At 42.8% G+C, this 56,925-nt stretch carries 60 protein-coding genes; 45 read left to right on the top strand and 15 right to left on the bottom strand.

Annotation, left to right across the window (positions count from 1 at the left end; translation table 11 throughout):
- Positions 1–90 precede the first annotated feature (90 nt).
- Genes coxB through CKO50_RS10670 form a run of 4 tightly spaced genes read left to right on the top strand, consistent with a single transcriptional unit; the run spans position 91 to position 4,250 of the window.
- Entirely contained in the window at positions 91–1,233 is a 1,143-nt protein-coding gene (gene coxB, locus CKO50_RS10685) for a cytochrome c oxidase subunit II (protein ID WP_095728139.1), read from the top strand.
- A complete protein-coding gene (ctaD, locus tag CKO50_RS10680) occupies positions 1,233–2,807 on the top strand; it encodes a cytochrome c oxidase subunit I (protein WP_095728138.1) in 1,575 nt (524 codons plus the stop codon). Before coxB ends, ctaD begins: the two co-directional genes overlap by 1 nt.
- Positions 2,807–3,385: a cytochrome c oxidase assembly protein gene (locus tag CKO50_RS10675; protein WP_095728137.1), complete on the top strand. Its 579-nt coding sequence runs from the start codon at positions 2,807–2,809 to the stop codon at positions 3,383–3,385. Before ctaD ends, CKO50_RS10675 begins: the two co-directional genes overlap by 1 nt.
- Complete coding sequence (locus CKO50_RS10670; RefSeq protein ID WP_095728136.1) at positions 3,375–4,250, top strand: cytochrome c oxidase subunit 3; 876 nt, start codon at positions 3,375–3,377, stop codon at positions 4,248–4,250. Before CKO50_RS10675 ends, CKO50_RS10670 begins: the two co-directional genes overlap by 11 nt.
- Here CKO50_RS10670 and CKO50_RS25115 read toward each other — a convergent pair.
- The gene (locus CKO50_RS25115) at positions 4,156–4,452 is read right to left on the bottom strand and encodes a DUF2909 family protein (protein ID WP_081489941.1); all 297 of its coding nucleotides are present in this window, start codon (positions 4,450–4,452) and stop codon (positions 4,156–4,158) included. The two genes, CKO50_RS10670 and CKO50_RS25115, sit on opposite strands and share 95 nt — an antisense overlap.
- A gap of 12 nt (positions 4,453–4,464) precedes the next feature.
- On the opposite strand from CKO50_RS25115, the gene CKO50_RS10660 reads away from it, so the two are divergent.
- From CKO50_RS10660 to CKO50_RS10600, 13 genes are all read left to right on the top strand, one after another.
- Complete coding sequence (locus CKO50_RS10660; RefSeq protein WP_095728135.1) at positions 4,465–5,193, top strand: SURF1 family protein; 729 nt, start codon at positions 4,465–4,467, stop codon at positions 5,191–5,193.
- Complete coding sequence (locus CKO50_RS10655; protein ID WP_095728134.1) at positions 5,186–5,677, top strand: transmembrane cytochrome oxidase associated protein; 492 nt, start codon at positions 5,186–5,188, stop codon at positions 5,675–5,677. Before CKO50_RS10660 ends, CKO50_RS10655 begins: the two co-directional genes overlap by 8 nt.
- 9 nt (positions 5,678–5,686) lie before the next feature.
- On the top strand, positions 5,687–6,700 hold the full coding sequence (locus tag CKO50_RS10650; RefSeq protein ID WP_095728133.1) for a heme A synthase: 1,014 nt from the start codon (positions 5,687–5,689) through the stop codon (positions 6,698–6,700).
- The gene (gene cyoE, locus CKO50_RS10645; protein ID WP_095728132.1) at positions 6,684–7,583 is read left to right on the top strand and encodes a heme o synthase; all 900 of its coding nucleotides are present in this window, start codon (positions 6,684–6,686) and stop codon (positions 7,581–7,583) included. Before CKO50_RS10650 ends, cyoE begins: the two co-directional genes overlap by 17 nt.
- Positions 7,580–8,173, top strand: a complete 594-nt coding sequence (locus tag CKO50_RS10640; protein WP_095728131.1) for an SCO family protein — start codon at positions 7,580–7,582, stop codon at positions 8,171–8,173. Before cyoE ends, CKO50_RS10640 begins: the two co-directional genes overlap by 4 nt.
- 155 nt (positions 8,174–8,328) lie before the next feature.
- Positions 8,329–8,601, top strand: a complete 273-nt coding sequence (locus CKO50_RS10635) for an STAS domain-containing protein (RefSeq protein WP_095728130.1) — start codon at positions 8,329–8,331, stop codon at positions 8,599–8,601.
- Positions 8,602–8,610: 9 nt separating this feature from the next.
- Complete coding sequence (locus tag CKO50_RS10630; protein WP_010378447.1) at positions 8,611–8,973, top strand: response regulator; 363 nt, start codon at positions 8,611–8,613, stop codon at positions 8,971–8,973.
- 18 nt (positions 8,974–8,991) lie between these two features.
- Positions 8,992–11,076, top strand: a complete 2,085-nt coding sequence (locus tag CKO50_RS10625; RefSeq protein WP_095728129.1) for a chemotaxis protein CheA — start codon at positions 8,992–8,994, stop codon at positions 11,074–11,076.
- On the top strand, positions 11,073–11,594 hold the full coding sequence (locus CKO50_RS10620; protein ID WP_095728128.1) for a chemotaxis protein CheW: 522 nt from the start codon (positions 11,073–11,075) through the stop codon (positions 11,592–11,594). Before CKO50_RS10625 ends, CKO50_RS10620 begins: the two co-directional genes overlap by 4 nt.
- A gap of 1 nt (position 11,595) precedes the next feature.
- Entirely contained in the window at positions 11,596–14,283 is a 2,688-nt protein-coding gene (locus tag CKO50_RS10615) for a methyl-accepting chemotaxis protein (protein ID WP_095728127.1), read from the top strand.
- A gap of 51 nt (positions 14,284–14,334) precedes the next feature.
- Positions 14,335–15,165, top strand: coding sequence for a protein-glutamate O-methyltransferase CheR (locus CKO50_RS10610; protein ID WP_095728126.1), 831 nt, complete (start codon positions 14,335–14,337; stop codon positions 15,163–15,165).
- A complete protein-coding gene (gene cheD / locus CKO50_RS10605) occupies positions 15,152–15,766 on the top strand; it encodes a chemoreceptor glutamine deamidase CheD (RefSeq protein ID WP_095728125.1) in 615 nt (204 codons plus the stop codon). The genes CKO50_RS10610 and cheD overlap by 14 nt, the downstream gene beginning before the upstream one ends.
- Positions 15,767–15,775: 9 nt before the next feature.
- Complete coding sequence (locus CKO50_RS10600; protein ID WP_095728124.1) at positions 15,776–16,804, top strand: chemotaxis response regulator protein-glutamate methylesterase; 1,029 nt, start codon at positions 15,776–15,778, stop codon at positions 16,802–16,804.
- 33 nt (positions 16,805–16,837) lie between these two features.
- Here the strand turns inward: CKO50_RS10600 and CKO50_RS10595 are convergent, their stop codons facing one another.
- Positions 16,838–17,881 carry a polysaccharide deacetylase family protein gene (locus tag CKO50_RS10595; protein ID WP_095728123.1) on the bottom strand — a complete coding sequence of 348 codons (1,044 nt, stop codon included), beginning with the start codon at positions 17,879–17,881 and terminating at the stop codon, positions 16,838–16,840.
- Between CKO50_RS10595 and dinF the strand changes: the two genes are divergently transcribed.
- Positions 17,846–19,177, top strand: coding sequence for an MATE family efflux transporter DinF (gene dinF, locus CKO50_RS10590; protein WP_141240134.1), 1,332 nt, complete (start codon positions 17,846–17,848; stop codon positions 19,175–19,177). The two genes, CKO50_RS10595 and dinF, sit on opposite strands and share 36 nt — an antisense overlap.
- A 10-nt stretch (positions 19,178–19,187) precedes the next feature.
- Here dinF and CKO50_RS10585 read toward each other — a convergent pair whose 3' ends face one another.
- Together CKO50_RS10585 and nfuA are read right to left on the bottom strand one after the other, a co-directional pair.
- On the bottom strand, positions 19,188–19,466 hold the full coding sequence (locus CKO50_RS10585; RefSeq protein WP_095728121.1) for a hypothetical protein: 279 nt from the start codon (positions 19,464–19,466) through the stop codon (positions 19,188–19,190).
- The gene (gene nfuA, locus CKO50_RS10580) at positions 19,466–20,041 is read right to left on the bottom strand and encodes a Fe-S biogenesis protein NfuA (protein WP_010378467.1); all 576 of its coding nucleotides are present in this window, start codon (positions 20,039–20,041) and stop codon (positions 19,466–19,468) included. The genes CKO50_RS10585 and nfuA overlap by 1 nt, the downstream gene beginning before the upstream one ends.
- A 145-nt stretch (positions 20,042–20,186) precedes the next feature.
- Here nfuA and CKO50_RS10575 point away from each other — a divergent pair, with 145 nt between their 5' ends.
- Positions 20,187–22,712, top strand: coding sequence for a M14 metallopeptidase family protein (locus tag CKO50_RS10575; protein WP_095728120.1), 2,526 nt, complete (start codon positions 20,187–20,189; stop codon positions 22,710–22,712).
- A 43-nt stretch (positions 22,713–22,755) separates the two neighbouring features.
- On the opposite strand, the gene CKO50_RS10570 is transcribed toward CKO50_RS10575, so the two are convergent.
- Positions 22,756–23,427 carry a ComF family protein gene (locus CKO50_RS10570; RefSeq protein WP_095728119.1) on the bottom strand — a complete coding sequence of 224 codons (672 nt, stop codon included), beginning with the start codon at positions 23,425–23,427 and terminating at the stop codon, positions 22,756–22,758.
- Positions 23,428–23,484: 57 nt separating this feature from the next.
- Here CKO50_RS10570 and bioH point away from each other — a divergent pair, with 57 nt between their 5' ends.
- The 3 genes from bioH to CKO50_RS10555 all read left to right on the top strand — a co-directional run bounded on the left by bioH (position 23,485) and on the right by CKO50_RS10555 (position 25,513).
- Complete coding sequence (bioH, locus tag CKO50_RS10565; protein WP_095728118.1) at positions 23,485–24,216, top strand: pimeloyl-ACP methyl ester esterase BioH; 732 nt, start codon at positions 23,485–23,487, stop codon at positions 24,214–24,216.
- Positions 24,217–24,320: 104 nt separating this feature from the next.
- Complete coding sequence (locus CKO50_RS10560; RefSeq protein ID WP_095728117.1) at positions 24,321–24,629, top strand: hypothetical protein; 309 nt, start codon at positions 24,321–24,323, stop codon at positions 24,627–24,629.
- Positions 24,629–25,513, top strand: a complete 885-nt coding sequence (locus CKO50_RS10555; protein ID WP_095728116.1) for a putative metalloprotease CJM1_0395 family protein — start codon at positions 24,629–24,631, stop codon at positions 25,511–25,513. The genes CKO50_RS10560 and CKO50_RS10555 overlap by 1 nt, the downstream gene beginning before the upstream one ends.
- 117 nt (positions 25,514–25,630) lie before the next feature.
- Here the strand turns inward: CKO50_RS10555 and CKO50_RS10550 are convergent, their stop codons facing one another.
- Both CKO50_RS10550 and greB read right to left on the bottom strand, forming a co-directional pair.
- Positions 25,631–27,943: a Tex family protein gene (locus CKO50_RS10550; RefSeq protein WP_095728115.1), complete on the bottom strand. Its 2,313-nt coding sequence runs from the start codon at positions 27,941–27,943 to the stop codon at positions 25,631–25,633.
- An 83-nt stretch (positions 27,944–28,026) separates the two neighbouring features.
- Complete coding sequence (gene greB, locus CKO50_RS10545; protein WP_010378480.1) at positions 28,027–28,512, bottom strand: transcription elongation factor GreB; 486 nt, start codon at positions 28,510–28,512, stop codon at positions 28,027–28,029.
- A 214-nt stretch (positions 28,513–28,726) separates the two neighbouring features.
- On the opposite strand from greB, the gene ompR reads away from it, so the two are divergent.
- From ompR to CKO50_RS10530, 3 genes are read left to right on the top strand one after another with little or no spacing between them, the layout of a single operon-like run.
- Complete coding sequence (ompR, locus tag CKO50_RS10540; RefSeq protein ID WP_010378483.1) at positions 28,727–29,446, top strand: two-component system response regulator OmpR; 720 nt, start codon at positions 28,727–28,729, stop codon at positions 29,444–29,446.
- A 5-nt stretch (positions 29,447–29,451) separates the two neighbouring features.
- On the top strand, positions 29,452–30,765 hold the full coding sequence (gene envZ / locus CKO50_RS10535; RefSeq protein WP_095728114.1) for a two-component system sensor histidine kinase EnvZ: 1,314 nt from the start codon (positions 29,452–29,454) through the stop codon (positions 30,763–30,765).
- 24 nt (positions 30,766–30,789) lie between these two features.
- A complete protein-coding gene (locus tag CKO50_RS10530; RefSeq protein ID WP_255229518.1) occupies positions 30,790–31,515 on the top strand; it encodes a hypothetical protein in 726 nt (241 codons plus the stop codon).
- A gap of 44 nt (positions 31,516–31,559) precedes the next feature.
- Here the strand turns inward: CKO50_RS10530 and CKO50_RS10525 are convergent, their stop codons facing one another.
- From CKO50_RS10525 to hslR, 4 genes are all read right to left on the bottom strand, one after another.
- Positions 31,560–31,754 (bottom strand): hypothetical protein, encoded by a 195-nt coding sequence (locus tag CKO50_RS10525; protein ID WP_010378488.1) that lies wholly within the window; start codon positions 31,752–31,754, stop codon positions 31,560–31,562.
- Between the two features lie 158 nt (positions 31,755–31,912).
- Positions 31,913–33,451: a phosphoenolpyruvate carboxykinase gene (locus CKO50_RS10520; protein WP_010378491.1), complete on the bottom strand. Its 1,539-nt coding sequence runs from the start codon at positions 33,449–33,451 to the stop codon at positions 31,913–31,915.
- A gap of 263 nt (positions 33,452–33,714) precedes the next feature.
- The gene (gene hslO, locus CKO50_RS10515; RefSeq protein ID WP_095728112.1) at positions 33,715–34,560 is read right to left on the bottom strand and encodes an Hsp33 family molecular chaperone HslO; all 846 of its coding nucleotides are present in this window, start codon (positions 34,558–34,560) and stop codon (positions 33,715–33,717) included.
- 11 nt (positions 34,561–34,571) lie between these two features.
- Positions 34,572–34,982, bottom strand: coding sequence for a ribosome-associated heat shock protein Hsp15 (hslR, locus tag CKO50_RS10510; protein WP_010378496.1), 411 nt, complete (start codon positions 34,980–34,982; stop codon positions 34,572–34,574).
- Positions 34,983–35,258: 276 nt separating this feature from the next.
- Here hslR and gspC point away from each other — a divergent pair, with 276 nt between their 5' ends.
- From gspC to CKO50_RS10445, 13 genes are all read left to right on the top strand, one after another.
- Positions 35,259–36,143: a type II secretion system protein GspC gene (gene gspC / locus CKO50_RS10505; RefSeq protein ID WP_095728111.1), complete on the top strand. Its 885-nt coding sequence runs from the start codon at positions 35,259–35,261 to the stop codon at positions 36,141–36,143.
- A 27-nt stretch (positions 36,144–36,170) separates the two neighbouring features.
- Positions 36,171–38,237, top strand: coding sequence for a type II secretion system secretin GspD (gene gspD / locus CKO50_RS10500; protein ID WP_095728110.1), 2,067 nt, complete (start codon positions 36,171–36,173; stop codon positions 38,235–38,237).
- A gap of 40 nt (positions 38,238–38,277) precedes the next feature.
- Positions 38,278–39,816, top strand: coding sequence for a type II secretion system ATPase GspE (gene gspE / locus CKO50_RS10495; RefSeq protein ID WP_303621307.1), 1,539 nt, complete (start codon positions 38,278–38,280; stop codon positions 39,814–39,816).
- Complete coding sequence (gene gspF, locus CKO50_RS10490) at positions 39,816–41,042, top strand: type II secretion system inner membrane protein GspF (RefSeq protein WP_010378505.1); 1,227 nt, start codon at positions 39,816–39,818, stop codon at positions 41,040–41,042. The genes gspE and gspF overlap by 1 nt, the downstream gene beginning before the upstream one ends.
- 64 nt (positions 41,043–41,106) lie before the next feature.
- Positions 41,107–41,532 (top strand): type II secretion system major pseudopilin GspG, encoded by a 426-nt coding sequence (gene gspG, locus CKO50_RS10485; protein WP_026001105.1) that lies wholly within the window; start codon positions 41,107–41,109, stop codon positions 41,530–41,532.
- A gap of 3 nt (positions 41,533–41,535) precedes the next feature.
- Positions 41,536–42,129 (top strand): prepilin-type N-terminal cleavage/methylation domain-containing protein, encoded by a 594-nt coding sequence (locus CKO50_RS10480; RefSeq protein WP_039490907.1) that lies wholly within the window; start codon positions 41,536–41,538, stop codon positions 42,127–42,129.
- Positions 42,126–42,503 carry a type II secretion system minor pseudopilin GspI gene (gene gspI / locus CKO50_RS10475; RefSeq protein ID WP_095728108.1) on the top strand — a complete coding sequence of 126 codons (378 nt, stop codon included), beginning with the start codon at positions 42,126–42,128 and terminating at the stop codon, positions 42,501–42,503. Before CKO50_RS10480 ends, gspI begins: the two co-directional genes overlap by 4 nt.
- Complete coding sequence (gspJ, locus tag CKO50_RS10470; RefSeq protein WP_095728107.1) at positions 42,503–43,141, top strand: type II secretion system minor pseudopilin GspJ; 639 nt, start codon at positions 42,503–42,505, stop codon at positions 43,139–43,141. The genes gspI and gspJ overlap by 1 nt, the downstream gene beginning before the upstream one ends.
- The gene (gspK, locus tag CKO50_RS10465) at positions 43,138–44,139 is read left to right on the top strand and encodes a type II secretion system minor pseudopilin GspK (protein WP_095728106.1); all 1,002 of its coding nucleotides are present in this window, start codon (positions 43,138–43,140) and stop codon (positions 44,137–44,139) included. The genes gspJ and gspK overlap by 4 nt, the downstream gene beginning before the upstream one ends.
- Positions 44,136–45,341 (top strand): type II secretion system protein GspL, encoded by a 1,206-nt coding sequence (gene gspL / locus CKO50_RS10460; protein ID WP_095728105.1) that lies wholly within the window; start codon positions 44,136–44,138, stop codon positions 45,339–45,341. The genes gspK and gspL overlap by 4 nt, the downstream gene beginning before the upstream one ends.
- Complete coding sequence (gspM, locus tag CKO50_RS10455) at positions 45,338–45,811, top strand: type II secretion system protein GspM (protein WP_095728104.1); 474 nt, start codon at positions 45,338–45,340, stop codon at positions 45,809–45,811. The genes gspL and gspM overlap by 4 nt, the downstream gene beginning before the upstream one ends.
- 2 nt (positions 45,812–45,813) lie before the next feature.
- Entirely contained in the window at positions 45,814–46,572 is a 759-nt protein-coding gene (locus CKO50_RS10450; RefSeq protein ID WP_095728103.1) for a type II secretion system protein N, read from the top strand.
- A 317-nt stretch (positions 46,573–46,889) separates the two neighbouring features.
- The gene (locus CKO50_RS10445; RefSeq protein ID WP_017219430.1) at positions 46,890–47,459 is read left to right on the top strand and encodes a UPF0149 family protein; all 570 of its coding nucleotides are present in this window, start codon (positions 46,890–46,892) and stop codon (positions 47,457–47,459) included.
- A 3-nt stretch (positions 47,460–47,462) separates the two neighbouring features.
- Here the strand turns inward: CKO50_RS10445 and CKO50_RS10440 are convergent, their stop codons facing one another.
- On the bottom strand, positions 47,463–47,666 hold the full coding sequence (locus CKO50_RS10440; protein WP_010604378.1) for a hypothetical protein: 204 nt from the start codon (positions 47,664–47,666) through the stop codon (positions 47,463–47,465).
- Positions 47,666–48,025: a hypothetical protein gene (locus CKO50_RS10435; protein ID WP_255229517.1), complete on the bottom strand. Its 360-nt coding sequence runs from the start codon at positions 48,023–48,025 to the stop codon at positions 47,666–47,668. Before CKO50_RS10435 ends, CKO50_RS10440 begins: the two co-directional genes overlap by 1 nt.
- A 249-nt stretch (positions 48,026–48,274) precedes the next feature.
- On the opposite strand from CKO50_RS10435, the gene ccoG reads away from it, so the two are divergent.
- From ccoG to CKO50_RS10410, 5 genes are read left to right on the top strand one after another with little or no spacing between them, the layout of a single operon-like run.
- Positions 48,275–49,732, top strand: coding sequence for a cytochrome c oxidase accessory protein CcoG (gene ccoG / locus CKO50_RS10430; protein ID WP_095728101.1), 1,458 nt, complete (start codon positions 48,275–48,277; stop codon positions 49,730–49,732).
- 44 nt (positions 49,733–49,776) lie between these two features.
- Complete coding sequence (locus CKO50_RS10425) at positions 49,777–50,751, top strand: serine/threonine protein kinase (protein ID WP_095728100.1); 975 nt, start codon at positions 49,777–49,779, stop codon at positions 50,749–50,751.
- A gap of 16 nt (positions 50,752–50,767) precedes the next feature.
- On the top strand, positions 50,768–51,391 hold the full coding sequence (locus CKO50_RS10420) for a thiol:disulfide interchange protein DsbA/DsbL (RefSeq protein ID WP_095728099.1): 624 nt from the start codon (positions 50,768–50,770) through the stop codon (positions 51,389–51,391).
- Positions 51,392–51,409: 18 nt separating this feature from the next.
- On the top strand, positions 51,410–52,039 hold the full coding sequence (locus tag CKO50_RS10415; protein WP_095728098.1) for a thiol:disulfide interchange protein DsbA/DsbL: 630 nt from the start codon (positions 51,410–51,412) through the stop codon (positions 52,037–52,039).
- Positions 52,040–52,087: 48 nt separating this feature from the next.
- Positions 52,088–52,546, top strand: coding sequence for a DUF523 domain-containing protein (locus CKO50_RS10410; RefSeq protein ID WP_069023300.1), 459 nt, complete (start codon positions 52,088–52,090; stop codon positions 52,544–52,546).
- Positions 52,547–52,556: 10 nt separating this feature from the next.
- On the opposite strand, the gene trmA is transcribed toward CKO50_RS10410, so the two are convergent.
- Positions 52,557–53,651 (bottom strand): tRNA (uridine(54)-C5)-methyltransferase TrmA, encoded by a 1,095-nt coding sequence (trmA, locus tag CKO50_RS10405; protein ID WP_095728097.1) that lies wholly within the window; start codon positions 53,649–53,651, stop codon positions 52,557–52,559.
- Positions 53,652–53,815: 164 nt separating this feature from the next.
- Between trmA and CKO50_RS10400 the strand changes: the two genes are divergently transcribed.
- Entirely contained in the window at positions 53,816–54,943 is a 1,128-nt protein-coding gene (locus CKO50_RS10400) for a DUF5610 domain-containing protein (protein WP_095728096.1), read from the top strand.
- Between the two features lie 63 nt (positions 54,944–55,006).
- Positions 55,007–55,795, top strand: coding sequence for a glutamate racemase (murI, locus tag CKO50_RS10395; protein WP_095728095.1), 789 nt, complete (start codon positions 55,007–55,009; stop codon positions 55,793–55,795).
- Here murI and CKO50_RS10390 read toward each other — a convergent pair.
- A complete protein-coding gene (locus CKO50_RS10390; RefSeq protein WP_095728094.1) occupies positions 55,784–56,251 on the bottom strand; it encodes an RNA-binding protein in 468 nt (155 codons plus the stop codon). The two genes, murI and CKO50_RS10390, sit on opposite strands and share 12 nt — an antisense overlap.
- Positions 56,252–56,925: the final 674 nt, after the last annotated feature.

Here is a 56,925-nt window from a genome sequence, read left to right as displayed (position 1 = left end):
CGTGCAGTAAGTCTATGTACAAATAGACAATATGACAGTCATCCAATAATAACAAAAGACAACCGCGAGTTGTCTTGAAGGAGACGTCAAATGAAAATTTGTCGATTAGTTGTAGCATTCATCGCAATGCTAATCGCCATTCCCTCACTTGCTAACAGCGCTTACAATATGAGGCAAGGCGTTACAGACATTAGTCATCAAGTATATGAGCTTCACATGACCATATTTCTAATATGTTGCGTCATTGGAGTGATTGTGTTCGGGATTATGTTTTGGGCGCTTATAAAGCATAGGAAGTCAAAAGGCGTTGTTGCTGCGCAATTTCATGAAAGCACCAAAGTGGAAATACTTTGGACTGCAATTCCCTTCTTGATACTCATTGGCATGGCAATACCAGCGACAAAAACGCTTATTGCTATGGAAGATACGAGTAAAGCTGATCTGACCATTAAGGTCACAGGCTCTCAGTGGAAATGGCACTATGAGTATATGGGGCATGATGTTGAGTTCTATTCTTTGCTCTCTACTCCGAAAGATGAAATTAGTGATCTTAAAGAAAAAAATGAAAATTACCTGCTTGAAGTTGATAAGCATTTAGTCATTCCCACCGATAGGAAAGTTCGCTTTTTGATGACCTCAGATGATGTCATCCATTCTTGGTGGGTACCCGATTTTGCGGTGAAGAAGGATGCTAATCCGGGCTTTATAAATGAGGCATGGACAAAGGTAAACGATGAGGGAATTTACAGAGGCCAATGTGCTGAATTATGTGGCAAAGATCATGGTTTTATGCCAGTCGTCGTCGAGGCCGTAAGTCCTGATAAATTTGATACTTGGCTCAACGATGCTAAAGCCGAAAAAGCAAAAGCAGAAGCCGAGTCACAAGCAGTTGCCCAACAAACGCTTTCGAAAGAAGAATTAATGGAGGTTGGTGAACAAACTTACATGGCTTATTGCGCAGCTTGCCATCAACCAACTGGGCTTGGGCTACCTGGAGTTTTCCCTGCAATGAAAGGAAGTAAAGTCGTCACTGGAGATATCAAAGCTCATATAGATATTCTACTTTTAGGTCGCCCAGGAACTGCAATGCAATCTTTCGCAAAGCAATTAACAATTAAGCAGATTGCGGGGGTGATCACCTATAAAAGAAATAGCTGGGGTAATGACACCGGCGATGTTATTCAGCCAAGCCAAATACAGCGTGAGATAGATGCATTAGAGGAGGGTAAGTAATGAGTGCCATCGTAGAAGAACATTCACACCATACAGCTCCCAAAGGCTTAAAGCGCTGGCTGTTTACCACCAATCATAAAGACATTGGAACACTGTATTTATTGTTCTCATTAACCATGTTTTTAATTGGCGGTGCTATGGCAATGGTGATCCGCGCCGAGCTTTTTCAGCCTGGGTTACAGCTTGTAGATCCGCATTTTTTTAATCAAATGACGACAGTGCATGGACTAATAATGGTATTTGGCGCAGTAATGCCCGCATTTACTGGTCTTGCCAATTGGATGATCCCAATGATGATTGGTGCTCCTGATATGGCGTTACCAAGAATGAATAACTGGAGTTTTTGGATACTACCCTTTGCATTTGCAATTTTACTGATGTCATTATTTTTGGAAGGCGGCGGGCCAGCTTTCGGTTGGACTTTTTATGCGCCATTATCTACAACGTATAGCAATGACAATACTGCATTTTTTGTTTTTGCGATCCATATAATGGGTATCAGCTCGATTATGGGTGCTATCAACGTTATTGTGACCATCGTCAATCTTAGAGCACCAGGTATGACATGGATGAAGTTGCCTTTATTTGTCTGGACTTGGCTGATAACCGCATTTCTTCTGATTGCTGTAATGCCCGTACTCGCTGGTGCCGTGACTATGGTATTGACTGATAAGTTCTTTGGAACGAGCTTTTTTGATGCAGCAGGTGGGGGTGATCCTGTTATGTTCCAGCATATATTCTGGTTCTTTGGTCATCCTGAAGTGTATATCATGATATTACCTGCCTTCGGCATAATCTCTACGATAGTACCGGCATTTTCAAGAAAGAAATTGTTTGGCTATGCATCAATGGTTTATGCAACCGCTTCAATTGCACTGTTATCGTTTGTTGTGTGGGCTCATCATATGTTTACAACGGGTATGCCTTTAGCCGGTGAGTTGTTTTTTATGTATGCAACTATGCTCATTTCAGTGCCTACAGGCGTTAAGGTTTTTAATTGGGTAGCTACAATGTGGCGAGGTGCCATTAGTTTTGAGGTGCCCATGCTTTTTGCCATTGCATTTATCGTACTTTTCACAATTGGTGGGTTTTCCGGTTTGATGTTAGCGATTACGCCCGCAGATTTCCAATATCACGATACCTACTTTGTTGTCGCTCACTTCCATTACGTGCTGGTTACGGGGGCTGTGTTCTCAATAATGGCTGCCGCGTATTATTGGTTGCCAAAGTGGACGGGGCACATGTTTGATATCAAATTGGCTAAATTTCACTTTTGGCTCTCCTTGGTTAGTGTAAACGTATTATTCTTCCCAATGCACTTTGTTGGCCTTGCAGGCATGCCAAGGCGGATCCCTGATTATGCTCTACAGTTCGCTGATTTCAATGCGATCATTAGTATCGGAGGATTTGCTTTCGGTCTTTCTCAACTGTTGTTTGTTGCAGTGGTTTATAAATGTATAAAAGGTGGAGAGCAAGCCCCAGGGAAAGTGTGGGACGGGGCAGAGGGATTAGAGTGGAAAGTACCATCTCCGGCTCCTTATCATACCTTTTCAACGCCACCGGAGATTAAGTAATGCAGCATGGACGCCTGCTTAAGAAGCTTATTTTGTTGACGCTGGGCATGTTTGCTTTTGCTTTTGCACTGGTTCCCTTATACGACGTTTTTTGTGATGTCACAGGCCTGAATGGTAAACCATCCATGGAAGTCGCAAAGCAGAGCGAGTCAATTGCACAAAGTCGACAAGTAGATGTGAGCTTCACAACGCATAGTCAAAGCCAGGCGCCATTTAAGGTAGATGCAGTCGAACATTCGGTTAGTGTTCAACCCGGCAAGCTAACCGATGTGAAGTTTATTGCAAAAAACTTGAGTGGTAGCGAGCGTGTGTTGCAAGCGATCCCTTCAGTGTCTCCTGGGAAAGCCGCAAAGTATTTACACAAAATGGCCTGCTTTTGTTTTGATCAGCAACCAATGAAAGGCAAAGAAGAAGTTGAGTTTGTTTTGAGATTCTATGTAGATACGGAGCTCCCAAGTGATGTTGAGGAACTCACGCTTTCATATACGTTGTTTGATATTACAGAGCGAGTTAGCAAACAAGACAGTGATAGATTGAGTATGCTAGCCGCTCGAGAGGAGTTCAAATATGAACCATGAACAAGAAAAATATTACGTGCCTGAGCAAAGCCCATGGCCGATAGTCGGTGCTTTTGCGTTGTTTTTCATCGCTGTTGGGGCTGCACTTACCATTATTCAGCTAAACTCTTCTGGGAACAGCGGAGTAATGTTACTGCTTGTGGGTATTGCTGTGCTGATATACATGATTTTTGGTTGGTTTAGGAATGTGATTCAAGAATCTCAAACTGGATTATATTCTGCCCAAATGGATCGTTCGTTCAAGCAAGGAATGGGATGGTTTATCTTTTCCGAAGTTATGTTTTTTGCTGCTTTTTTTGGTGCACTTTTTTATGCACGAATGATAGCCGTGCCGTGGTTAGGCGGTGCAAGTAATAACGCCAGCACCAACGAGGTTTTATGGCCTCAATTTGAAGCTGTATGGCCATTGCTCACAACTCCAGATGGAACTGTAACTCAAGCTATGGGTTGGCAGGGACTTCCGCTGATCAATACGATTATTTTATTAGCATCATCAGTAACCCTTAGCTTTGCTCATGTAGCTTTAGAAAAAGAGCAAAGGGCGAAAGTGAAGGCGTTCTTAGGATTAACAGTACTGCTTGGCGTCGCATTCTTAACCTTGCAAGTGGAAGAGTATATTCACGCTTATCAAGATCTGGGGTTAACTCTCCAGTCGGGGGTTTACGGTAATACATTCTTTTTACTGACAGGATTTCATGGCGTTCATGTCACACTTGGCGCGATTATTCTTTTCGTTATATGGATCAGGGTGTTGAAGGGTCACTTTACCGCTAAGAACCACTTTGCTTTTCAAGCTGGGGCTTGGTATTGGCATTTTGTTGATGTTGTTTGGTTGTGCCTGTTTGTATTTGTTTATGTGTTGTAACAACGGGTGAAGAGTGTAGTTTTATAAAGCCAAATTGAGCAGCAAGACAGATTAGAAGTACGACTGCTATTGATGCATACACTCTTTGTTGCAATAGCCTCGCCATAGACTCTTGTTGCTCTGACTTGAGCATGACTAGCATAGCTCTAAATAGATTTAGAAAAACGAGTAGTAACAATACAACAATAATAATTTTAATCATAAGGGGTGTCCGATGGATTTAGGTGCACTTTTTAAAGGTAGATCAAAACCCCCCATATTGGCAGCGTTAATCGTTGTTCTCTTATGTGGCTCGCTCTCTTATTGGCAGTGGCAAAGAGCACAGCAAAAACATGTGCTGCAGCGTAAAATTGAGCTTGAAAAATCGCTAGGCGTTGCTAATGAGCAGCAAGTAATGTCCCAGCCGCTCACGCAGTACGTTAATACTGAAGTGTCGATTACAGGGAGCTTTATAGATGATGCGGTTTGGTATTTAGATAATCAAGTCGTGAAAGGCCGAGTCGGTTTTGATGTAATTGGCATTATTAATACTTTCGAAACTGATGAGTATCTAGCTGTAAACTTAGGCTTTGTGCCACAGCAGGCTAGTCGCGTGCCTACCGCTCTCTCTCTACCAACAGGTACCGTTTCTCTACCTGTCTATATCAAATCTAGTGCAAGTAAGCGGTTCACCTTAGCTAAGTCTGCGGCAGAGGGAGCCACAAAACAATCTGTGATCCAGTACATTGATGTTGATTACTTGTCTGAGGAGTCAGGTAAATCGCTTTTACCTCTAATTGCTTACATGACTAAAAACAGGCTTGCTGGGACTGAGCCCCATTATCAGCCGGTAGTAATGTCACCACAAAAACATGAAGCTTATGCTTTACAGTGGTTGCTTATTGCCTTGGCCGCGGTAGTAATTGGCTGGAAACTTTCAAAAAAGGAGAATAAAAATGTCTAAAAGTGCGGCATGGTTTATAGGGCTGTTCGTATTCCCCTTACTGTTGGCATTTGTTGCCCTGAAGGTTGGCTGGATACCACATAGCACGACTAATCACGGTGAATTTTTAAGTCAGGAGGTTCGCCAAGCAGAGCTGGTTTTAGATACTGAGTGGAGTATCGTTTATCAGCGACCAAAGCAGTGTAACAAGCAATGTTCTTTACTGTTAGATAGCTTACCTAATTTGTATTTAGCATTGGGGAAAAACCAGCAGAAAGTATCGCTTGTGGTGTTACAGGAACAAAATGAGAAAGGTGTTGAGTACGCTACTTCTTTGCCGATGCACCTACATCAGTTAGATGAAAACTACCTCTATTTGGTTGATAAAACAGGATTGTTTGTACTTAAGTATGCACCAGTAGCAAGCTTAGAAGAAATGCGAAGTGTACAAAAAGGGCTACTGAGTGATCTAAAGAAATTATTGAATTACTCTCGTTCAAGTTAGGAGGTAAATATGTCCAAGGTAAGAATAAAAATCGCAATATTTGCCTGCTTCATCGCAATAACCGTTGTAACACTTGGCGCCTTTACACGCTTAAGTGATGCGGGGCTTGGGTGTCCAGATTGGCCAGGGTGTTATGGGTTTTTAACGGTACCTAATGAGACCCATGAACTATCTGTGGCTAAAGACAACTTTCCACATTTAGAAGTGGAAGCAGAAAAAGCTTGGATTGAAATGATCCATCGCTATTTTGCCAGCTTCCTCGGGTTACTTATTTTGGCACTTGCATGCATGAGGTTGTTCAACAAGCAAAAAACAGAAAGCCCGAATCGTCACTATTACTTACTGTTATTACTCGTGTTATTTCAAGGGGCACTCGGGATGTGGACCGTGACGATGAATTTACAGCCAGTCATCGTGATGGGTCATTTACTCGGGGGGTTTAGTATTCTTGCATTGCTGGTGTTACTGGTTCTAAGGCTGAAATACACCACTATTACAGCTAGTGTAACTAAGCCTACCTATCGCTTATGTTATGTGGCTCTTAGTGTGTTGATTATACAAATTGCGCTTGGTGGGTGGCTTGCCGCCAATTATGCTGCTCCACATTGTACAGGGTTGCCGCTATGTGACAATCTGCAACTCTTCTCTTGGCAGAGTTTATTTACGCTTCCTGAAGCGTCAGCGACTTATGAGTTTGGTGTTTTACCATTCGAATCTAGAGTATCTATTCACTTTATCCATCGGATATGGGCAGTTATTACCGTTTTAACGCTACTCGCTGCATGTTGGCCACACCTTAAAGCAAGCCAAAACCGAGTACTCCGACACTCAGCGCTTGTTGTTTTAGCTTTAGTTTCTATACAAGTTTTGGTGGGGGCTGCAATCGTACATTTCCAGTTTCCTCTGTTGTTGACACTATTCCATAACTTCATGGCAGCTATGGTGCTATTAGCAATGGTGAGATTGTGCTTTTTTATCAGCTTGGCGCAAAAAATAGGGGTGAAATATGCTTCAATTAACTAATTTTTCAGAGCTCCAAAAAGCAACTACGCTATTCAAAGCCTACTTTGGCATGTGTAAGTTCAAAGTAGTATGTATGTTGGTTATTACTGCTTGGGTCGGGATGATGTTAGCACCACAAAGTGATAAAACATTATTGGCACAATTAATGAATTTGTTTGGCATTGGTTTACTTTCGAGTAGTGCAGCAGCTGTCAATCATATCGTGGATAGAGAAATAGATAAAAAGATGGCGCGAACACGAAACCGACCGTTAGCGACGGACTCCGTTTCTGTATCATCAGCTTTAATCTTTGCGACGGGCCTAGCAATTTCTGGTTATGCTTTATTAACTATTTTCGCCAATCAGTTATGTGCGTTACTTACCTTAGCTGCACTATTCGGTTATGCCGTGGTTTATACGTTATTGTTAAAGCGCGCAACACCTCAAAACATAGTTATTGGGGGGTTAGCAGGTGCGATGCCCCCTCTGTTAGGCTGGGTCAGCGAGACAGGTCAGCTTGGTGCTGAGCCTTGGTTGTTAGTAATGATCATTTTTGCTTGGACACCTCCGCACTTTTGGGCACTAGCTATTGCTCGTAAACGAGACTACGAAAAAGCCGAAGTCCCCATGCTACCAGTAACACATGGAAATGAATTTACAAAACTCTGTGTGCTATTTTATACCATCATTTTGACTTTAGTCTGTTTGCTACCTTACCTAGTGGGAATGTCTGGTTGGATCTACTTACTGGTCTCTGGCATGGCAAATGTCGCTTTTATTTACAAAGCCACAAAACTTATGAAAACAAATAGTTTAGAGTATGCTATGAGGGTATTTTATTTCTCTATCTGGCATCTTTTGATAGTGTTCATTGCACTCTTTGTGGATAAAGCATTTATATGAAAAAATTTATCGTAATTATTTCTATGTTAATTCTGTTTGGTTGTGGGCCTGCACCAGATGTATCGGAAAAAGTGGTTTGGTACCCTACGCCTAAGGACGTTAAAGCGTTTGAATTAAGGGACCAATACGGTGAGGTAGTCTCAAACCAAGACCTTGCCGATAAATGGAATTTGCTATTTTTGGGTTACACTAGTTGTCCCGATGTGTGCCCTATGACGTTGTTGAAATTAACTCACGTATATCAATCCGTAAAAAACAAAGGTGACTTACAAGTATGGTTTGTATCAGTCGATCCTAACCGAGACACTGAAGAGAAGCGTTTGGCCTACATCAAGCACTTTGATCCTGACTTTAAAGCGGTATCTGCCGAGCATTCGGCTTTATTTCCTTTTGTGAGAGATCTCGGCTTAATCTACGCAATAAATCAGGAACAGACGGGGGAGTACTACGTTGATCATAGTGCGTCTGTAGCATTAATTAACCCAAAAGGTCAGCTTGAGGCTATTTTCAAACCTACACATACAGCTGGAGCTGTCCCTACAATCGATGACAAATTACTTCTCTCTGATCTAGAAAAAATCATCAATTAGTCTTATAGCGGCACTAGTTGACGCTAGTGCCGCTGCGCCATCTTACCTCTAACACTCTAATTATTTGCGGATTTTTAATCAATCTTTGTGGCATTTTTACCATCACGGTCTAAGCTAATTTTATTACTCATTTTTACAAGGATAGTCTTCAGCTCATGTTGAAACTTCCACCTGAAATGGCGATCAACCATGTGGAAAGCCTGTACCACCAGATTTTCCAAGATTCTATGGAAACGTCAGACATTACGATCGATATTAGTGAAGTGCAAAGAGCCGACACGGCATCCATACAGCTCTTGTGTGCCGTACAAAAGCATTTGCTCACTCTGGAGCATAAAATTGTATGGCATGGTGAAAGTGACGCGCTAGCACAGGCAGTAAACGAGCTGGGATTAACCCATTATTTATTCCATAGTATTGAAAATTAAGAGGTGAATATGAAAAAGATTTTAGCTGTGGATGATTCGGCGTCAATGCGCCAAATGGTTGGCTTTACATTAAAGAAAGCAGGTTTTGATGTCACGGAAGCAAAAGATGGTAGCGAAGCATTGTCTATTGCCAAGCAGCAAGGGTTTGATGCGGTGATCTCTGATGTAAACATGCCTGTAATGGATGGGATCACGCTTATTAAAGAGCTGCGCAGTTTACCCAACTATAAATTCACTCCTTTATTAATGCTGACCACCGAGTCTGGATTAGATAAAAAAACAGAAGGCAAAGCGGCGGGAGCAACAGGCTGGATAGTGAAGCCATTTAACCCTGAACAACTACTTGCGGTATTGAAAAAAGTCATAAGATAGATACAGAGAGGCGTCGATATGAGTATTGATTTAAGCCAATTTTTTGATGTCTTTTTTGAAGAGAGCTTTGAAGGTCTAGACATAATGGAAGCTGAGCTGCTGAATTTACAGCCAGGCTATGAAGACTCAGAAACGATCAATACTATATTTCGCGCAGCACACAGCATCAAAGGTGGAAGTGGAACATTTGGTTTTACTTCTGTCGCTAACTTCACACATGTGTTGGAAACCTTACTCGATCAGATCAGGGATGGGCGTCGACAGTTGACCGCTGAACATGTCAATCTACTGCTCCAATCCGTTGATTGTTTAAGGGCCTTACTAACCGCATTACAAGCCGAAGAAGAGCCGGATCTTTCCAATGCGAATGAGTTGAAAGTTAAATTTGAAGAGATTCTAGGTGGTAAAGAGAATGTTAGCTCAGATACTGCCGATAGCACATCTCAAGGACAAGAATCTCAAACCTATCAAATAGACTTCAAACCGCTCCCCCATTTATTTAAAACTGGTAACGAGCCGCTTTATATGTTGAGTGAGCTGTCAGAATTGGGTGATTTAGAAACTCATGCGTTTTGTGATGCAATACCTGAAATTGATGACTTCAATCCAGAGGATTGCTACCTAAGTTGGCGGTTATACTTAACAACCAGTTATCCCGAGTCGGCGATTAAAGAGGTTTTTGAGTGGGTTGAGGACGACGCTGAAATTTCTATTACCTTATGTGGTGGTTTATTTGAGGATGATGTGAGTGTCTTCACAACGCCGGAACTAGAGAGTGAGAAGAAAGAAACTTCGAGCAACGAGACTCAAAATATTGATGTACCAAAAATAAACCCGGCGACAAAGGCTAAGCCTGAGGCCAGTAAGAAATCAGCAGAATCGACTTCGATCCGTGTTGGAATTGATAAAGTTGATTCGCTTATCAATATGGTAGGGGAATTGGTTATTACCCAAGCTATGTTGACTCAATTAGGCGAGCAAGAACCGACAGAAAATACGCTTGCTGCGATGCAAGAGGGTCTCGCTCAATTAGCCCATAACACACGAGATTTGCAAGAAAATGTAATGCGTATCAGGATGTTACCTATTAGTTTTGTCTTCAGCCGATTTCCCCGCTTAGTAAGAGATACATCACAGAAATTGAATAAACAGGTTGAGCTTAAACTGCTAGGAGAGCAAACAGAATTAGATAAAACCGTGATGGAAAAAATTTCCGATCCTATGGTTCATTTAGTCAGAAACTCTTTGGATCACGGCTTAGAAACACCGGAAGATAGAATAAAAGCCGGAAAAGACCCCGTGGGTACGGTGACACTGAATGCTTTCCATCAAGGTGGAAATATTGTGATTGAAATCATGGATGATGGTAGGGGCTTGAATACCGAAAAAATAAAAAGTAAAGCGATTGCCAATGGCCTAATTCAAGCAACTGACGAGCTGACTATTGAAGAGATTAATGAACTTATTTTTAGACCCGGGTTTTCAACAGCTGATGAAGTGAGTGATATCTCTGGTCGCGGCGTGGGTATGGATGTTGTTCGAAGGAATATTCAAGCATTAAACGGCAGCGTTGAAGTGACTTCTGCAAAAGGGGTTGGCTCAACGTTTACAATTAGATTGCCATTAACGTTGGCCATTCTTGATGGTCAACTAGTTAAAGTTGCAAAGCATACCTACATCATTCCACTTATTTCTATTGTTGAGTCTTTACAAATAGATATTAAAAAAGTGAGCAAGGTAGGTAATGGCTTAGAGGTGCTTAGGTTACGAGATGAATACATACCAATACTAAGGCTATATCAACTATTTAACCATGGTGGTGCAATAGAAGAGTTGGATAAAACACTGCTAGTGGTTGTTGAAAGCGATAATCATAAAGTGGGGTTGTTGGTGGATGATTTACTGGCGCAACAACAGGTCGTTATTAAAAGTCTTGAAGCGAATTATCAGAAAGTAAATGGGATCTCAGGGGCGACAATTTTAGGTGATGGCAGAGTCTCTTTAATTGTTGATATTAGTGGTCTTATCAAACTAAGTGGCTTAAAGCGTCCAGGGACCCAAGAGCTATTAGTAGAACAAGAGTTAGATGAGGTGGTGTCATGATCACTGAAAAAGCCTCGATTAATGAACAAGTCATGCTTGCAGACCGAGATGACGATACACAATTTCTCACCTTTATGATGGCGAGTGAAGAGTATGGCATGGATATTCTGGCCGTACAGGAAATCAGAGGGTGGGAAGAAGTCACTGCAATTCCAAATGCTCCTACGTATGTGAACGGTGCGATTAATTTACGTGGCACGATAGTGCCAATCATAGATTTAAGGGTTCGATTCGGCTTACCGCAAATCGAATATGGCGCTCTAACCGTGGTTATTGTTGTCTCTGTTGTAATAAAAGAGGCAACAAAAATTATGGGTTTAGTTGTTGATGCGGTGTCTGATGTATACAGCATCAATCAAGAAACGGCGAAGGATGTTCCAGATTTTCAAGACTCGGAAAATAGTCAATTTGTACAAGGGCTTGTAAATGTTGGTGAAAAAATGGTCGTACTTTTAAATTTGAAGAAGATATTAGATCTTGAAGTAAAGCAGAATGAGCAATTGGTTGTCGGGGGATAACATGAGCGATCAAGCATTAGCAAGTCAACTCAACAATAGGGTTCTGATTGCGGGTGTCATAATATTTGTGGGCTTGGCAATTAGTGTTCAAATGTTGAATATTAATATGTCTACGCAAGCCTATGTGGCGATGGTTATAGCTGCTGTTAGTGTGGTGCTGGCAATTTTACTACTTAAGCAAAGCGCAAACATTCTACTTTCTAAGTTACAAGATGTTGAGAAAATTGTTCCCGCAATTGAGAGTAAAGATGCTAACTTACTCAATGCAAGTAATGCATCACGTCAATCATCTTTATATAAAGCGGTGGCTAATTTATTAAATGGTGACGTAGTAGATGACCAAGATCATAGCCATAGTTTGTTGCTAGCTTTAAAGGTCTGTCAGGCCAATGTTATGCTTGCAGATGCTTCTCTCAACATTGTGTATTTGAACGATTCCGTCACTAGTATGCTGCGTAAAAATCAGGCTAAGTTACAGCAAGAATTGTCTGGCTTTAATGTTGATAGCTTGATTGGTGCAAACATTGATACATTCCATAAAAACCCTAGTCATCAGAGAGGCATCCTAGCTAATTTGACCCGTCCATATGTTACACAAATCAAAGTGGCCGGTTTGACCTTTGATCTTATTGCTACACCTGTTTTCGACGATGAAGGGCAAAGGATTGCGACTTTAGTTGAGTGGAAAGACCTTACAAGAGAATTAGCGCTAGAGAAAAAACAAGCTGATTTGGCGAGCCATAATGCTCGTATATCGAGCGCGCTGGACGTTTGTCAGGCAAACGTAATGCTAGCGGACGAAGGATTGAATATTATTTATGTTAATGATTCGGTTGTGCGAATGTTGAGAGACAATCAAACACAGCTTAGAAAATCATTACCGAACTTTGATGTGGATACGCTTGTAGGGCAATGTATTGATGTGTTTCATGCGAACCCCAGCCATCAAAGAAATCTGCTTGAGAAACTGAGTGATGTATACAGTACAGATATCAAAGTTGCTGGCTTCACCTTTGGTTTAATTGCGACCCCGGTGTTTGATGATGAGAAAAAGCGGATTGGTACCGTTGTAGAGTGGGACGACAAAACAGAGCGTTTAGTTCGTGAAGAAGAAGAGAAAACTGCCGCAGCTGAAAACTTACGCGTCCGAAGAGCATTAGACAACGTTTCAACGAATACAATGATAGCAAATGAGCAGTTTGAGATCGTTTACTTGAATCGCGCAGTGAAAGACATGATGAGAAATGCTGAGAGCGACCTAAGGCGTGACCTGCCTAATTTTGACAGTAACCATCTTATGGGGGCGAATATTGATGTATTCCACCGCAACCCAAGTCATCAACGCAGTATGCTTTCTCGACTCGAAACTGAGTATAAAACGGAAATCGTTGTCGGCGGAAGAACCTTTGGTCTAGTCGCCAATCCGATATTTGACGGCAATAATGAACGTGTGGGCACCGTTGTCGAATGGGAAGATAGAACCAAAGAAGTCACGATTGAAAAAGAGGTGAATGGTCTGGTTCAGTCGGCTAATGCCGGTAATCTTAGTGTTCGTTTATCAGAAGATGGAAGAGATGGCTTCTATTTAAGACTAACCAAAGGGTTAAATAGTTTAGTGTCTACAGTTGATGAAACGGTTACAGATATGGGGGACATGTTAGACGCATTGGCAACTGGTAATTTAACTAGACGTATTGAAGGCGATTATCGTGGTGCTTATGAAAAACTGAAAAAAGACGCAAATACTACCGCTGAAAAGTTAACTGAGGTGCTGGGTCGGATCCGTACTTCTGCAAATTTAGTTGCTAGTGGTGCTGATGAAATTTCCCAAGGTAACGCGGATTTGAGTCAGCGAACCGAAGAACAAGCCTCCTCGCTAGAAGAAACAGCTTCTAGCATGGAAGAAATGACGAGCACAGTTAGACAAAATGCAGATAACGCGAAAGTCGCTAATGAGTTGGCTGAAGAGACTTGTGACAAGGCGACCAAAGGTGGTGAAGTAGTCACACGCGCAGTTGAAAGCATGTCTGAAATTAATGATTCAAGTAAGAAAATTGCTGACATTATAGGTGTTATTGATGAAATCGCTTTCCAGACGAACCTATTAGCATTAAACGCAGCCGTTGAAGCTGCTCGGGCTGGAGAGCAAGGTCGAGGCTTTGCTGTGGTCGCTGGTGAAGTGCGCAATCTAGCTCAGCGCTCTGCAGCAGCGGCGAAAGAGATTAAAGATCTGATCAGAGACAGTGTAAGTAAAGTCGAAGATGGTACGTTACTGGTTAATGAGTCTGGTGAAACACTAAGAGAAATAGTTGAGTCTGTTAAGCGGGTAACGAACATGATTTCCGACATTGCCGAAGCTTCTATTGAGCAGAGTTCAGGTATTGAACAAGTCAATAAAGCTGTATCACAAATGGATGAAATGACGCAGCAAAATGCTGCCTTAGTTGAAGAAGCATCGGCTGCTGGGGAGTCGATGGCTGAGCAAGCAAATGATATGAGAAGATTATTAAACTTCTTCACACTTGATGAGTCTTCACACCGTAGCTTAGAAATATCTGAGTCACCGAAGAACTATAAGGCACCAGAAAAACAATTACCAAAACGGACAATGAACTCCAATAAGCCCCCGCAGCAAAACATGAGAAGTAATCAGTTTGCCGATGATTCGGAAGAGTGGGAAGAGTTTTAGGGTTTGGTAATAGATCAATTCCTTAGTGGGGTTGGCTGAAGGAATACGACGATGCGAGAGTTTCTGTTGACCGATAAGGATTTTTCGGAAATTTCGGCTCGGGTCTATGACACATGCGGCATAGTACTCGGGCCGCATAAAAGGGAAATGGTTTACTCAAGGTTGGCAAGGCGCATAAGAGCCAACGGGCTAAAATCATTTGAGGCGTATTTATCTTTTTTGGAAGAAAATCAAGATGTTGAGTTTAGCCATTTTATTAATGCAATAACAACTAACTTAACTTCTTTCTTTCGAGAAAATCATCACTTCGAGTTCTTAACGAAAAGAATAGTTCCTGAAATTATTGCCAGGCACAAACACGATAGAAGAGTTCGGATCTGGTCTGCTGGATGCTCTACAGGTGAAGAGCCTTATAGTATCGCGATGACCATTGCGAATGCTTTTCCAAGTGGTTGGGACGTCAAAGTGCTAGCAACAGATCTAGATTCCAACGTCTTGGGCAAAGCGAGTCTCGGAGAATATACGGCAAATAACGTCACGGGTTTAGATGAAGATAAGCTCAAAAAATGGTTTCTTAGAAGTGCAGATGGAGCAATGTATAAAGTGAAGCCTAAATTGCAATCTTTCATCCATTTTAAACGACTTAATCTTCTAGAGCCATGGCCAATGAAAGGACCCTTTGATGTTATTTTCTGTCGTAATGTTTTGATTTATTTTGATAAAGAAACCAAAGATAAATTGTTTGAGCAATATCATGACATGTTAGTTCCCAATGGTTACTTACTTATCGGGCACTCCGAGACGATGGGAAAAGAGCATCTGGAATTTAAAAACCTAGGTAAAACCATTTATCAAAAAGGCCAGTTGAATGAGAGAGTTTAGACCTGTTCTCAGAGGATTCGAACATGTAAAACGCTTTTGGGATTCAGGACGTTCTAAAGTCGTTGCAAAAGTATTACCTGGGGAATTTTATGTATCTAAGCAGGACGAATTGATTTCGACGGTATTAGGGTCTTGTATTGCAGCTTGCGTATATGACGAGAAATTGGGGATAGGTGGTATGAATCACTTTATGTTACCCGGAGCGAAAGCGCTACGAGAAGTGCATGCGGATGACCTAAGTTGTCGTTATGGTAACTGGGCGATGGAGTATCTGATAAATGAAGTACTCAAAAATGGGGCGTCTAGAAGCAATTTAAAAATCAAACTTTTTGGCGGTGGAAAAATTATTAGCGCAATGACTGATATTGGGGAAGGGAACATCAGGTTTGCTCAAGCCTATGTGGAAGAGGAAAGTTTGAATTTAATTTCACAGGATGTAGGTGGCCCCTGGCCAAGAAAAGTTATCTTTCATCCTCAAAGTGGCAAAGCGCAAGTGAAAAAGTTACGAACCATGCACAATAACACAATTGAACAACGTGAAGTGCGTTACTTACATGACATTGAGGCTCAAGACAATAAAACGGATATTGAGCTATTTTAGGTGTGAAATATGATCAAAGTTCTGATTGTTGACGACTCGCCGTTAATTCGTGGGTTGTTAAAAGAAATACTAGGTCAGGCGGATGGTATTAAAGTCGTTGGCACCGCGGAAGACCCTTATGAAGCTAGAGAGCTCATTAAATCTACTTCGCCTGACGTATTAACTTTGGATATAGAAATGCCAAAAATGAATGGCATTAATTTTCTTAAAAACTTAATGCGTTTAAGGCCTATGCCTGTTGTGATGATATCTACGTTGACCCAAGAGGGCTCACCCGCCACGATAGAAGCACTAGAGTTAGGTGCAGTTGATTTTATTTCTAAGCCCACCAGCAATGTTGCTGATACCTTAATGTCTTATTCCGATATACTGGTTAAGAAGATTAGAGTAGCGGCCGGTGCACGAGTGAGGGCTTTTAAAGCACCAAAACAGGAAAGCGAATTAGAAATTGGCCGTAATTATACATTTTCGCGTAATACTATTTTAGCCATAGGCGCCTCAACTGGAGGAACTGAAGCTATCAGAGAGGTACTTATGCGATTACCAACACACGCGCCTCCTGTTGTTATCACCCAACATATCCCACCAGTTTTCAGTACCTCATTCGCGCAAAGAATGGATCGCACCTGTGCGGTATCAGTCAAAGAAGCGGAAGATGGTGATGTTTTATTACCTGGTCATGTATTCATCGCACCGGGAGACAAACATCTTAAGGTGGCACACACTGCAACCGGATATGTCTGCCGATTAGATGATACTGAGCCTGTTAATCGTCATAGACCTTCCGTTGAAGTGTTATTTAACTCTCTTGTGCCAATGGGCAAGCATGTTTGTGCTGCTATGCTCACGGGAATGGGCAGTGATGGCGCAAAAGCAATGCTAGCTTTGAAAGCCGCTGGTGCTAATACATTTGCACAAGATGAACTTAGCTGTGTGGTATGGGGAATGCCTAGGGCAGCGTACGAGCTTGGTGCAGTGCAAAGTCTGGTACCTTTGAGTAAAGTGACTGAAACCATGCTGAGCGCGGTTAAAAAGTAAGGGTAAGAGCTAATTTGTTCCTACCCAAAGCTGTTATTTTTCAATAACCCAAGGTTGTGAAAACCAATAATACCGTCCTGTGTATTTGATTGAAGGCGCAGTACAGTTATATCGTGACCGTCCTATGGATAGTGCTTTCGGGGTTTGAATACGTACGCTAGTTTCTGATAGCCACGTCAGCTCAGCTTGCCCAACACCTGAAACGTAGCATGCAAATTGACTCTGATGAAAATCCTTATTGTTAAAATACAACGTGATTGCCGGGGTTTTATTGTTCGTGACGCTATCAAGGTACTCTAATTTTTGTAGAGAGAACGCTTTGGTCTCGAGCTTAGTTTTTAATGTTTCTAAGTTGCTGTAATTTCCCGATGCGGGAAAGCGAGCGATACGTGTAAAATCTGAAGAAATACCAACCGCACCTGAGTGTTGCCCAATACCAATAAGTCCAAGTTCAGTCACTAGTTTTTGTAATTCATGGTTAAACTCGCCGTAAGGGTATGCGAGGTATGGGTAATCGTGGCCAATTTCTTCTTTAATACGCTGCTGTGACCATGTGATATCGTGCTCAACACGCGCACGCCACTGCGCCACTGTTTCATTTTTTAGTTTGAGATGGAGGTAATCGTGCTTAGCACTATGATTTGCGATAATTGCACCGCGTTTTGCTAATACCCTCAGCTCATCCCACGTCATGACATAGCTTTTCTTTTCGTCAATAAGTTGAGGGTTGACGAAAATAGTATAGGGAAAGCCAAAAGATTCCAGGATCGGGGCCGCTGCAGTGATATTGTTTTCATAGCCATCATCGAAGGTGATAGCTAACGTTTTTTCTGGTAAAGACTTACCCGATTTCAGGCTATCTAACAGCTGTGGTAAAGGTATCACCGAAAAACCATGTTCTTTAATGTGGTTAAGATGAGATTTAAAGGTTTCTTCACTCACGCTCGTAACCGCCGGGAGTTTCTCACTCACGTGATGATACTGTAAGATAACCGCACTCCAACTATTTGCTGAGAATAGGGCCAAACCAAAAATAATATGTTGTATCAATTTCTTAAATGCCATAAAGCGCAACATCTGAGCCTCTTACTACTTGCAGGTCCGATGATACTATCAAATATTACGGTGCCACTGTTAGGGTTAGTCGATACAGCAGTGATTGGTCATATGGGGGATGCGCATTTTTTGGCTGGAATTGCGCTCGGTTCTAGCGCTATTTCGGTATTATTTTGGCTTGCAAGTTTTCTGCGAATGAGTACAACAGGCGTGATTGCTCAATCAAGCGGCCAGCAAGACCATGACAAACTAACACGTTCACTATATACCAGTATGCTCATTGCGCTGCTCTTTGCCGTGAGTTTGATTGTGTTATCTCCTCTGCTGATCCAAGTTATTGCTCAGCTTTCAAATGCTTCTAGTGAAGTATTTGAGCAGGCAAAATTATATTTTCAGATCCGTGTATTTAGTGCGCCTGCAGCAATGTTAAATCTTGTGTTGCTGGGCTTTATGCTTGGGATGCATTACGGACGAGGACCATTCTATCTGGTGTTGTTCACAAACATAGTGAATATAGTCTTGGACATTTTATTTGTTGTCGGATTTGAGTGGGGAGTAGCTGGTGCAGCTTGGGCTTCACTGATTGCAGACTATTCGGCATTAGGCTTATCCTTGTTTTTGAGCGCATTGGTCGCAAAGCGTCACGGTATTACGTTGAAATTCACTCTACCAAAGCGCGCACAGTGGATCAGTTTACTCACCTTGAATCGTGATATTTTTATTCGTTCCTTGATCTTACAACTCTGCTTTAGTTTCATGACTTTCTATGGCGCAAGGCTTGGTGAGATCACATTAGCGGCCAACGCTGTCTTACTGAATTTTTTGATGTTAGTCAGCTTTGCGATGGATGGTATCGCTTATGCTGCGGAGGCTAAGGTCGGCAGAGCAAAAGGACAAGGCTCGTTAGGACAATTGCAATTATGGGTAAAAGTAAGCCTGTTCTGGGGGGCTGCATTTGCGCTTTTATATAGTGCTATTTTTTATCTAGCTGGTGGCTGGATCATTAGCTTATTAACCAATATCCCCGAAGTAATAACGTTGGCAGGTACTTACTTACCTTGGTTGGTGCTATTACCTTTGATTGCTATGAGTTGCTTTTTGTTTGACGGCATCTTTGTTGGGCTTACTCGTGCTAAAGAAATGCGAAATAGCATGCTAGTTTCTGCGGTATTCGGTTTCTTCTTGCCGTTTTTGATTGCATTGCCACTCGGTAACCATGCGCTCTGGCTTGCGATGAGTTGTTTTATGGGGTTACGTGGATTGACCTTGGCATATAAATATCATCAGCTCTCTCGAGAAGCTGCTTTACTCGAATAATGGAGTTGCGTTAAGCAAATGGGTCGTTATCTTTTAGGGCTTGGCGGCGTTTCTCTCTGGCTTCTATCACTTGAGAAAAGCGATTAGCAAAAATGCCAATATAACCGTAAAAGGCACAGCACAAACCAGGAAGTAAAAGCACTAAACCTGCGATTTGAAAGCGATGATCTTGATAATAACCCAGTGCGATTAAAGCACCCGCGAGTAACACAATAACAAGGCCAAAAAGGAAAAATTTGAGGCTTCGCTTAGGGTGAGACCCTAAGCGATAAATGAGGGTTTTGCTCATTAATAGTAGGAGTGTTCGCCACGCGCGTGCTCTGTGATGTCACGTACGCCATTGATTTCTTCAAACTTAGCGATCATCTCTTTTTCGATGCCTTCTTTCAATGTGACATCAATCATTGAGCAGCCGTTACAACCACCGCCGAATTGAAGTACTGCAATACCATCTGCGGTAATTTCTACTAGGCTAACTTGACCACCATGATTGGCCAATTGTGGATTTACTTCTGTCACAAGCATGTGCTCTACGCGCTCAGCAAGGCTCGCATCGTCACGTAATCGTTTCGCTTTGGCATTTGGTGCCTTAAGCGTCAACTGACTCCCCATTTTATCGGTAACGAAATCGATATCGGCTTCTTCTAAAAATGGTGCACTTTCTTCATCAACGATGGCTTCAAAACCATTAAACGGTAAGCGGATATCGCTTTGTTCAACGGCATCTGCTGGGCAATATGACACGCCACACTCAGCTTGAGAGGTGCCTGGATTAACCACGAAAACTCTAATATTAGTGCCTTCAGCCTGATCGGCTAATAGTTTCGCGAAATGGCTTTGGGCAGAATCTGAAATATGGATCATAATTCGCTCTATACTTGACTAAATTACTCGGTTAATACGTATCATACTCTCCTCGTCGTGTTGTCGCTAGTGTTCGGCGTAAAAATTTGGCAATCGGCGGCACGCTTGTTAGCTTGAAAAGTAATCGGAATTAAAGGACATTATCATGCGGTTAATAAGCTGTATTATCGTGCTGTTGAGCTTTAGCTTGCAGGCCAAGCCCATTGCCTATTATTTTGGCGATGAAGTAAAATTTAATCCCAAAATAACTACGCCAAAACAAGCATTTGGATATGAAGTGGGGCAGTGGCATTTGCGCCACGATCAAATCGTTAATTATCTACATACCCTTGCAAGTGAAAGCCCAAGGTTGAGTGTCGAAACAATCGGGTTTAGCCATGAGCGGCGTCCTTTGTTACTCCTAAAAGCGAGCTCGCCACAAAACCAACAAAACTTGGCGCGTATTCAGCAAGATCATATTGCTTCATTGAGCAGTAGCCAAAGCCGTTCAGACCAGCCAGTTGTGATGTGGATGGGCTATAGCGTGCACGGTAATGAGTCTTCAGGAAGCAATGCCGCGGTACTCATGGCATATTATTTAGCTGCGGCGCAGGGCGAGTCTGTTACGCAGCTCCTTGATAATGCGGTGATATTGTTAGATCCAGCTTTAAACCCTGATGGCTTATCACGTTTTGCTACATGGGCAAACGCCAATAAGAGCATGTCTCTATCAACCGATCCTGCACATCGTGAGCATAATGAGTCTTGGCCTTCTAGTCGCACTAACCATTATTGGTTTGACCTCAATCGTGACTGGTTACTACTACAACATCCTGAGTCAAAAGCACGGATCAAAGCGTTCCATCGTTGGAAACCAAACGTACTGACCGATTTTCATGAAATGGGACCAAATAGTACGTATTTTTTCCAACCAGGGATCCCATCAAGAACTCACCCAATTACCCCATTACAAAACGTAGCGCTAACCAACGAGATTGGTAAGTTTCATGCCAAAGCTCTTGATGCGCAAGGGGGGTTATATTTTACTCAAGAGAGTTTTGATGACTTTTATTATGGCAAAGGCTCTACGTACCCCGACGTAAATGGTGCGGTTGGCATTTTATTCGAACAAGCTAGTAGTAGAGGGCATGCACAAGAAACTCAGTATGGCGTGTTGAGTTTTCCTGAAACGATTAAAAATCAGGTCACGACGAGTCTCTCGACATTCCAAGCCAGCATAACGCATCGACGCGCTTTACTTGATTATCAGCAGCAGTTTTATCAACAAGCGAACGAGCTTGCGAGTAAAGATGAAATCAACGGTTACGTTGTTGCTCGCGGCAAAGATAACTACCGTTTTCAAGCGTTTGTAGATTTATTGAAACAGCATCAGATAGAGGTGAAATACCTCTCAAAAGCCAAAGAGGTTGATAACACCGAATATCAGCAAGGGGATTTATACATTCCACTAGCCCAGCCGCAATATCGCTTGATAAAAGCACTATTTAGCACGCAGACGCATTTTAAGGACAACACGTTTTACGATGTTTCAGGTTGGACGATGCCGTATGCTTATGATTTAGATTTTGCCGCAGTAAAAAGTGGCTGGGGTTTAAAGCTTCAAGGTGAATCGAGCACTGACTCAAATATATTGGCTCCCGTTGCAGGAAGTTATGCCTACACCATAGAATGGCACCATTATCTGGCACCACAATTAGCAAATCGACTTTTACAGGCTGGAGTGAAAGTAGCAGCTGCAATGTCACCATTTTCAGCATCAACAACCTCAGGCTCTCATGACTTTCAGGCCGGTACATTGGTGATAGCAAGTGGTATTCAACAGCAAGCGGACTGGTTTTCTGAGCTTGAAACAATCGCCAGAGAGCTTTCACTTCCAGTATATAGTGTGACTACAGGCATGACACAAAGTGGCATCGATTTTGGTTCAAGACAAATGCTACAGCTGCAAAAGCCAGAAATCCTCATCATAGGTGGTGCGGGTGTAAGTCAATATGAAGCGGGTGAGCTTTGGTATCATTTGGATAGGCATTTAAAACTTGCTCCGTCGATTGTGGAAAAGCAGCACATCGAGAAACTCGATCTTACACGCTACACCCATATTTTATTGGCTGATGGTAAATATGGAGATTTAAGTGACAAGAGCAAAGCCAAGCTCTTGAGTTGGGTTGCTAAAGGCGGTGTGATTTGGGGGCAAAAGCGTGGTGCGCAGTGGCTAATCGAACAGCAGCTACTAGACGCTGAAATGGTGTCAAGCAAAGAAATGCGAGCCCAGTTTGACAGCAAAAATCTCACCTTTGCAGATCAAGATAGCCTTTCGGCAAAACAGCGAATTGCCGGCGCAATTTTTGATGCGCGTTTAGATTTAAGCCACCCCTTGTCTTTTGGCTTCGAGAATCGGGAATTACCCGTCTTTAAAAATAGTACTTGGGTGATGCATCGTAATAATAAGCCATTTATCGAGTCGTTGACGTACACTCAAAAGCCTTTATTGGCAGGGTATACTGACAATATCAACGTTGAGCAGATCGCGGGTTCCTCTGTCTTGATTGCGTCAAAGTCTGGACGTGGGGTGGCTGTTGGAATGACTGACAACCCGGTATTTCGTGGCTTTTGGTTCGGTTCTAGCCGGCTGCTAAATAACGCGTTGTTCTTTGCACACGGCATAAGATAAGGTCCAGAACATTTAGCTGTTATATCAATCAAATAATACGCTTTTAAGCGTCGAATGGTGTGAGGCTGATAGCCATCGCCCACACCATTTTTGCCCCATTTTGTTTACACACTTTTGCCGCTGCATTCATGGTCGCGCCCGTTGTGATCACATCCTCAAGTAATACGATATTTTTTCCTTCAACAGGTTGGCTGAGCATAAAGGCACCGTTTAAGTTACGTTTTCGTTTAGCTTTGGTCAGCTCAGATTGTGGCTTGGTGTGCTTTGTTCTTTTGAGTATTGTTTGGGTGAGTGGTAGCCCTTGCCAAATTTGCTCAACTTGATTGTAACCTCGTCGGATTAAACGTCTTCGGTGTAGTGGCAAACAACAAACAAGGTCTACGGGGAAAACATCCTCTTCACTGAAGCGCTGCCATAGTGTTTGAGCCATTAGATTCAAGGCACATTGATACGCTTTACTGTGGTTAAACTTTACTCCTTGCAACCATGTGTTTATAGGCGTGCGATACCAACTCGCCACGGTTAGCCCATTGCAGTCTCCAAGGCTAACCATGCGTTGGATATTGGGGTAATTAAGTAGATTAATCTCGTGATCCATAAAGTCTAAGCAGGCTTGTAAGCAGTGTGGACAAAGCAAAGTTTCTGTTGTGCGTTGTTCACAGCATACACAAGGCTGACACCACTTTTTAGGTAATAACCGATTAAGTTGGATCATTGCTTTCCATCCCGGGTTAGCTATCATGGCGTCAAGTTTGGTATAGAGAACAGATAAATGCAAAATGAAGTTGTGCTGCTCCATGGTTGGGGGATGAACAAAGCGGTGTGGCAGTTATGCGAGGAAGCTTTAGCACCTACAACACTAATTAAAGCGGTCAATCTTCCTGGATTTGGTGGTACACCAAGCGCCGAGGGCGATTATTCTCTTGAGCGTAACGCTTTACTTATTGCTGAGCAGCTGATGCCACAAAGCGTGTTGATAGGCTGGTCTTTGGGGGGCTTATTTGCATTGTATTTAGCTGCTCATTTTCCAGACAAAGTTAGCAAGGTTATTTTGGTCGCTTCAACGCCATTTTTTTGTGAGCAAGCAGATTGGCCCGGAATAGCCCCTAAGGTGCTAAACAACTTTGAGACTCAACTGCAAACCAATAGTGCAAAGACGATAGAAAGGTTTTTAGCTATTCAAGCGATGGGCAGTGAACATGCCAGAGAAGACATCAAACAACTCAAAGCGCTACTAGGCACACTGCCGGAAGCGGAGGCGAAAGCACTAGCTGGTGGACTGGAGGTATTGAAATCGCAGGACTTACGTGATGAATTTTCACGGCTGCAACTCCCCACAATAGGCATCTTCGGCCGTTTAGATTCTCTTGTTCCACAAGCGGCTGTAGAGAAAATGCAGGTACTCAATCCAAATTTTAAGGCTCATACGCTTGCAAAGGCCTCTCATGCGCCTTTTATCTCTCATAAAGAAGCCTTTTTATCACTCCTTAAATCAATTGTTTAAATATTTGGAGTAATAAAGCGGCAAAAAATTGCCGCTTTTACTTTTCTTTGTTGATATTTTGCGCAATAATTAGTCAGTAAGAAAAGGTTTATCTAGGTGTGAATATGCCAATAGGTGATGTGTTAAATAATGGAATTGACGGTTATAACCGCGCTGCTCAGGGGATTGCCCAAGCAAGTGCTGATATTAACCGTGCTGCCATCGATCAACAAAGTGATTCTGAACGTGCAGCTGGGCGGCAGTTGCAGGGTGCCAGTGTCGGTGAAGCTGTGACGGCTCCAGTGAGCGAAACGCCAAGCTTGACCGAATCAGTGGTAGCCTTAAAAGTTGAAGAGTTTAACGCGAAAGCCAATGTGCAAACTATTCGCACTGCAGATGAAGTGCTAGGTACGTTGATTGATATTAAAGTGTAATGAACATAGTAACGCCACCACCGGCGATGAATTTAAACACTGCCAACGTGTACACCGAAACGGTGGTACGCGATAATCAGCTGCGTGAAGCGATCCCAAAACCTGCACCAACCAATCCCTCATTTACTGAAAACCGCAATCTTTCCGATTCTGAAAAAGGCCGCTCTTCTAACGTAGACGATGCAAAAGTTTACGGTTCTGATGGTAAAACAGAGCAAAGCAAAACTATTCAAGGCAAAGAGCAAGGTGAAAAAGGCGAAGGCCAAGAAAAAGAAAAGAATGAACAAGAGCAGCAACAAACAGAGCAAGATGAGCAGGTCGTTCAAGAATTAAAATCTCGAGATAGAGAAGTAAGATTACATGAGCAGGCTCATGCCAGAGTAGGCGGGCAATATGCCGGATCACCGAGTTATGAATATCAGCGCGGTCCTGATGGTAATAACTACGCTATTGGCGGTGAGGTGATGATCGACGTTGCGCCGCTTGAAGGTGACCCGCAGGGCACGATTGAAAAAATGCAAACGGTGAGAGCAGCAGCATTAGCACCAGCAGAACCATCTGGCGCTGATAGAGCCATCGCAGCAGATGCGACTCAAAAACTCTCGGCGGCGCAGGCTGAGTTGGCAAAAGCTTCTATCAGTGGTGAAGAGCAAAGTGATAGCAAGCGGGTGCAAAACATTCAAACTCGCCGCTTGAGTGGTGAGCAGGCAAAAGCAGAGAGTGAAGAAGGGCAAGCCAAGCTTAAGCAGGATGCTAATCCTTATGCTGTTGCGATGCCAATTGAAGCCGACCCTGAAATCCAAGCAAGATCGCTCAGGATCTCAAATTTTTATCAACATGTAGCGATGCCAAACCAACCTGCATCGCTATCTGTACAGATTTAACCGTAGGTACTGGCCTTTTCCTCCGCGGGCCATTGCAGTGAAAACGAGTTAAAACCCCCCGACAAACGAAAAGCGCGACTAAGGCCGCGCTTTTCTTTGTTTATTGAGCTGTTGAAATTACTTCTTCAGCTTTGCGAAGGCTTCAGCAAAAGCATTACCCATCGCGGCGTTACCTGTATCTCGTGGCTTTGGCTTAGAAGACTTAGGTGCCGCTTTTCCTTTGTGCGGCTTAGCGTTTGGTTTTTGCGCTGGTGCTTGAGATATCTCATCGTTTAAGCGCATGGTAAAGCTAATGCGTTTACGAGGCACATCAACCTCAATCACTTTGACCTTAACGATATCTCCCGCTTTAACAACTTCACGCGGATCGGAAATAAACTTATCCGTGAGTGCTGAAATGTGAACAAGTCCATCTTGATGTACACCCACATCTACAAAAGCCCCAAAATTGGCAACATTAGAAACCACACCCTCTAAAGTCATACCGACTTTTAGATCTGTGATTGTCTCAACACCAGCTTTAAACTGCGCTGTTTTAAATTCTGGGCGAGGGTCTCGGCCTGGCTTATCTAATTCTTTGATAATATCAGTGACCGTTGGTACCCCAAACTTATCATCTACATAGTCATTTGCCACAAGGCCATTTAAGACTTCGCGATTACCGATAAGGGTATTCACTTCTAGATTTTGTTTTTTACAAATCGCTTTGACAACAGGGTAAGCTTCAGGATGCACTGCCGATGCATCCAGTGGATCGTCGCCATTGGCGATACGTAAGAAACCGGCTGCTTGTTCAAATGCTTTAGGTCCTAATCGCTCAACTTTTTTAAGTGCTTTGCGATCCGTGAAAGAGCCATTTTCATCGCGGTATTTAACGATGTTGCTAGCTAATGTTTTATTCAAACCCGAGACGCGCGTTAGTAATGGTATTGATGCCGTGTTCACATCGACACCCACTGAGTTTACGCAGTCTTCGACCACAGCCGTTAGTGTTTGCCCTAACTGGCTTTGAGAAACATCATGCTGATATTGGCCAACACCGATTGACTTTGGTTCGATTTTTACAAGCTCTGCTAACGGATCTTGTAATCTTCTTGCAATGGAAACTGCGCCACGTAGAGATACATCAAGATCTGGAAATTCGTTTGCGGCAAATTCAGAGGCAGAGTACACGGATGCGCCAGCTTCACTCACCATGATTTTGTTAAGTTTTAATTCGGTGGCGCTTTTTAGCAGTTCTGCGGCCAGTTTGTCGGTTTCGCGAGACGCGGTTCCGTTACCGATAGCAATAAGCTCAACTTTGTATTGGCGGCACATTTGCTCTAGTGTCTTCAGCGACTTATCCCACTGGTTTTGAGGGGCATGAGGGTGGATAGTACTGGTTGCAATCAGTTTACCTGTGGCATCGACAATGGCGACTTTACAACCGGTACGTAATCCCGGATCGATACCCATTGTCACTTTTGCACCTGCAGGCGCAGCCATCAGCAGATCTTTTAGGTTTTTCGCGAAAACCTCGATAGCACCTAGCTCTGACTTTTCACGCATTGAGCCTAAGAATTCATTTTCCAAGTGCAGGGCGATTTTAATCTTCCATGCCCACTGGACCACACCCATTAACCAATCACTGGCAGCTTTACCAGAGACCGCAAGGCGGTAATGATCGGCAATGATCTGTGCACAAAATTGAGCGGCGTCTTCTACACTTGGTTCCGGGTTGATAGATAGCTGCAAAAAGCCTTCGTTACGTGCTCTTAGCATCGCCAGCGCGCGGTGTGATGGAATTTTATTTAGCAGCTCATTATGTTCAAAATAGTCACGGTATTTGCTTCCTGCTTCTTCTTTACCGGCAATGACTCTTGCTTCTATTTGCGCGTTGTCTTTAAGGTGTGCACGGAGTTTAGCAAGTAGTTTAGCGTCTTCTGCAAAACGCTCCATGAGAATGAACTTAGCGCCATCTAAAGCCGCTTTGCTGTCTGCAACGCCTTTGCTTTCATCAATGAAAGGAGTTGCTTGTTGTTCTGGGTCTAACGTTGGATCTGCAAATAAAGCGTCAGCTAAGGGTTCCAAACCTGCTTCTATCGCGATTTGGCCTTTTGTTCTGCGCTTTGGTTTGTATGGGAGATACAAATCTTCGAGTACGGTTTTGCTGTCGGCGGCTTGTATTTCTGCATTTAACTCTGAAGTGAGTTTACCTTGTTCATCGATGGTTTTTAAAATAAACTCGCGACGTTCATCAAGCTCTCGTAAGTAACCTAATCTTTGCTCAAGCAAACGCAGTTGAGTGTCATCTAAGCCACCCGTTACCTCTTTACGGTAACGTGCAATAAATGGAACGGTTGCCCCTTCGTCTAGCAAACTAATAGCAGCATTAACTTGCTGTTCTCTGGCGTTAAGCTCCGTTGCTAAACGTTGTGTGATATTGCTCATGCAAAATCCTTATACTCTTCTTAATCGGTCTGTGTTGCCTAGATAATACTCATCTTTGGCAAACAAAATTTAGCTCAATGTTATCATTGTTCGGTGTTTCTGCGATATTCGATTTGGTTGATATACCAAAGTCTTCGGCCGTGCGGTGTGGTGACCGTAATTTCATCATCGACTTGTTTGCTTAGTAAGGCCCTAGCCATTGGCGCATCGATGGAGATGTAGTCATTGCGTTCGTATATTTCATCAGGTCCAACAATACGAAATGCACGAACCTCGCCTTCTTCGCTTTCCACTTCTACCCAAGCGCCAAAAAATACTTTACCTTCTTGTTCGGGACTATATTCCACGACTTTTAGTTCGGGCATACGCTTTCGTAAAAAGCGCACCCGTCTATCTATTTGCCTTAATAAACGTTTATTGAAGGTGTAGTCGGCATTTTCGGAGCGATCGCCTAAACTCGCTGCCCAATTCACAATTTTGGTGATCTCTGGGCGCTTTTCAAACCACAGATGATCATGTTCTTGCTGCAGTTGGCGGTATCCTTCGGGCGTGATCAAATTTGTTTTCATGTTTCTCAGGTATTTTGGGTTAAACCCTTGTAATGTTCGGTAACAATCTAGTATCAATGTATGGTGTCGAAAAGCACCAAATTCAATTATATTTAAGCATAATAATATCATGGTCCATTATCGCCATGAGCGTTAAATGAACAGGATGATGATTTGTGCACGAAATGTCGCAGATCAGCAAGCTTTAGTAAATTAATAAATAGAAGAAATATAAATGGGAAATGAAACCACCAAAGTGCTCGTAGTTGACGACGATATGCGTTTGCGCAGTCTTTTAGAACGTTATCTCGTAGAGCAGGGATTTATCGTCCGCAGCGCAGCCAATTCTGAACAAATGGATAGACTACTTGAGCGCGAAAACTTTCACTTGATGGTGTTAGACTTGATGCTTCCTGGAGAAGATGGTCTTTCCATCTGTCGTCGTTTACGACAAAAAGAGAATGAGATCCCAATTGTCATGTTGACGGCGAAAGGTGACGAAGTTGACCGTATTATTGGCCTTGAGCTTGGCGCGGATGATTACATTCCAAAACCATTCAACCCAAGAGAACTGTTGGCGCGAATAAAAGCCATTCTCCGTCGTCGTGCCAAAGAAGTACCAGGTGCGCCTGCTGCAGAAGAAAATGAAGTGAGTTTTGGTAACTTTACCCTTAATTTAGCGACGCGAGAGATGCAACATGGGGAAGCGACAATTTCACTTACCTCAGGTGAGTTTGCAGTACTTAAAGCACTGGTGAGTCACCCTCGAGAGCCGCTTAGTCGAGACAAGTTAATGAACCTTGCTAGAGGGCGTGATTATAGCGCACTAGAGCGTAGCATTGACGTCCAAGTTTCGCGCTTGCGTCGTATGATTGAAGATGACGCCTCTAATCCTCGCTATATACAAACGGTGTGGGGTCTTGGGTACGTATTTGTGCCTGACGGCGTGAAGTAGCCAGCATGTTACCTCGTAGTGCATTCGGGCAAACCGTCTTCTTTGTCGGCGCGTTACTATTGATAAATCAAGTCGTGTCTTACATTACCGTTACCTTATACGTCTTCAAACCAACTTTTGAACAAGTGAATCTGATGCTTGCTAAGCAGGTTAAAACGGTTTTCATTGATTGGGAGAATGGTGTTGAAGTTGATAACAGTGTATCTCGCAAATTCTTCGAGATAACGGGTATCGAGGTGATGACGCAAAGAGAGGCCTATGTAAATGGGCTGGGGCAGGCCAAAGAATATACATTGCTGTCTCGTAGTATGTCGGAGCAACTTAATGGCTCTGCGCGAGTCAGGATAAGCCAAGGAGATCCGGTTGTTTATTGGGTCGAAGCACCGCAAGCGCCCGGGTATTGGGTGAGAGTACCGCTTAGTGGACTCAGTGAAACAAAGATGGAGTTTTTAGTTTTTTACCTCTCCAGTATTGGTTTTTTAAGTGTGTTAGGGGGGTGGCTTTTTGCTAGGCATCTAAACAAACCGCTAAAATCGCTACAAATTGCAGCTAGTCGAGTAGGTGTCGGGGACTTTTCAACACGTCTTGTCGAAGAAGGGTCTACGGAAGTTATTGAGGTGACTCGGGCATTTAATAAAATGTCTAAAGGGATCGCAGACCTAGAAAGTGATAGGCGATTGTTAATGGCTGGTGTTTCACACGATTTACGCACACCCTTAACTCGAATTCGTCTAGCAACTGAAATGATGTCGGATGAAGAAGATTACCTGCGCGAGGGAATAATCGATGATATTGAAGATATGAATGCGATTATCGACCAATTCATTGAATATCTCCGTCATCACAACGGTGCAGAAATGTCGGCAGACGATGTTAACATGGTTATTGAGGAAGTCGTTCATGCAGAGCAGCAGCATCAGCGACCAATTCACTTGCAAGCAGAGGAATACTTACCATCGGTGATGATGAATGCCGTTGCGTTAAAGCGGGTGTTCACTAACATGATTGAAAATGCGATCCGTTATTCTGAACAAGATATTGAGGTTACGACAGAGTATAGCCCCAAGCACCGTGCTGTTATTGTAAAGGTAATGGACAGGGGGCCAGGTATTCCTGAGTCAGAGTTAGAGTCTGTATTCGAACCATTTAAACAGGGAGATCAGGCTAGAGGGAGTGAGGGGAGTGGCTTAGGGCTTGCCATTATCAAACGTATCGTGACCACACACGGCGGTAAAGTAAGACTACGAAATCGAGATGGTGGTGGTCTGATCGCGGAGGTTTCTTTGCCTGCTTATCGGGGAAAGCTTGAGGAATCATGATTTTCAATAGGGTAGGCGAGCAAGTTGAGCACAATAAAGCATAGGGATTTAAGCTATCAAAAGGGAATGTTAGATACACCGTATTTAAACCAATTGAAGCGAGTGATAGCGACAAGCTTTTCCAATGTCGAGGTAGAGCATTACTTTGCTTTGTACTTTGAAAAAGGCGAAAGCACAAAGCGCAGACTCCGGTTGTTTTTATCAGGCGGTGACATTGTCGGCTATTGCTTATTGACCTTTGATGATAGCAACAAGGATGTTTGCATTGTTGGCGCTTCAGCTGCTTTTTTGCCTGACTTTAGAGGGAAAAACAGTACTTTTAGGTTTTCTCTTATAGAAGTATTAAAACGTTATATACGTAACCCACGTAGAAAACTTTTATATGCAGATACCATGCTCAGTCCCGCCATGTTCAGGGCCATGGCAAAAAATATCGCCGAAGTTTATCCAAATAACTTGCCTCAAAATAGCGCGATAGCAACGCTCTATGACACCATCAATCCGGTTGGCTTGGTAAGCCCTCATAATGGCCTAAGGTGTTTGAAGGCGGTTGGACGCAAAACCAATTACAGCGAGGCTGAAATTACACGCTTTAGAGAAAGCAACAAAACTGAGATTGCACTTTACTGTTGTGTTAATCCTGACTTTGATAAGGGAATTGCGCTTGTGGCTATCATTCCAATCACGATGAAACAATTTGTATTAACCTTTAAAAAATTGGTGCTAAATAAGCTTTGGAGTACGTCGTAATAGGGCGAATTTTCGCCCTATTAAAGGACTTGGTTATCGCGTTATTAGCAGATATCTACTGAACGACAAAGTCCCATTGACTCACAAATCGCAGGGTGAGTATCACAAATTTGCCAACTGCCACAATCAACTCTAGAACCAAAAGTCGCACCTGCGGCAGCAATTTTTCTAGTTGCCTGATTGTTTAGATCTTTCGCTTGCAGCGATTTTAGTTGTTTCTTCTTTAATTGTAATTTCATGGTTTTCCTTATACGTGCTGTTTAAATAATCAGCAATATATAAGCGTGTATGTACCTAAATATTAATGCTAGGTTTGCTTAAGGATATTTATGTGTAAAAGGGGCACAAAAAAACGCCCAAACAAGGGGCGCTTTTGATAAAGGAATCTTTCTTAGGTTTAGCCGCGAGGACCTGCTGCTTTGATTGCTTCAGAAACATCGTATTTAGCGAAGTTTTCTTTGAAATCTGCCGCAAGCTTAGCTGCATATTCAGCATACTTAGCTTGATCTTGCCATGTGTTTACTGGATTAAGTAGCTTGCTATCAACACCTTCCACTGCCACTGGTACATCTAAATTTAGTGCCTCAATGTGCTGTGTCTCAACGCCCTCTAATGTATCGTTTACGATTGCATCAATCACGGCGCGAGTTGTTGGAATGTCAAAACGCTTACCAATGCCATAAGGGCCACCAGTCCAACCTGTGTTTACTAGGTAAACTTTAGCGCCAAACTCACGCACGCGTTTCATTAGTAGCTCAGCGTACACGCCTGCTGGACGCGGGAAGAAAGGAGCACCAAAACAAGTTGAGAAAGTTGATTCGATATCAGAAGTTGAACCAATCTCAGTTGAGCCTACTTTCGCTGTGTAGCCACTAAGGAAGTGATAAGCCGCAGCTTCTTCGCTTAGGATTGAAACTGGAGGTAATACGCCGCTCACGTCACAAGTTAAGAATACAACTGCACGAGGCTCGCCAGCGCGGTTTTCAACTTTACGCTTTTCAACATGCTCAAGAGGGTAAGCTGCACGCGTATTTTGCGTTAAGCTTGAATCGGTATAGTCAGGAGTACGCGTTTCATCTAGCACGACGTTTTCTAAAATAGTACCAAAACGGATTGCATCCCAAATAACAGGCTCGTTCTTTTGTGACAGGTCGATACATTTCGCATAACAACCGCCTTCAATGTTGAATACGCTACCAGGTGCCCAACCGTGCTCATCATCACCGATAAGAAAACGCTTAGGATCCGCAGAAAGAGTCGTTTTACCTGTTCCTGATAGACCAAAGAATAACGTTGTGTCACCAGCTTCGCCAACGTTTGCACTGCAGTGCATAGGTAGTACACCTTTTGCTGGTAGTAAGAAGTTCTGTACAGAGAACATCGACTTCTTCATTTCACCGGCGTAATGCATACCTGCGATAAGCACTTTGCGCTGTGCAAAGTTGATGATAACGGTACCATCGCTGTTTGTGCCATCACGCTCAGGATCACAAACAAAAGAAGGTACGTTCATCACCTGCCATTCAGGTAAATCAGTTTTGTTATAAGAGTTAGGTTCGATAAACATGTTTTTAGCGAAAATGTGGTGCCAAGCAGTTTCAGTCGTTACAACGACAGGTAAATAGTGCTCAGGATCCGCACCGACTTCTAAGTGAGAGACGAAGTGGTCATTTTCAAGAACGTGCGCTTCTACGCGAGCCCATAAAGCATCAAACTTAGCACCTTCGAATGGGCGGTTTACGTTACCCCATTGGATGTCATTTTCTGTGCTTGATTCTTTTACGATGAAACGGTCGTTTGGTGAACGTCCAGTACGACGACCAGTTTTTGCAACAAAAGCTCCATTTGCGGCTAAAGTGCCCTCGCCACGACGGATAGCGTGTTCGACAAGTTCAGCTGCGGTTAAATCGACAAAACGAGTAGCGCTTGAAGTCATGTTTATACCTAAAAAGTGAGAGTTGAACGGGATAGCTCTGGGGTACTCTTGCCCTTAGCTAAATTTATAGTAACAGATGAAATTGAGATATTCGAGCCTTTAGAGTGCTTAAAATTACATAAAAACGTCAAAAAACTTGAATAATTTCAATGATACCGGTGTCATAGCTTTTATATGTTTTATGACACCGGTATCACCCAATAGCCATAAAAAAACCGCCAAAAATGGCGGTTTCATTTTGTAATTAAGGGCTAAAGCGCAACTTAATTAAATAACGATTTAATATCTTGCTCGTTAAAAACGTAGTTTTTCAAGCAGTAATGACAGCTAATATTGACTTCGCCGTGTTTTTGCAAGTCTTCCATCAAGGCTTCTAGTCCGACATTGGCCAGCGCATTCTCGGTTTTTTCACGGCTACATCCACATACAAACGAGATAGCTTGTGGTTCAAAAAGTTGAGGATTGTCTTCGTGATACAGTCTTGTTAGTACGGTATTGGCGTCTAAATCTAGTAGCTCTTCATCTTTAATCGTGTCGCTTAGTGCTTCAAGATGTTGGAAATCGGCAACAGACTTTTCTTTATTGACAGGCAGTACTTGTAAAAACAGACCAGCCGCTTTCACTTTATCGCCAACTAGGCTTGTTGCGAACCATAAACGGGTTTTCAATTGCTCAGATTGCTCGAAGTACTCTTCTAAACATTCGGCAAGTGATGCTTTAGAAAGCGGAACTATGCCTTGATAGCGTTCGCCTTTTGTCGGTGTAATGGTGATAACCATATAGCCTTTGCCCATGAGCTCAGGTACAGATGATCCTGAAACCTCAGATTGCAGCCTAGCTACGCCGCGCATCTGTTGTTTGTGATTACCATTGATAACCGCATATTTTACTGGGCCATCACCTTGAAGCTGGACAGCAATGTCACCTTCAAATTTTAACGTAGCGGTAAGCAAACTGGTTGCAACCAATAACTCGCCTAATAGCTGCTTTACAGGCTCTGGGTAGTTGTGACCACTAATGATGTCAGTAAAAGTCTGTTCTATTTGTACAAGCTCACCACGTACGTCTAACTTGTCGAAAATATAACGGTGAAGTAAATCAGTCTGCATCAATGAAAATCCTAGTTTGATTTCAATTTAAGTAATTCACGGCGTTGTTTCTTGTCCGGCTTAGTGGCGGGACGAGGCGCAAACAAGCTATTGTTTTGGCGCGCCAACGCGTTTTGCGTTCGTTTTTCAATACTCGCCTCAGACTCTTCATAAAGAGTTTGAGCGATAGGAGCCGCTTGTCGCTTTTCCATGATTTTAAGTATGGTTACTTCTTTCTCTTCATATCCTTGGGCCAATTTCACTACCGCGCCGACTTCAACCGTTTTACTTGGTTTACAGCGCTGACCGTTGTAATGTACTTTGCCACCTTGGACCATATCGCGAGCAAGCGCTCGTGTTTTGTAAAAGCGAGCAGCCCATAACCACTTATCAATACGAACTTTCTGTTCAGATTGGTTGTTTTCCTGTTGGAGTTTTGTCACAATTCGTTAACTATTTGCTAGTGTGAAATTTAACCTGATAAATTTAGCATATTTCGTTATGCAAACAAAGTAGATGACAGGCACTAAACTTGTGAGTTAATCGCACTTTACCTAAAAAATGAACTAATATGTGTGTCTATGTTCCAAGGTTAAGTTTAGATTCAGTTAATTGGCCTACGGTGTACCTATTTAATTAAAAGTTTAACAAATGCACGCTTGTTGAAAAAATTTCGAGGCGGTACACTGGGGCGTTCAAGAGAATAAGAAAAGTATTATATGGAATTACAGTTACAACAGCTTCAGAAGTTTTGGCTTGGTTTGCCTCATGCAAAATTGAGTCGTATCATTGTTGTCCTGTCGGTTGTTTACGTTGCGTTTCTCTTTTCGCAATTATTTTGGTTGTTATGGCCTGTGCCACAAACTCAACCCTTGCTCCCTGCATCACAACTGTATAGTCAATCAAGTAGCGGTATCACAAGCCAAGGAATTGTTGCTCAAAACTTGTTTGGTGAGGCAAATGCTAAGCCTGATAGCAAACCACAGCCTGTGGTTTCTGATGCACCAGAAACAACGCTTAACGTTAGGCTAACTGGTATCGTGGCTGTCAGCCAAGATGATGGTGCAGGCCTTGCTATTATTGAATCTCAGGGGCGTCAAGAGACCTATTCTGTTGACGCGCCCATCACAGGCACTCGTGCAAAGCTTGCTCGGGTATTACCTGATCGTGTGATATTGGACGTTAGTGGGCGTTTTGAAACGCTTATGTTAGATGGCATAGAGTTTAGTCGCACTGTGGCGATGCCAACAAAGCCAAAGAAAATCGTCAACAGCACAACTTCACCTACTCCATCTCGAAATGAACTAGCAAATCGTCGCCAAGAATTGCTTAGCGATCCAGGTAAATTATTTGATTATATTAAAATTTCACCAGAACGCCGCAATGGAGAGCTAATTGGTTATCGCCTCACACCTGGTAAAGATCCCGAGCTATTTAAACAAGTCGGTTTACAAGCAAATGATCTAGCAATCGCAATTAATGGATTTCAGCTCACGGATATGAAACAGGCTATGTCAGCTATTAATGAACTTAGAACGAGCACAGATGCAAACATCACGATCGAGCGAGGCGGTCAGGTGATGGATGTGCAGTTTAGCCTGTAAAGTTACTAATTTTGGAGTTTTAGAATAATGGGTAAAAAGCTACACCTCACAAAAACCAAAAAAGGGTTAGCTAAGTATGCAACGCTCTTGATTGCTGCTGGTATTTCACTTTCTGTTTCTGCGGTTGAATATGCCGCGAACTTCAAAGGTACCGATATTAATGAATTCATTAATATCGTTAGTGATAAGCTGAATAAAACTATCATCATAGACCCTAACGTGCGCGGTAATATCAATGTTCGCAGTTATGAGCTGATGGATGAAAAGCTTTATTATCAGTTCTTTTTAAACGTGCTGGAAGTGTATGGTTATTCTGTTATTGAAATGGATAGCGGTGTGCTTAAGGTAGTTCGTAGTTCTGATGGTAAAAAGTCAAATGTCCCTTTGGTATCTGGTGAAGAGCTAGGTAATGGTGACGTAATGGTAACACGCGTTGTGCGTGTGAAGAACGTTAGTGTGCAAGAGCTTGGCCCGCTTATTCGTCAATTCAGTGACCAAAAAGATGGTGGTCACGTAACCAATCTAAATTCAGCAAACGTGATGATGCTAACCGGCCATGCTTCCTCGGTGAATCGCCTTGTTGATATTATCAAAACAGTTGACCAAGCAGGCGATAAGCGTGTTGATATCGTTAAGTTGAAGCATGCCACAGCTGAAGATGTTGTTAAAGTCGTTGAAAAGATTTTCCAAGACTCAGGGAAAGGTGGTGTACCAGACTTCCTTATCCCGAAAATTGTGTCAGATACCCGTACCAACAGCGTCATTGTTAGTGGCGAATCACAGGCCCGTAGCCGCGCGGCTGAACTCATCAAGCGTTTAGATGATGAATTACAATCTCAAGGCAATACTCAGGTCTTCTATCTGAATTACGCAAAAGCGGAAGACTTGGTTAAGGTTCTTCAAGGCGTGAGTAAATCGATTGAAGAAGAGCAAGCCGCAGGTCAGCAAGCAAGAACTCGCAGTAGTAGCAAAAATGAAACCAGTATTGAGGCGCACGAAGACTCAAACTCGCTGGTGATTACCGCACAGCCAGATACCATGCGCTCATTAACTCAGGTGATTAAAAAGTTAGATATTCGTCGAGCTCAAGTACTGGTTGAAGCGATTGTTGTTGAGGTTTCTGAAGCCGATGGTATTAACCTTGGCTTACAATGGATCTCTGAAAAAGGCGGGGTGCTGCAGTTTAATGATGGCAACACTGTTCCGATCGGTTCACTAGCTGTTGCAGCACAACAAGCTCGCGATATCGAAGTGAAAGGTACGATAGTAGGAAGTGACGATAACAAAGTTTCTAATACAACAGAGACTCAGCGCGGTGATTATAGCGGTTTGGCAGGCCTACTGAAAAATATCAATGGTCTGGCGGCTGGTATTGTGAAGAATGATTGGGGTGCAATCATTCAAGCAGTAACCACGGATACCAACTCAAATATTCTAGCTACACCGTCAGTTACGACTATGGATAACGAAGAAGCGTCCATGATCGTCGGTGAAGAAGTACCGATCGTGACTGGCTCTACTGCAAACGACAATAACTCAAACCCATTCCAAACGGTAGACCGTCAAGAAGTGGGTATTAAATTAAAAGTAACCCCTCAGATTAACGATGGTACAGCCGTTCAACTGACGATAGAACAAGAAGTATCAAGCGTGAAAGGTGCGACGTCGGTGGATATTCGAGTGGCTAAACGTGCTATCAATACCACGGTTATCGCGGATGATGGCGGCATGGTTATCTTAGGTGGTCTGATTGACGAAACCGTTCAAGAAAGTGTTTCTAAAGTACCACTATTAGGTGATATTCCAGTGTTAGGTCACCTATTTAGATCAACAGGGACTAAGAAGGAAAAGCGTAACTTACTCGTCTTTATCCGTCCTACTATTGTACGTGATAGCCGAAGTATGAATGAGATTAGCCATTCAAAATATAACTTTATCCGTAGTGAGCAGCATAAACAAAGAGAAGATGGTATCGAGTTAATGCCATTTGAAGATACGCCAATCCTTCCTAAGTGGGACGACAAGCTTACTTTGCCACCGACGTATGAAGAGTTCTTGAAAGAACAAAATAGAAAAGAGCGTGAAAATGATTGATGAAAAAGTCACGCCAGATTTAGGTGCTGAGGCTGAAGAGATGGCAGCGCAGCTACAAAGCGCTGAGCCAATACTAGGCGAAGTGGCTGACATGCCTGTCGTACCGACGATTTCATTGCGTTTACCATTTTCGTTTGCACGTCGAAAAGGGGTGTTACTCAGCCCAGATGGCGATCAGGCTAAGCTCTTTCACAAAGGCACACTTGATCTTGAAACGCTGATGGAAGTACGCCGTGTTGCAGGCAAAACATTACATCTTGAAGCGCTAGATGAAGAACGCTTTGAGCATATGCTTGAAGCGTCTTATCAAAGAGATAGCTCTGAAACACAACAGATGATGGAAGATATCGGCAACGAGATGGACTTGTTCTCGCTTGCTGAAGAGTTGCCACAAACAGAAGATCTGCTAGCTGCGGATGATGATGCGCCTATCATCAAGCTCATTAACGCCATGTTGAGTGAAGCGATAAAAGAAGGTGCGTCGGATATCCATATCGAAACCTTTGAGCAAGAACTGGTTATTCGCTTTAGGGTTGATGGCGTACTGAAAGAAGTATTGAAGCCAAATCGTAAGTTGTCTTCATTATTAGTGTCTCGTATCAAAGTAATGGCTAAGCTCGACATCGCAGAAAAACGTGTACCGCAAGATGGCCGTATTAGTCTGCGGATTGCGGGGCGAGCCGTGGATGTGCGTGTATCGACGATGCCATCAAGCTTTGGTGAGCGAGTGGTGCTGCGTCTACTAGACAAAAATAATGCGCGATTAGATCTCGAAGATTTGGGCATGACCCAAGCAAACCGCGATGCGTTTGCAGAGATCATAGCCAAGCCTCACGGCATCATACTGGTTACCGGTCCAACGGGCTCAGGTAAGAGTACGACCTTGTACGCCGGCATGACACAAATCAATTCTAGGGATCGTAATATTTTAACGGTTGAAGATCCGATTGAATATGAGATCCCAGGCATTGGCCAAACACAAGTAAATCCAAAAGTGGATATGACATTCGCTCGAGGTTTACGTGCGATCCTACGTCAAGATCCCGATGTAGTGATGGTCGGTGAGATCCGAGATTTAGAAACCGCGCAAATTGGTGTTCAAGCGTCTTTGACCGGTCACTTGGTATTATCCACACTACACACGAATACGGCCGCCGGTGCTATCACGCGTATGGAAGATATGGGGGTTGAGCCGTTCCTTTTAAGTTCATCACTGCTAGGCGTGCTGTCACAGCGATTGGTACGAACGCTCTGCCCTAACTGTAAAGAAGCGCATTTGGCGGATGAACGAGAATGTGAACTACTGGGTGTGGCCAAAGACAGTGGTACGCAAATCTTCCGTGCTGTTGGCTGTGAAGAGTGTAATTTCAATGGTTACAAAGGCCGTACAGGTATTCATGAGCTTCTCATCGTTGATGAGCCTATCCGCGAACTTATTCATAACGGTAAAGGTGAGCAAGCGGTAGAGAAGTATATTCGTAAGCGTACGCCAAGCATCCGACAAGATGGCTGTTCGCGAGTACTGGCTGGCCAAACAACCTTAGAAGAAGTAATGCGTGTAACGCGTGAGGAAGGCTAATGGCTGCGTTTGAATACCGCGCCTTAGATGGTAAAGGCAAAGAGAAGAAAGGAATTTTAGAGGCGGATACGGCGAAGCAAGTTAGGCAAATGCTGAGAGAAAAAGCCATGATGCCACTTGAAGTTTTGCCTGCTGCTGAGAAAGATAAAAACCAAAGTAGCGGTGGCTTTACGCTTTTTAAAGGCTACCGTCCCTCGGTATCAGACCTTGCCTTGATCACGCGCCAGTTGGCGACCTTGATCCAATCTTCTTTACCCGTTGAAGCTGCGGTGATGGCTGTGGCTGAGCAATGTGAAAAGCCAAGATTAAAGCGTATGCTGATGGCGGTAAGATCAAAAGTTGTTGAAGGTTACACACTTGCAGATGGTATGTCGGAGTTTCCTCACGTATTTGATCACTTGTACCGCTCTATGGTTGCCGCTGGAGAAAAGTCAGGGCACTTAGATGAAGTACTAAATCGCTTGGCCGATTACACTGAGCAGCGCCAACATATGCGTAGCCAAATTACGCAAGCGATGGTGTATCCCATTATTTTGGTTATCTTTGCTATCGCGATTGTTTCCATTCTGTTGGGAACGGTAGTACCAAAAATCTTGAAGACCTTTGAGAAGTCTAAGCAAGCACTGCCTTGGACAACAGAGTGGGTTATGGCTGCCAGTAATTTTGTACAAAACTACTGGATGATCACATTGGCTGTGGTTGTCATTGGCACTTACGCGATTAAAAAAGCATTACAAAAACCTAAGATCCGCTTTTGGTATGATAGCAAGCTGCTGAGTTTACCGGGTCTTGGGAAGGTAACTCGTAGCGTGAATACTGCACGATTTGCGCGTACCTTAAGTATTCTCTCATCGAGTTCTGTTCCGCTACTTGAGGGCATGAAAATCTCAGGTCAAGTACTTGAGAACGAAAAAATCAAAGCCTCCGTTGCAGAAGCAGCGACTCGGGTGAGTGAAGGTGCAAGCCTTCGAGCGTCGTTGCAACAGACTAAAATGTTCCCACCTATGATGCTGCATATGATTGCCAGCGGTGAAAAGTCGGGTGAATTAGAACAGATGCTTGAGCGTGCAGCGAATAACCAAGAAAGAGAATTTGAGAGTATGGTAAATGTCTCGCTGAAGTTGCTGGAACCTGCGATGATAGCGACGATGGCAATTATTGTACTGTTTATAGTTATGGCGATTCTTCAGCCGATTATGGCAATGAACAAAGCCGTAGGGTTGTAGTCAAAAAGGAAAGGCCATCGCATGTTTTTGCATGGTCATCAATAACAGCATTGAGGTAAACATTGTGAAAAAACAATCAGGTTTCTCACTATTAGAAGTGATGGTAGTACTTGTTATCATCGGTATGATCTTATCTATCGTTGCGCCTAACGTGATGGGTCAACAAGAAGAAGCGGCAAAAGAAAAGGCACGTCTAGATATTCGTCAGATTGAAGACGCAATGAAGATGTACAAGTTAAAAAACAAACGCTATCCAACCACAGAGCAAGGCTTGGAAGCTTTAGTAACGCAAACAAATATTGACCCGGTACCAAAACGTTTCCCTGAAGGTGGCTTTATTTCTAAGCTTCCAGAAGATCCATGGGGTAATCCTTACCAATTAGTAAGCCCAGGCGAAATGAGCCAAATTGACATCTTTTCAATGGGTCCGGATGGCGAAGTAGGAACTGATGATGATATCGGTAACTGGGATACGGAAGACGAACGTTAATCTATGTTAGCACCTCTGCACAAACCGGCATTAGCTAAGGTAAAGGGCTTCAGTTTACTTGAAGTCCTTATTGTCTTGGTGATCATTGCTTTTTCAGTAAACCTCATTACTTATACCGTCAGTGATAGTGATGAGGAAGAGCTCGAAACCATGGCTATGCGTGTGCAGGGGACGATTAATCTCGCGTCAGAATTTGCAGTACTAAATCAGGTAGAGCTTGGCTTTCACTTAGATAAAGGAGTGATTGAGTTTTTGGTTTTTGACGGTGAGAAGTGGCGAACTTTCGAAGCCGACGATATCTACAAACCAATTGAGCTGCCTGAGCAGTACAAAGTGGAATTGATCTTAGAAGATCTGCCGTGGTCTCAAGATAACTTACTGGAGCAAGCAAATTGGCGAGAGTTGATGAGTGGCGGCGACGACGATAATTTACTTGAACTTAAAAAGCTCAAGATCCCGCAAGTACTTATTTTATCTTCCGGTGAAGTCAGTGCATTTAGATTAAGTGTGGAAAATAAAGAACTGCAAGAGCCAATATATTTTGTCGAAGGTGAATTTATGGCACCTGTAGGGCTGAAGCGGGAACCTGAAGAATGAACGCTAGAAAAAGCGTAGGCTTTACCTTACTTGAAGTCATGGTTGCGCTCAGTATTTGTGCTGTCGCTGGTATTGCTGCAATGCAAGCAACAAGTGAGCATATAAACCATATCGGCTCGCTTGAAGAGCAAACCTATGCGTCGTGGGTGGCAGAAAATCGCTTGGTATTTTTGCGCGCGCAAGGCGATGACTGGCATGGGAAGAATGGTAACAAAGGCGAAGAGGAAATGGCTGGGGTCACTTGGTATTGGCAACAGCATATCCAACAAACCGCAGATCCTAGTTTTGTAAAGCTCACCGTGCACGTTTTCCGCGAACCTGAACTCAAAAACTCAGTGTATGACATCACCACTTTTATGTACCGGAGTAAGTAGTGACAGTGCGCACACCACAGCGTGGTTTCACGCTAATAGAAGTTTTGTTGGCACTGGCTATTTTAGCGGTGGTGGTGACGGCGACTCACCAAATTTTAGATTCAACGTTGAAGGCTCAAGCGGCTTCAGCGGAAAAAATTGCCGAAATTGAAGGTCTACAAACGACTTTCCGCTTGATGGATCAGGATTTTAATCAGATCACTAAGCGAGAAGTCAGAAACGAAGCTGGGGATTTTAGCCCAACTTATATCATCCATGGCCGTTATGAGCTTGAGAGCCAATATGATGGTATCGCTTTTGTTCGTGATGGATGGACTAACCCTATTAGTTTATTGCCACGTTCTGAACTACAGGCTGTGGGCTATCGGGTTATCGATGACAAGCTTGAGCGTATTTATCGAATATACGTTGATCAGCTTGATGGTACAGAGCCGCGCGCGCAAGTCATCTTGGAAGATGTCGAAGAATTAAAGTTTGAGTTTTTGGACGACAAACTAAAATGGCAAGCTGATTGGAAGTCGAAATCGTTACCTAAAGCGATTAAAGTGACGTTGCAAAGAAAAGACTCGGATCCAATAAGCCGATTGTTTTTAACGCCAGGCAGTGGTGTTGCTGATGATAAGGGGCAACAACCATGAAGCAGCAAGGTGCGGCACTTGTCATCGTACTTTTCATCGTTGCATTGGCAGCGACAATCGCCGCTGAAATGGCGAGTAGTTTAATGGTGCAGGTACAAAAGGCCTCGAATATTCAAACTCAGCAACAAGCCAAGTGGTATAGCTACGGTGCTGAGGAGTTGGTTAAAAGAGCGTTGATACAAGCAAAAAAAGATGATCCTGATAGCGTTAATCTAGACCAGCCTTGGGCCCGTGAAGAAGTACCTTACCCTGTTGATCATGGTACGTTGAGCGGTAAAGTTACAGACTTACAGGCATGTTTAAATCTGAATGCCTTGAGAGCAAAGTCACAAACAAACGGAAATGACCAAGGTGGTCGGCAGATTGGTGGAAAGAATACTAACCCAGCTCATGCTGCGCTATTGGAACTTTTGAAGAATATTGAGGACTTGCCGAGTAACGAAAGCGAGGAAGCTCTTGCTGATAGTGTGTATGATTGGCTTGACGAAGATAGCATTACTTATCGCTCAGGAGCAGAAGAAGACGAGTATATGTCTAATCAGACGCCTTATTTAACGGCTAATAATTTGATGGCGTCTGTTAGTGAACTACGAGTGATTAAGGGCTTTAATCCGCTGGTGATGGAAAAGATTAAGCCTTATGTTTGCGTGATCCCCGGAAGTGAGGAGCTTGCGGTAAACGTCAATACGATATTGCCAGAACAAGCGCTTTTACTCAGTGCGCTTATAACTGGTTTATCGAAGTCAGGTGCTGAAGCTATTATTTCTGCAAGGCCAAAAAAAGGTTTTACAGATATCAACGAATTTTACACGGAAGTCGCGAATCAAGGGGTCAAAAACCCAAACAAGACTTCCAAAATTTTTACGATTAACAGCAATTATTTTCAGTTGCGAGCAACAGCTGTGTTTGATGAGCGACGCTTTTCTCTCACATCAATTATAGAAATAAAAGATGGTAAAGCGTACGTGCTTGCTCGTAAATTTGGAGGCGTAGAGTGACAGAACAATTATTGATCCGTGTGGATCAGTCACACCAGGCGACAATACACTGGTTAGTGTGGTCAACAGAACAGCAACAAATTATTGCCAGCGGTGAACTAGAAGGGAGTGAACAACTCGCTACTCTCGCCGAAAAAGCGCAAACGAGACCGGTTGTTTTGTTACTACCAGCGACTGCGGTGCAGTTACGCACGCTAGAATTACCAGCAAAATGGAATAGAAAACTAGAGCAAGCCCTACCGTTTATGCTTGAGGAACATGTCGCGACCGACATCGATGCGCTATTTATCGCAGTTGGTAAACCGGGCATGAAAGCCGACACACATACTATCGATGTAGCTATTTGTGATAGCAGTTGGCTACAAAGCTGGTTTAGTGCTTTCGATGACGTGGGGATCAGTGTAAGCAAAGCGTTACCGGATGCTTTATGTTTGCCGCTTCATGAAGAGATGACTAGCGCCGTGCAGTTAGGTCAGCAATGGCTATTCAAACACAATGCTTGGCAAGTTGGCACTGCTGAACTTAGCTGGGTTAACGAGTACCTCACCATTGCGGGTGTTGAGCAGCTGGCGCATTTTAGCCCGGCAAGCGATTTCTCAGAAACGATAACGCTTACAGCGCAACAACAAGATTACGATTTACCTTTAGCCATCTTCGCGAAATCACTATCAAATATTGACTTTAATTTGCGTCAAGGGCAGTTCGCTGCGAAGAAAAAGCAGCCGCAGTGGTGGCGTGACTGGCGCAGTGGCCTAATAGCGGCAAGCGTGGCAGTAGTAAGCTTTATCGCGATTAAAGGCACTCAGCTGTATGTGATAAGCCACCAAGCTAATCAGCTAGAAACCCAAGCGGTCGCTATGTATCAACGGGCATTTCCAAATAAAGTAGTGCGTCCACACTTATTGAAAAAACAGATCCAGAATGAGCTTGATGCGTTATCTGGCACAGAGCAGGGCGGTTTGCTCGAATTAACTAATCACTTTGTGGCTATTTATGAAGAGATTGATGCCTTTGCCCCTGAAACGTTGCGTTACGATAAACGCAGGAATGAGCTCAGAATTAGAGCGCGCGCAAAAGAGTTTCAGATATTTGGTCAGGTCAAAGCAATTTTAGAGCAACGCGGTGTAAGCGTCGAACAGGGTGCCCTGAACAATGATGGTGACTTTGTGGTGGGTGAAATTCGTATTCGAGGTGCAGCATGAAGCAGCAAGCAGTTAACTATTGGCGTGGTTTAAAAGAGCAAGAACAAAAACTGCTGATCGTTGCCGGCGTTATTTTTGTCGTTTTTGTTCTGATAATGGGTATATTCAAACCTTTAAATCAGGCTGTCAGCGATGCCGAAGCTAAGCTAAAACGTAATCACGAACTCGTAAATTGGGTTGGTCAAAGCGTGAATAAGCTGAAATCTAACAGTACTGTACAGGTGATTAGCGGCGGTAATATCAGCCAGATAGTCAATAATACCCGTGGCCGCTTTCAAATCGATATTAGTAAAATGCAACCTAGTGGCGAAAGCCTGCGTTTAACCATCGATGATGTGGAATTTAATAAACTTGTTGCTTGGATAGATGAACTGACAAATAAGCATGGAGTAAAAGTAGAAAACCTAGACCTTACACAAGGGAATTTACCTGGCTTTGTGCGTGTTAGTCGCTTGGTTTTAGAGAAATAATTATGAAAAAAACACTATCTCTACTCATTATATTTTTACTCGCATTTATTATTTTTAGTGCTTTCACTATGCCAGCAGCGGTATTGCTGCAAGTCTTTAAAGGCCAATTGCCAGCTAATTTGCAGCTAGGTGCAGTAAATGGTTCTGTTTGGCATGGTCAAGTGAGCGGTGTGAGATTCAATAACATTCAACTGAATCAGGTTAAGTGGGAGCTTGAACCGTCGGCATTACTACTCGGTGATCTAGCAGGCAATGTACAGTTTGGTAATGCGAGAGATAAAAATGAGATATCAGGAAAAGCTAATTTCTCATCGAATTTAGTAAGTAAATCCATGACGGTAAATAATGCCTCACTTCGTTTCAGTGTTGAACAGGCTATGGACCAAGTAACTCTGCCATTGCCGGTTGATGCCAAAGGGCGCGTTATTGTTAATGTGAAGGAGTACCAAAGTGGTGCACCGTACTGCGAAGGACTAAATGGTGAGATAAGTAGTCCAAATATTGATGTTAAAGGCATGAATGGTTGGTTTAGTATCGGTGATCTTAGTGGCCAGCTCGATTGTAAATCAGGAGATATTGCCGTGGTAGTTGACCCTGAAAACCGCTTGGGCTTACAGGCTGATGCGACACTTGCTGCCAACTTCCAGTTTCGCGTATCTGGTAATATCAAGCCGGATGCGAGTCTACCAAAAGAAGTACACGATGCGGTTAAGTTTTTGGGTAGACCGGATGGCGAAGGTCGTTACCCGGTAAATTTATAATATACTTCTGTCATATCAGACTTTAGTTATACCAATTTGCTTAATTAAGTGACCTAGTTTGAGGCGAGAAAATCTTGTCGATAACACCGCTACCGCGTCCTGCTATCGCCAAGGTACCTACATCCATGTAGGCAAGGCGAAAATTTTGCTATTTAGTTGTTCTAAATGAGAAATTTTTAACGCAGTTAGCGTCAGATTTGCTCCTTCAAATTGAGCAAGTATTAAGACTAATTGGTATTAATCTAACCTCAGGTTAGTTATTAATATAAAGGTATTTTTGTAGGCGCTGATACGGCGCCTAAGTTCAAGGCAACACTATGCACGACTTCTCTTTTACTGCAGCTGATCAGCTGAATTTAGAAAACTACTTTTCTGCGCGCAAACTTTCTATTGATATTGCTTTTTTACAAGGATATCTATTTGCTACCTGTATAGACCCAAACGGTATCGAGGTAGACAAGTGGCTTAAGACTTTAACCAACGCAGATCCCGAACTAGATGAGAGTATTGCATTTGCATTGATGGCTTTACATCATGAGATTTCTGAGCAGGTATACGAAACTGAATTTCAATTGCCTTGGAATGGTGAAACACCACTTGAGCAAAAAATTAATTGGGCAGAAGGTTTTTTAATGGCGGCGACGCCCTTTTATGAGCAATTGATGTCCAGTCCGCTCGCCGACGATATTAAACAAGCTTTGCAAGTGAGCACAGAGCAACTGGGGCTTTTTGCACTTGGTGAGCAACAGTTAACGATTTACTGTGACAAAGTAGGGCAGTCACTGACCGAGTTTCAACTAACTCAAGCGCAATTGGCTGACGAGTTTGCCGCTTCTTATGCTGAGTTAGTCGAAGTTGCCGCAGTGAATAGTGGGCTATTTGAATAATCTTTACGCGAGATCTAACTCGATAAATGTGCAACCCTGTTGGCATTGTGCCACAGCTCTATTTGACGTCGATTGGCTTAAACTGAGTGCAATGGGTTGCTGACAGCTTGGGCAATTGACAACACGTCCCTGACTAAGCTTTTTGATAAGCGCTTTTTGATCATTAAAGGATTTTGCCGACTTTTTATTTAATTGACTAAAATCCATTATAATCCCTTCGCTTCATGAATAGCTTGCTCTGCAATTTCACAGATTTGGACGAGATCTGGGCCGTAAAAATATAAGTTATAGTCGTTTTCTTTACAGTACTTTAGGTGGAAAAGCCTTACTTTTTCATCTGTTGCAAGGGCTTCATCAATATAGCGCTTTTCGTCATCTGTCATGGTAATTGTTTTTACGACATTGGCTCTGGCGATTCTTGCGGCTGTGCTGCGTTGTACTTTGCTGGACTCGCTGAGCACTTCAACGCCTTGACCGAGTAATCTATCTCTTGGCTCTTTAATCAATGGATGATCCACAGTAAACAGAGCAACGACTATAATGGCTAATACTAAGAACTTTTTCATAATCTGACGCTGATTTGATCTAGCTAACAAAAATCTTGTTCCTAGTGTAATAAACTTGTCTGTCAGGTCGCAACAAGTCTCTCATCATTTATGGTGGGTTTTAGCTCAACTTACTATTAATCATAGGGTTTCAAAGCGTATAATAGTAAGCGCTAAACTATGTCATGGGGCACATTGCAATAGTTTAGTCTGTATTTTTCAAGGTCACTGTAGCAAGTGCATCTCGTTCCAAAGCACTAAGGAGCTTCCATGGAGAACGAAAGAATCAAGGTTAAAAACATACCGTCCGAAGTAAGAATTCAAAAGCCGACAGGTGGCACTGAAGGGAAATCGCTCAATAGCTCTACGCCCGATCGTTTTAATCCTCGCAATCGCATATATGTTCGGGCGGTGTCAGGCCTACATCAACTGCTAAGAAGGCGTATCGGCTTTATTGGTATGTTGGCATTTATGGCTTTACCTTGGCTAAATTTTCACGGTCATCAGGCGGTGTTGTTCGATATTTTTGAGCAGAAGTTTAATATTTTTGGCATGACGCTATGGCCACAAGACCTGACTATCTTTGCTTTTATTCTAATGATAGCGGCATTCGCTCTGTTCTTGGTGACTACCTTCTATGGCCGGGTATGGTGCGGTTACACCTGTCCGCAAACCGTTTGGACGTTTATCTTTATTTGGTTTGAAGAAAAGTTTGAAGGAACGGCAAACCAACGGAAAAAACTAGATCAGAGACCGATGGATTTTGACAAGTTTTGGCGAAAAGCGGCAAAACACGGTAGCTGGATGCTCTTTTCACTGTATACCGCAATCACTTTTGCTGGTTACTTTACCCCGATCCGCTCATTGCTTCCTGATTTACTTACTTTTTCAGCGGGCTTTTATTCCGTCATTAGCATCATCGTGTTTACCATTTGTACTTATGGTAATGCCGGTTGGATGAGAGAAATTATGTGTTTACACATCTGTCCTTACTCTCGCTTCCAATCAGCTATGTTTGATAAGGACACATTTACCGTTGCTTATGATAGCGAACGAGGTGAAAGTCGAGGTCCTCGAGGACGCAAGCAAGATCCAAGAGAGTTAGGTCTAGGAGATTGTATTGATTGCAACCTGTGTGTTCAGGTTTGTCCTACCGGTATCGATATTCGTAATGGCTTGCAATATGAATGCATCAACTGTGGTGCGTGTATTGATGCTTGTGATGGCGTTATGGATAAGATGAACTACTCGCGCGGATTGATTGCTTACACGACAGAGCGTAATTTAGAATCATCTAGCGAAAAGACCAAACCAGTACGTGGTAAATTAATCGGTTATTTAATGATTCTGGTTGTTATCACTGGTGCGTTAGTTGCCAACATTGCGATGCGTAAGCCGATGGATCTTGATATTATTCGTGATAGAAATCAGCTTTATCGTATCAATATTGAGGGATTGGTAGAAAATACCTATACCTTGAAAGTGATAAATAAAGCGCAAGTTGAGCAGAAATTTTCTATTGCAATAACGGGTCTAAGTAATTATCAGGTGATCGGCAAGCAAGAGGTGCACTTAGCTGCAGGTACGACATTAGATGTACCACTCTCTGTTGTGATTGATCCATACGATTTGAAAAAGCCAGTCACTGAATTTGAGTTTGTGCTTATTAACCAAGACGATCCTGAAGAGCGGCTGGCGCAGCCGACCAATTTCTTCAAAGGAAGATAATAAGGTAAAAGCGAGGTATAAAACCTCGCTTTTTTATAAACATTATGAACGATTTTAGTTTTAACGCGTTGACACCGGATCTTATTTTAGATGCGATTGAGGCACTTGAGATATATCCGACAACGGGATTATTGGCCTTAAACAGCTATGAAAACCGTGTTTATCAATTTGGTGCAGAGGACGGCAAGCGTTATGTGGTGAAGTTTTACCGCCCAGCGCGTTGGACGGATGAACAAATTCTTGAAGAGCATGAGTTTGCACTGGCAGCGAAAGAAGCTGAAGTGCCTGTTGTGGCACCTTTACTTATTGCTGGGCGTAGTCTGCATTTTTATGAAGGTTATCGCTATACGTTGTTTCCAAGCGTTGGTGGGCGTCAGTTCGAGCTCGATAATCTAGATCACTTAGAAATTTTAGGTCGCTACCTAGGGCGCTTGCATTGTCTGTCGGCTGAGCGAGCATTCGAGCATAGACCACAGCTCAATACCCAGCGTTTTTTAATTGATGCGCAACAAACACTGCTAAAAAGCCAGTTAGTGCCTAGTCATCTACATACTCCATTTGTTACTATTCTTGAGCAAGTTATTAACAAAGCAACCTCAAAGTATCAAGTTGCCAAAACGCTTCGGCTTCATGGTGATTGTCATGCTGGAAATTTATTGTGGTCTAGAGACCAATTGATGTTGGTGGATCTGGACGATTGTCAGCAAGGCCCTGCAATACAAGATTTGTGGATGATGTTAAATGGCGACCGCAACGAGCAATTGGTACAGTTAGACACCCTGCTTATGGGTTACGAAGAATTTATGCCGTTTGATTCAAAAGAGCTTGCGTTAATTGAGCCGCTACGTGCCATGAGAATGGTGAATTATATGGCTTGGTTGGCGCAGCGCTGGCAGGATCCTGCATTCGAGCGGAACTTTTCTTGGTTTGCGACAGACAAATACTGGGAACAACAGATCCTAGCGTTAAAAGAGCAATTTGCTGCATTAGATGAACCAAGTTTAAGCCTATTTCCTTAAAATTAGAGAGAGTAACATGCTAAAGAAATTAAAAGTTGCACTTATTGCATTGCTTTTGCCCATTGCTGCGATGGCTTCAGGCTTTACCGAAGGTGAGCACTACACAACCTTAACAACCGAACAGAGTAAATCAGAGAAAGTTACCGAGTTTTTCTCTTTTTACTGTCCTCACTGTTTCCGCTTTGAGCCAATTGCAAAAGCGATTGAAAAGAACTTACCTGAGGGGGCGTACTTTGAAAAAAGCCATGTGAACTTCCTGCGAGGTGTTCCTACAGAAACGCAGAGCAACCTAAGCTATGCCTATATTATTGCTGAGCAAGAAGGCAAAGCGGATGTGATTGCTGAGAAGATTTTTAATGCTATTCATGTTGAAAGAAACAAACTGTTAGATATTAAAGATTTGAAAACGCTAATGGAGTTAAATGGGATTTCTGCTGAAAAGTTTGATCAGGCTGTTACGAGCATGCCAGTCGTGAGTGCTGAAAATAACATGCTTAAAGCACAAGATAAGTTTTCTGAAGCGGGTGCGCTTACAGGCGTTCCAACTTTTATTGTAAATGACAAATACAGAATCGAAATGAAAGGTATCAAGAGTCAAGAGCAGCTTGATGAATTGATCGCATATCTATTAAAAAAATAAGGACTGGAGAAAGTTAGTATGTTGAAAGTATTAAAAGGCTTAGCGGTTGCACTAATGCTTCCTCTTCTTGCTCAGGCTGCGCCATTTGAAGAAGGTGTACATTATGAAGTTATTGCCGAGCGTGGTACGAAAAAGCCTGAGGTAATGGAGTATTTTTCTTTTTATTGTCCAGCCTGTAACGCAATGGAAAATTTAATCGTTGACGTTAAACCAAAGCTGGACGAGGGCGTTAAGTTTAAAAAGAGCCATATAGATTTTGTTGGTCCAAGAGAGCCTGAGATTCAACAGGTGTTGGCACAAGCACTTGCAACTGCTGAAGTACTGCCACAAAAAGACAAGATAGTTGCAGCCATGTTTAATCATATCCATGGTAAGCGTGCAAAAATCAATGAACTTGCTGATGTAAAAGATATCTTTATTGCACAAGGTGTTGAAGAAGAGAAGTTTGATAAACTTTATGCTAGTTTCTCTGTCCGTACTAAAGCTTCAAAAATGCAACGTATGCAGAAGACTCTTTCTGATAAAGGCGCGCTAACAGGTGTACCAATGTTCGTGGTAAACGGTAAATACAAGCTATTACTTCGTGAGTCTGGTACGACTAAGCCTGATCAAATTGCTGCTTTAGTGAATTATTTAGCAAAGAAATAAAATCTAATTTGTATTAGACTAGCCCCGCAATTGTTGCGGGGCTTTTTTATGTTTAAAATTTTAGTTTCTAGCTGTTTATTAGGTTATCCGGTGAGGTATGACGCCTCTTCACAAAGCCTTCAAGACAATACATTACAGTATTGGCGGCAAAAAAATTGGGTCTTACCGCTATGCCCCGAAGTATCTGGTGGTTTACCAACACCTCGCCCATCGGCTGAAATAGCAGATGGTAAAGTTTTGAGTAAACAAGGGGATGATTTTACCACCGCGTTTGAACTCGGTGCTAAAAAAGCGCTAGCGGCTTGTCTTCAGCACGATATAAAGTTTGCGTTGTTAAAAGAGTCCAGCCCGTCTTGTGGCAGCAATCTGATTTACGATGGTAGTCATACAGGTAAAAAAATAGTAGGGCAGGGGCTGACGGCGTCTTTATTGCAGCAATCCGGTATTCAAGTCTTTAGCGAAACTCAGCTGCCAGCACTTATCACAGCGATGGCAGCCAGTCGTTAATCGTTAGAGATCACTTTCTCACTAAGTAAACGCCAGATTCAATATGATGGGTATAAGGGAACTGATCGAAAATCGCCATACGTGCGATTTTATGTGTTTCACATAACAAGGCTAAATCACGCTCTAACGTGTCTGGATTACATGAGATATAAATAATGTTGTCGTAGTTGCTGACCAAGCGACAGGTTAATTCATCCATGCCAGCACGAGGCGGGTCGACAAGAATCGTTTGGCAATCATAGGACTGTAAATCAATACCATCTAATCGAGAAAACTTCTGCCCTTTCATGGCTTGTGTAAACTCTTCACTCGACATGCGAATAATATCTAAGTTATCGACTTTGTTTGCTGCAATATTAAATTGTGCAGACTTTACTGATGATTTAGAGATCTCAGTAGCCAGCACTTTATTGAATGAACCAGCCAATGCGATTGAAAAGTTACCGTTACCACAATAAAGCTCTAGTAGGTCGTTGTTTAGTGGTTCACTAATGGACTGCGCCCAAGCTAGCATTTTCTGATTCACTTCCGCATTCGGTTGCGTAAAGCTGTTCTCAACCTGCTGATAAATATACTCTTTACCGTTAACGCTTAGTTTTTCAGTTACATAGTCGTTGCCAAACACAACCTTTTGTTTTCTAGCACGACCGATAAAATCAACTTTATAGGTTTGTTGCAACTCGGCTCTCAATGTCTGCATCGCGGTTTGCCACGCTTCATCTAACTGCTTGTGATAAAGTAAGCTGATCAGTACTTCACCACTCAGCGTCGTGAGATAGTCGATCTGAAACAGTTTACGACGCAATATTTCGTTGCCTTTCAGCTGATGTATCATCACCTGCATCATTTCATTGACAAGTGGTGCACCAGGATCAAAGTTATCAACACGGATCTTTTCTTTTGTTTGCTGGTCAAACATGATGTGAAACAGATCTTCACCCTCATGCCATACTCTAAATTCACAGCGCTGGCGGTAATGGCGAGTTGCAGATTCATACACTTCAAGTGCAGGTGCATCAAACTGTGCAAATTGTGTTGTGATACGCTCAGCTTTATCTGCTAACTGTTGCTCGTATGCTGAATCATCAATTTTTATTACTGCCATGCTAAAACCATCTATGTTGAATTAAGAGGCGCTATTTTAGGGAGCGTTGCTAATTTGTCCAGTCTAGCATCACTGATGCGTCTGGTTTGCTGTTTTTTTAATCATTATACTTTAGCTTTGCGCAAATATGCCGATAATCTAACTAATATATTGGAGGGCATACCATGAAAATCGGGCAATTAAATCAGTTGCTCAATCCAGCGATGCAGCATAAGCCTGGAAAGAGCAAAGGGATAGGACCAAATATCCAAATTAATTCAGACAGCTATGCGGGTGATAAATCCAAATTAGCTGCAAAAATTCTTGATGATAAGCTTGCAGAAGCGTTGGGCATTGAGAAGCCGACACAAGACAAAAAAGACAAGCCATTATTTGATTTTGAATCTATTGTCAAAAATGTACTCGATTTTGTTCAGGGTGCAGTGAAGAAAGCCAAAGTCGACGGCAAAAATGATGACGAATTGAAATCCATGCTCGATGGGGCACGTAAGGGCGTGCTTCAGGGGATAGATGAAGCCAGCGAAGAGTTAAAAGGCATGGGGGCTTTTAATTCCGACATCGAAGATGGTATTGAAAAATCACGAGAAGGGATTTTTAAAGGTTTAGATGATTTTGAAAAAGAGCTGTTTGAAGAAAAGTCGCCAAAAGCATTAGCGATCAGTGCCGCGCAGTTTGCGAGCCTCTCTAATCAGGCTGAATATGCATTTACGACAGCTGAAGGAGATGAAGTCGTTATTTCATTCTCCGATGCATATTCTCAGGGAGCCGCTGCGAGTGTTGCGCAAAAAGGTAATGATTATGGCATGGCATATGGCACTAAGTCCTCTCACGAAGTCAGTTTCTCAATTAAGGTAAATGGTGAGTTGAACGAAGAGGAGCAGCAAGCAATTAACGATATGATGGAAGATATCCGTAATGTCAGTGACTCTTTTTTCGGTGGTGAATACGATGAAGCTTTCGATTTGGCAAAGTCGCTTAGTTTAAACTCAGATCAGATCACTAATTTCACGATGGATTTAAGACAAAGTAAAACGTCTGCTGCGATTGCTCAATATCAGCAAGGCAATCCAATGAAAGAGTTAGAGAAGGCATTTATGCCACTGAATAAGCAGTTAGCAGATATGCAAGAGCAAGCTAAAGGACTCAATGCCGATAATGAGTTGCCAAACCTGCTTGCTTGGATGAATGACGGTCAGTCGAAACTAAATGAGTTTTTGGATTATGCAAGTAGCTTTTTAAGTAAACTGAATGAATTAAATAAAGAGCAGGTAGAGCAAAAACAAACAAGCTAAGCGAGTTTATTTTCGCGAGGACTCGTGGCAAACTTCATGCTCCATTGATTTGAGGAATGAAGTTTGTCGCATATTTTGGTTTTTGATTCGGGGATAGGTGGCACCAGTGTGCTGTCGCACTTAAAGGCATGTTTGCAGGGGGGGTCATTCAGCTATGTTATGGACAACGCTTTTCTCCCTTATGGTCTTCAGCCTCAAGAGCTAATCAAATCACGTATCAAAGGACTTATTTGTTGGCAACAGCAATGCTTGGGCAATGTTGATCTGATCGTTATTGCATGTAATACCGCTTCAACATACGCATTAGAAGAAGCCAGAAAACATACCCATATTCCAATTATAGGTGTTGTTCCTGCTGTTAAGCCTGCTGCGTCTAGTTCAAAGACCAAGCACATCGCACTACTGGCAACACCGGCAACGTCAAATAATGCTTATACGCATAAGCTCATCATGGACTTTACCTCAGGCTGTAAAGTTGAAACTTTGCATTCAACGGAGCTTGTTAGAATCGCAGAACACTTTTATTGGCATAACGAGTTGGATAAAGAGGCGCTTTACGCGGAAATAGCTCGGCTTAACATTCCAGCCACTGTTGATAGGCTGGTGTTGGGATGTACACATTTTCCTTTGATAGCTCACGATATCAAGAATTGCTTACAGCAACATGTTGAGCTGGTTGATTCAGGCAAGGCAATAGCTAATCGCGCGGTGTCATTGTTGGGAAGTCAAATAGTAGTAAGGGAAAAGGTGCCGAGTGCGTCGGAAGTGCGTTTCTATGCAACGGCACCAGTAATAGGTAGTAAAGAAGCAATCTCTATTATTGATTTAAATAAAGATCAATTAAGCAGGTGAGTGATCCATCTCGCCTTCAGGCTTTTGCTTTGCTTCTCTTACTTTTAATGTACGCTGTTGAAATTCACGCTCATTGAGCTGAGTAATAGCCTTTTCTGCATCCCGTTTTGACATCTCAACAAAACCAAAGCCGCGTCGTTTACCTGTATTTTTATCCTTAAGTAGACGAACTGAAAATACTTGCCCTTGTTTTTCGAAAAGCTCGCGGACAACATGTTCGTTGGCTCGATATGGTAGATTGCCTACATATAATGTAGTGGTTGATAAGTTTGATTGTTTTTCTTGTTGTGTATCACTTTTTAAAAGCTGGCTTATTACACCACCGATGATAATACCTACGGCAAGCATAAGGGCAGCGTCGAGCTGAGTAGAGCTTAATGCAAGATCAACAATGAAAAAGCTCGCTACTGCAATAACCAAAGTGATCAAAATTGCTTTATGATCAAAAGACTTCATATAAATATACCAATTGAAAGAAGGTTAAACATTAATTTAACAAGTGAGTTAGCTATCTTAACGAGTTAATTAAACTTCGCAATAATTAATATAGTTCTAATAGTAAGATTTGTCTTATTTTGGACGTTATCTGTACATAAAAGCCTCTTTTGTTTAATTGTTGTTCGAACGAACAGGGAGGTCGAAAAAAAGGGTTGCACTAAAATCGGATCGCCCTATAATGCGACCCCACTGACACGGGGCGCTACGCTGAAAAGCAAAGCAGCAACGAGTTAGCGTCAAGTAAAACTTAGGTTCGAAACTTCTGATAAAGAAATTCAAAATTAAGTGTTGACAAAAAATTGGGAATGCTTAGAATGCACATCCCTCGAAACAACGAAATGTTTCGAAACGTTCTTTAAAAATATGAAGCAATCATCTGTGTGGGCACTCGTACAGATTGAGTTCTAACAGCAGATTCTAGTTCGCTAGATGACGCAAACAAATTTAGAGTCTCAATTGAGCTGAGTGACCAACAGAATAAACATAGTTTATTCAGCACAGTCAATTCGATACCGAAAGGTATCAAAATCAGAATTCAATGAGCATGAAACTTAGGTTTCAAAAAAACTTTTAATTGAAGAGTTTGATCATGGCTCAGATTGAACGCTGGCGGCAGGCCTAACACATGCAAG

It is taken from the genome of Pseudoalteromonas sp. HM-SA03 (assembly GCF_002289345.1).
GTDB lineage: Bacteria > Pseudomonadota > Gammaproteobacteria > Enterobacterales > Alteromonadaceae > Pseudoalteromonas.
Note: the sequence above shows the minus strand (reverse complement) of the source record. Positions and strands in the feature narration are given on the sequence as shown.

Bases quoted from the DNA above. Each gene is read 5' to 3' on its own strand.
- coxB (WP_095728139.1), top strand. From the start codon at position 91: ATGAAAATTTGTCGATTAGTTGTAGCATTCATCGCAATGCTAATCGCC.
- ctaD (WP_095728138.1), top strand. From the start codon at position 1,233: ATGAGTGCCATCGTAGAAGAACATTCACACCATACAGCTCCCAAAGGC.
- CKO50_RS10675 (WP_095728137.1), top strand. From the start codon at position 2,807: ATGCAGCATGGACGCCTGCTTAAGAAGCTTATTTTGTTGACGCTGGGC.
- CKO50_RS10670 (WP_095728136.1), top strand. From the start codon at position 3,375: ATGAACCATGAACAAGAAAAATATTACGTGCCTGAGCAAAGCCCATGG.
- CKO50_RS25115 (WP_081489941.1), bottom strand. From the start codon at position 4,452: ATGATTAAAATTATTATTGTTGTATTGTTACTACTCGTTTTTCTAAAT.
- CKO50_RS10660 (WP_095728135.1), top strand. From the start codon at position 4,465: ATGGATTTAGGTGCACTTTTTAAAGGTAGATCAAAACCCCCCATATTG.
- CKO50_RS10655 (WP_095728134.1), top strand. From the start codon at position 5,186: ATGTCTAAAAGTGCGGCATGGTTTATAGGGCTGTTCGTATTCCCCTTA.
- CKO50_RS10650 (WP_095728133.1), top strand. From the start codon at position 5,687: ATGTCCAAGGTAAGAATAAAAATCGCAATATTTGCCTGCTTCATCGCA.
- cyoE (WP_095728132.1), top strand. From the start codon at position 6,684: ATGCTTCAATTAACTAATTTTTCAGAGCTCCAAAAAGCAACTACGCTA.
- CKO50_RS10640 (WP_095728131.1), top strand. From the start codon at position 7,580: ATGAAAAAATTTATCGTAATTATTTCTATGTTAATTCTGTTTGGTTGT.
- CKO50_RS10635 (WP_095728130.1), top strand. From the start codon at position 8,329: ATGTTGAAACTTCCACCTGAAATGGCGATCAACCATGTGGAAAGCCTG.
- CKO50_RS10630 (WP_010378447.1), top strand. From the start codon at position 8,611: ATGAAAAAGATTTTAGCTGTGGATGATTCGGCGTCAATGCGCCAAATG.
- CKO50_RS10625 (WP_095728129.1), top strand. From the start codon at position 8,992: ATGAGTATTGATTTAAGCCAATTTTTTGATGTCTTTTTTGAAGAGAGC.
- CKO50_RS10620 (WP_095728128.1), top strand. From the start codon at position 11,073: ATGATCACTGAAAAAGCCTCGATTAATGAACAAGTCATGCTTGCAGAC.
- CKO50_RS10615 (WP_095728127.1), top strand. From the start codon at position 11,596: ATGAGCGATCAAGCATTAGCAAGTCAACTCAACAATAGGGTTCTGATT.
- CKO50_RS10610 (WP_095728126.1), top strand. From the start codon at position 14,335: ATGCGAGAGTTTCTGTTGACCGATAAGGATTTTTCGGAAATTTCGGCT.
- cheD (WP_095728125.1), top strand. From the start codon at position 15,152: ATGAGAGAGTTTAGACCTGTTCTCAGAGGATTCGAACATGTAAAACGC.
- CKO50_RS10600 (WP_095728124.1), top strand. From the start codon at position 15,776: ATGATCAAAGTTCTGATTGTTGACGACTCGCCGTTAATTCGTGGGTTG.
- CKO50_RS10595 (WP_095728123.1), bottom strand. From the start codon at position 17,881: ATGTTGCGCTTTATGGCATTTAAGAAATTGATACAACATATTATTTTT.
- CKO50_RS10585 (WP_095728121.1), bottom strand. From the start codon at position 19,466: ATGAGCAAAACCCTCATTTATCGCTTAGGGTCTCACCCTAAGCGAAGC.
- nfuA (WP_010378467.1), bottom strand. From the start codon at position 20,041: ATGATCCATATTTCAGATTCTGCCCAAAGCCATTTCGCGAAACTATTA.
- CKO50_RS10575 (WP_095728120.1), top strand. From the start codon at position 20,187: ATGCGGTTAATAAGCTGTATTATCGTGCTGTTGAGCTTTAGCTTGCAG.
- CKO50_RS10570 (WP_095728119.1), bottom strand. From the start codon at position 23,427: ATGATCCAACTTAATCGGTTATTACCTAAAAAGTGGTGTCAGCCTTGT.
- bioH (WP_095728118.1), top strand. From the start codon at position 23,485: ATGCAAAATGAAGTTGTGCTGCTCCATGGTTGGGGGATGAACAAAGCG.
- CKO50_RS10560 (WP_095728117.1), top strand. From the start codon at position 24,321: ATGCCAATAGGTGATGTGTTAAATAATGGAATTGACGGTTATAACCGC.
- CKO50_RS10555 (WP_095728116.1), top strand. From the start codon at position 24,629: ATGAACATAGTAACGCCACCACCGGCGATGAATTTAAACACTGCCAAC.
- CKO50_RS10550 (WP_095728115.1), bottom strand. From the start codon at position 27,943: ATGAGCAATATCACACAACGTTTAGCAACGGAGCTTAACGCCAGAGAA.
- greB (WP_010378480.1), bottom strand. From the start codon at position 28,512: ATGAAAACAAATTTGATCACGCCCGAAGGATACCGCCAACTGCAGCAA.
- ompR (WP_010378483.1), top strand. From the start codon at position 28,727: ATGGGAAATGAAACCACCAAAGTGCTCGTAGTTGACGACGATATGCGT.
- envZ (WP_095728114.1), top strand. From the start codon at position 29,452: ATGTTACCTCGTAGTGCATTCGGGCAAACCGTCTTCTTTGTCGGCGCG.
- CKO50_RS10525 (WP_010378488.1), bottom strand. From the start codon at position 31,754: ATGAAATTACAATTAAAGAAGAAACAACTAAAATCGCTGCAAGCGAAA.
- CKO50_RS10520 (WP_010378491.1), bottom strand. From the start codon at position 33,451: ATGACTTCAAGCGCTACTCGTTTTGTCGATTTAACCGCAGCTGAACTT.
- hslO (WP_095728112.1), bottom strand. From the start codon at position 34,560: ATGCAGACTGATTTACTTCACCGTTATATTTTCGACAAGTTAGACGTA.
- gspC (WP_095728111.1), top strand. From the start codon at position 35,259: ATGGAATTACAGTTACAACAGCTTCAGAAGTTTTGGCTTGGTTTGCCT.
- gspD (WP_095728110.1), top strand. From the start codon at position 36,171: ATGGGTAAAAAGCTACACCTCACAAAAACCAAAAAAGGGTTAGCTAAG.
- gspE (WP_303621307.1), top strand. From the start codon at position 38,278: ATGGCAGCGCAGCTACAAAGCGCTGAGCCAATACTAGGCGAAGTGGCT.
- gspF (WP_010378505.1), top strand. From the start codon at position 39,816: ATGGCTGCGTTTGAATACCGCGCCTTAGATGGTAAAGGCAAAGAGAAG.
- CKO50_RS10480 (WP_039490907.1), top strand. From the start codon at position 41,536: ATGTTAGCACCTCTGCACAAACCGGCATTAGCTAAGGTAAAGGGCTTC.
- gspI (WP_095728108.1), top strand. From the start codon at position 42,126: ATGAACGCTAGAAAAAGCGTAGGCTTTACCTTACTTGAAGTCATGGTT.
- gspK (WP_095728106.1), top strand. From the start codon at position 43,138: ATGAAGCAGCAAGGTGCGGCACTTGTCATCGTACTTTTCATCGTTGCA.
- gspM (WP_095728104.1), top strand. From the start codon at position 45,338: ATGAAGCAGCAAGCAGTTAACTATTGGCGTGGTTTAAAAGAGCAAGAA.
- CKO50_RS10450 (WP_095728103.1), top strand. From the start codon at position 45,814: ATGAAAAAAACACTATCTCTACTCATTATATTTTTACTCGCATTTATT.
- CKO50_RS10445 (WP_017219430.1), top strand. From the start codon at position 46,890: ATGCACGACTTCTCTTTTACTGCAGCTGATCAGCTGAATTTAGAAAAC.
- CKO50_RS10440 (WP_010604378.1), bottom strand. From the start codon at position 47,666: ATGGATTTTAGTCAATTAAATAAAAAGTCGGCAAAATCCTTTAATGAT.
- CKO50_RS10435 (WP_255229517.1), bottom strand. From the start codon at position 48,025: ATGAAAAAGTTCTTAGTATTAGCCATTATAGTCGTTGCTCTGTTTACT.
- ccoG (WP_095728101.1), top strand. From the start codon at position 48,275: ATGGAGAACGAAAGAATCAAGGTTAAAAACATACCGTCCGAAGTAAGA.
- CKO50_RS10425 (WP_095728100.1), top strand. From the start codon at position 49,777: ATGAACGATTTTAGTTTTAACGCGTTGACACCGGATCTTATTTTAGAT.
- CKO50_RS10420 (WP_095728099.1), top strand. From the start codon at position 50,768: ATGCTAAAGAAATTAAAAGTTGCACTTATTGCATTGCTTTTGCCCATT.
- CKO50_RS10415 (WP_095728098.1), top strand. From the start codon at position 51,410: ATGTTGAAAGTATTAAAAGGCTTAGCGGTTGCACTAATGCTTCCTCTT.
- CKO50_RS10410 (WP_069023300.1), top strand. From the start codon at position 52,088: ATGTTTAAAATTTTAGTTTCTAGCTGTTTATTAGGTTATCCGGTGAGG.
- trmA (WP_095728097.1), bottom strand. From the start codon at position 53,651: ATGGCAGTAATAAAAATTGATGATTCAGCATACGAGCAACAGTTAGCA.
- CKO50_RS10400 (WP_095728096.1), top strand. From the start codon at position 53,816: ATGAAAATCGGGCAATTAAATCAGTTGCTCAATCCAGCGATGCAGCAT.
- CKO50_RS10390 (WP_095728094.1), bottom strand. From the start codon at position 56,251: ATGAAGTCTTTTGATCATAAAGCAATTTTGATCACTTTGGTTATTGCA.